Annotated in this window: 59 protein-coding genes (2 of these 59 cut by a window edge); 34 read left to right on the top strand and 25 right to left on the bottom strand. The window is 38.4% G+C overall.

Annotation, left to right across the window (positions count from 1 at the left end):
- From uvrA to VJJ03_RS02355, 8 genes are all read left to right on the top strand, one after another.
- Window positions 1–2,642, top strand: the 3' portion of a protein-coding gene (uvrA, locus tag VJJ03_RS02390) for an excinuclease ABC subunit UvrA (protein WP_323973610.1). It extends 106 nt beyond the left edge of the window; the window shows 2,642 of its 2,748 coding nt (coding positions 107–2,748); its start codon lies off the left edge, out of view; the stop codon is at window positions 2,640–2,642.
- A complete protein-coding gene (locus VJJ03_RS02385) occupies window positions 2,639–3,202 on the top strand; it encodes a 5-formyltetrahydrofolate cyclo-ligase (RefSeq protein WP_323973608.1) in 564 nt (187 codons plus the stop codon). Before uvrA ends, VJJ03_RS02385 begins: the two co-directional genes overlap by 4 nt.
- Window positions 3,203–3,433: 231 nt before the next feature.
- A complete protein-coding gene (locus tag VJJ03_RS02380; protein ID WP_323973606.1) occupies window positions 3,434–3,781 on the top strand; it encodes a DUF2853 family protein in 348 nt (115 codons plus the stop codon).
- 66 nt (window positions 3,782–3,847) lie between these two features.
- Window positions 3,848–4,993 (top strand): hypothetical protein, encoded by a 1,146-nt coding sequence (locus VJJ03_RS02375; protein ID WP_323973604.1) that lies wholly within the window; start codon window positions 3,848–3,850, stop codon window positions 4,991–4,993.
- The gene (gene recO, locus VJJ03_RS02370; protein WP_009746409.1) at window positions 4,990–5,700 is read left to right on the top strand and encodes a DNA repair protein RecO; all 711 of its coding nucleotides are present in this window, start codon (window positions 4,990–4,992) and stop codon (window positions 5,698–5,700) included. The genes VJJ03_RS02375 and recO overlap by 4 nt, the downstream gene beginning before the upstream one ends.
- Window positions 5,701–5,762: 62 nt before the next feature.
- On the top strand, window positions 5,763–6,788 hold the full coding sequence (ruvB, locus tag VJJ03_RS02365; protein ID WP_009746410.1) for a Holliday junction branch migration DNA helicase RuvB: 1,026 nt from the start codon (window positions 5,763–5,765) through the stop codon (window positions 6,786–6,788).
- A gap of 257 nt (window positions 6,789–7,045) precedes the next feature.
- Window positions 7,046–8,728, top strand: coding sequence for a lysine--tRNA ligase (gene lysS, locus VJJ03_RS02360; protein ID WP_323973602.1), 1,683 nt, complete (start codon window positions 7,046–7,048; stop codon window positions 8,726–8,728).
- 352 nt (window positions 8,729–9,080) lie between these two features.
- The gene (locus tag VJJ03_RS02355; protein ID WP_323973600.1) at window positions 9,081–11,405 is read left to right on the top strand and encodes a TonB-dependent receptor domain-containing protein; all 2,325 of its coding nucleotides are present in this window, start codon (window positions 9,081–9,083) and stop codon (window positions 11,403–11,405) included.
- A gap of 1 nt (window position 11,406) precedes the next feature.
- Here VJJ03_RS02355 and VJJ03_RS02350 read toward each other — a convergent pair whose 3' ends face one another.
- Window positions 11,407–12,204 carry a DUF2797 domain-containing protein gene (locus tag VJJ03_RS02350; RefSeq protein WP_323973598.1) on the bottom strand — a complete coding sequence of 266 codons (798 nt, stop codon included), beginning with the start codon at window positions 12,202–12,204 and terminating at the stop codon, window positions 11,407–11,409.
- A gap of 85 nt (window positions 12,205–12,289) precedes the next feature.
- Here VJJ03_RS02350 and VJJ03_RS02345 point away from each other — a divergent pair, with 85 nt between their 5' ends.
- The 9 genes from VJJ03_RS02345 (at window position 12,290) to thrC (ending at window position 18,179) form a co-directional block, all read left to right on the top strand.
- Entirely contained in the window at window positions 12,290–13,816 is a 1,527-nt protein-coding gene (locus tag VJJ03_RS02345) for a GH3 auxin-responsive promoter family protein (RefSeq protein WP_323973596.1), read from the top strand.
- Between the two features lie 179 nt (window positions 13,817–13,995).
- A complete protein-coding gene (locus VJJ03_RS02340; protein ID WP_323973594.1) occupies window positions 13,996–14,484 on the top strand; it encodes a hypothetical protein in 489 nt (162 codons plus the stop codon).
- Window positions 14,474–14,785, top strand: coding sequence for a hypothetical protein (locus VJJ03_RS02335; protein WP_323973592.1), 312 nt, complete (start codon window positions 14,474–14,476; stop codon window positions 14,783–14,785). Before VJJ03_RS02340 ends, VJJ03_RS02335 begins: the two co-directional genes overlap by 11 nt.
- Window positions 14,786–14,854: 69 nt before the next feature.
- Window positions 14,855–15,088, top strand: coding sequence for a DUF6922 domain-containing protein (locus VJJ03_RS02330; RefSeq protein ID WP_416377840.1), 234 nt, complete (start codon window positions 14,855–14,857; stop codon window positions 15,086–15,088).
- Complete coding sequence (locus VJJ03_RS02325) at window positions 15,069–15,233, top strand: hypothetical protein (RefSeq protein ID WP_323973588.1); 165 nt, start codon at window positions 15,069–15,071, stop codon at window positions 15,231–15,233. The genes VJJ03_RS02330 and VJJ03_RS02325 overlap by 20 nt, the downstream gene beginning before the upstream one ends.
- Before the next feature lie 6 nt (window positions 15,234–15,239).
- Window positions 15,240–15,485, top strand: coding sequence for a hypothetical protein (locus VJJ03_RS02320; RefSeq protein ID WP_323973586.1), 246 nt, complete (start codon window positions 15,240–15,242; stop codon window positions 15,483–15,485).
- Window positions 15,463–15,795, top strand: coding sequence for a hypothetical protein (locus VJJ03_RS02315; protein ID WP_323973584.1), 333 nt, complete (start codon window positions 15,463–15,465; stop codon window positions 15,793–15,795). Before VJJ03_RS02320 ends, VJJ03_RS02315 begins: the two co-directional genes overlap by 23 nt.
- Before the next feature lie 137 nt (window positions 15,796–15,932).
- Window positions 15,933–16,862: a Dyp-type peroxidase gene (locus VJJ03_RS02310; protein WP_323973582.1), complete on the top strand. Its 930-nt coding sequence runs from the start codon at window positions 15,933–15,935 to the stop codon at window positions 16,860–16,862.
- 39 nt (window positions 16,863–16,901) lie between these two features.
- Entirely contained in the window at window positions 16,902–18,179 is a 1,278-nt protein-coding gene (thrC, locus tag VJJ03_RS02305; RefSeq protein WP_323973580.1) for a threonine synthase, read from the top strand.
- An 11-nt stretch (window positions 18,180–18,190) separates the two neighbouring features.
- Here the strand turns inward: thrC and VJJ03_RS02300 are convergent, their stop codons facing one another.
- The 6 genes from VJJ03_RS02300 to VJJ03_RS02275 form a co-directional block, all read right to left on the bottom strand.
- Window positions 18,191–18,862 carry a ComF family protein gene (locus tag VJJ03_RS02300; protein ID WP_323973578.1) on the bottom strand — a complete coding sequence of 224 codons (672 nt, stop codon included), beginning with the start codon at window positions 18,860–18,862 and terminating at the stop codon, window positions 18,191–18,193.
- A gap of 97 nt (window positions 18,863–18,959) precedes the next feature.
- A complete protein-coding gene (gene rplI, locus VJJ03_RS02295; RefSeq protein WP_009746422.1) occupies window positions 18,960–19,412 on the bottom strand; it encodes a 50S ribosomal protein L9 in 453 nt (150 codons plus the stop codon).
- Window positions 19,413–19,429: 17 nt separating this feature from the next.
- On the bottom strand, window positions 19,430–19,723 hold the full coding sequence (gene rpsR, locus VJJ03_RS02290) for a 30S ribosomal protein S18 (protein WP_002670530.1): 294 nt from the start codon (window positions 19,721–19,723) through the stop codon (window positions 19,430–19,432).
- A gap of 2 nt (window positions 19,724–19,725) precedes the next feature.
- Entirely contained in the window at window positions 19,726–20,067 is a 342-nt protein-coding gene (gene rpsF / locus VJJ03_RS02285) for a 30S ribosomal protein S6 (RefSeq protein ID WP_323973576.1), read from the bottom strand.
- A gap of 105 nt (window positions 20,068–20,172) precedes the next feature.
- Window positions 20,173–21,417, bottom strand: coding sequence for an alpha/beta hydrolase (locus VJJ03_RS02280; RefSeq protein WP_040358096.1), 1,245 nt, complete (start codon window positions 21,415–21,417; stop codon window positions 20,173–20,175).
- A 1-nt stretch (window position 21,418) separates the two neighbouring features.
- Complete coding sequence (locus VJJ03_RS02275; protein WP_323973574.1) at window positions 21,419–21,913, bottom strand: dihydrofolate reductase; 495 nt, start codon at window positions 21,911–21,913, stop codon at window positions 21,419–21,421.
- Window positions 21,914–22,108: 195 nt separating this feature from the next.
- On the opposite strand from VJJ03_RS02275, the gene VJJ03_RS02270 reads away from it, so the two are divergent.
- The 9 genes from VJJ03_RS02270 (at window position 22,109) to VJJ03_RS02230 (ending at window position 30,980) form a co-directional block, all read left to right on the top strand.
- Window positions 22,109–22,465 (top strand): hypothetical protein, encoded by a 357-nt coding sequence (locus VJJ03_RS02270; protein WP_050784934.1) that lies wholly within the window; start codon window positions 22,109–22,111, stop codon window positions 22,463–22,465.
- A 121-nt stretch (window positions 22,466–22,586) separates the two neighbouring features.
- On the top strand, window positions 22,587–24,893 hold the full coding sequence (locus tag VJJ03_RS02265; RefSeq protein ID WP_323973572.1) for a TonB-dependent receptor: 2,307 nt from the start codon (window positions 22,587–22,589) through the stop codon (window positions 24,891–24,893).
- 31 nt (window positions 24,894–24,924) lie between these two features.
- The gene (locus tag VJJ03_RS02260; protein WP_040358097.1) at window positions 24,925–25,653 is read left to right on the top strand and encodes a hypothetical protein; all 729 of its coding nucleotides are present in this window, start codon (window positions 24,925–24,927) and stop codon (window positions 25,651–25,653) included.
- A 27-nt stretch (window positions 25,654–25,680) separates the two neighbouring features.
- Entirely contained in the window at window positions 25,681–26,580 is a 900-nt protein-coding gene (locus VJJ03_RS02255; protein ID WP_323973570.1) for a hypothetical protein, read from the top strand.
- A gap of 154 nt (window positions 26,581–26,734) precedes the next feature.
- Window positions 26,735–27,607 carry a glucose-1-phosphate thymidylyltransferase RfbA gene (rfbA, locus tag VJJ03_RS02250; protein ID WP_009746430.1) on the top strand — a complete coding sequence of 291 codons (873 nt, stop codon included), beginning with the start codon at window positions 26,735–26,737 and terminating at the stop codon, window positions 27,605–27,607.
- A 10-nt stretch (window positions 27,608–27,617) separates the two neighbouring features.
- Window positions 27,618–28,184 (top strand): dTDP-4-dehydrorhamnose 3,5-epimerase, encoded by a 567-nt coding sequence (gene rfbC, locus VJJ03_RS02245; protein ID WP_323973568.1) that lies wholly within the window; start codon window positions 27,618–27,620, stop codon window positions 28,182–28,184.
- Window positions 28,185–28,196: 12 nt separating this feature from the next.
- Window positions 28,197–29,060: a dTDP-4-dehydrorhamnose reductase gene (gene rfbD, locus VJJ03_RS02240; RefSeq protein ID WP_009746432.1), complete on the top strand. Its 864-nt coding sequence runs from the start codon at window positions 28,197–28,199 to the stop codon at window positions 29,058–29,060.
- A 9-nt stretch (window positions 29,061–29,069) separates the two neighbouring features.
- Window positions 29,070–30,092, top strand: a complete 1,023-nt coding sequence (gene rfbB, locus VJJ03_RS02235; protein WP_009746433.1) for a dTDP-glucose 4,6-dehydratase — start codon at window positions 29,070–29,072, stop codon at window positions 30,090–30,092.
- An 18-nt stretch (window positions 30,093–30,110) separates the two neighbouring features.
- Window positions 30,111–30,980, top strand: coding sequence for a DMT family transporter (locus VJJ03_RS02230; protein ID WP_323973566.1), 870 nt, complete (start codon window positions 30,111–30,113; stop codon window positions 30,978–30,980).
- 67 nt (window positions 30,981–31,047) lie between these two features.
- On the opposite strand, the gene VJJ03_RS02225 is transcribed toward VJJ03_RS02230, so the two are convergent.
- The 3 genes from VJJ03_RS02225 to VJJ03_RS02215 all read right to left on the bottom strand — a co-directional run bounded on the left by VJJ03_RS02225 (window position 31,048) and on the right by VJJ03_RS02215 (window position 33,743).
- Complete coding sequence (locus tag VJJ03_RS02225) at window positions 31,048–31,653, bottom strand: hypothetical protein (RefSeq protein WP_323973564.1); 606 nt, start codon at window positions 31,651–31,653, stop codon at window positions 31,048–31,050.
- A 136-nt stretch (window positions 31,654–31,789) separates the two neighbouring features.
- The gene (locus tag VJJ03_RS02220; RefSeq protein WP_009746436.1) at window positions 31,790–33,358 is read right to left on the bottom strand and encodes an NAD(P)H-hydrate dehydratase; all 1,569 of its coding nucleotides are present in this window, start codon (window positions 33,356–33,358) and stop codon (window positions 31,790–31,792) included.
- Between the two features lie 31 nt (window positions 33,359–33,389).
- Window positions 33,390–33,743, bottom strand: a complete 354-nt coding sequence (locus tag VJJ03_RS02215) for a hypothetical protein (RefSeq protein WP_323973562.1) — start codon at window positions 33,741–33,743, stop codon at window positions 33,390–33,392.
- Window positions 33,744–33,941: 198 nt separating this feature from the next.
- Here VJJ03_RS02215 and VJJ03_RS02210 point away from each other — a divergent pair, with 198 nt between their 5' ends.
- Window positions 33,942–35,312, top strand: a complete 1,371-nt coding sequence (locus tag VJJ03_RS02210) for a TlpA family protein disulfide reductase (RefSeq protein WP_009746438.1) — start codon at window positions 33,942–33,944, stop codon at window positions 35,310–35,312.
- A 52-nt stretch (window positions 35,313–35,364) separates the two neighbouring features.
- Here the strand turns inward: VJJ03_RS02210 and mreD are convergent, their stop codons facing one another.
- The 5 genes from mreD to VJJ03_RS02185 all read right to left on the bottom strand — a co-directional run bounded on the left by mreD (window position 35,365) and on the right by VJJ03_RS02185 (window position 40,634).
- On the bottom strand, window positions 35,365–35,883 hold the full coding sequence (gene mreD / locus VJJ03_RS02205; RefSeq protein WP_009746439.1) for a rod shape-determining protein MreD: 519 nt from the start codon (window positions 35,881–35,883) through the stop codon (window positions 35,365–35,367).
- Window positions 35,876–36,718 carry a rod shape-determining protein MreC gene (gene mreC / locus VJJ03_RS02200; RefSeq protein WP_009746440.1) on the bottom strand — a complete coding sequence of 281 codons (843 nt, stop codon included), beginning with the start codon at window positions 36,716–36,718 and terminating at the stop codon, window positions 35,876–35,878. Before mreC ends, mreD begins: the two co-directional genes overlap by 8 nt.
- Complete coding sequence (locus VJJ03_RS02195) at window positions 36,719–37,747, bottom strand: rod shape-determining protein (RefSeq protein WP_009746441.1); 1,029 nt, start codon at window positions 37,745–37,747, stop codon at window positions 36,719–36,721.
- An 811-nt stretch (window positions 37,748–38,558) separates the two neighbouring features.
- A complete protein-coding gene (locus VJJ03_RS02190; RefSeq protein WP_323973560.1) occupies window positions 38,559–40,100 on the bottom strand; it encodes a ribonuclease E/G in 1,542 nt (513 codons plus the stop codon).
- A 216-nt stretch (window positions 40,101–40,316) separates the two neighbouring features.
- On the bottom strand, window positions 40,317–40,634 hold the full coding sequence (locus tag VJJ03_RS02185) for an HU family DNA-binding protein (RefSeq protein ID WP_009746445.1): 318 nt from the start codon (window positions 40,632–40,634) through the stop codon (window positions 40,317–40,319).
- Between the two features lie 581 nt (window positions 40,635–41,215).
- Between VJJ03_RS02185 and VJJ03_RS02180 the strand changes: the two genes are divergently transcribed.
- The 6 genes from VJJ03_RS02180 to VJJ03_RS02155 all read left to right on the top strand — a co-directional run bounded on the left by VJJ03_RS02180 (window position 41,216) and on the right by VJJ03_RS02155 (window position 48,595).
- Window positions 41,216–41,710 (top strand): lipocalin family protein, encoded by a 495-nt coding sequence (locus tag VJJ03_RS02180; protein ID WP_009746446.1) that lies wholly within the window; start codon window positions 41,216–41,218, stop codon window positions 41,708–41,710.
- Between the two features lie 10 nt (window positions 41,711–41,720).
- Window positions 41,721–42,416, top strand: coding sequence for an OmpA family protein (locus VJJ03_RS02175; protein ID WP_009746447.1), 696 nt, complete (start codon window positions 41,721–41,723; stop codon window positions 42,414–42,416).
- A 131-nt stretch (window positions 42,417–42,547) separates the two neighbouring features.
- A complete protein-coding gene (locus VJJ03_RS02170) occupies window positions 42,548–43,501 on the top strand; it encodes a phosphoribosylaminoimidazolesuccinocarboxamide synthase (RefSeq protein ID WP_323973556.1) in 954 nt (317 codons plus the stop codon).
- Between the two features lie 29 nt (window positions 43,502–43,530).
- Window positions 43,531–44,802 (top strand): phosphoribosylamine--glycine ligase, encoded by a 1,272-nt coding sequence (purD, locus tag VJJ03_RS02165; RefSeq protein ID WP_323973554.1) that lies wholly within the window; start codon window positions 43,531–43,533, stop codon window positions 44,800–44,802.
- Window positions 44,803–45,033: 231 nt separating this feature from the next.
- On the top strand, window positions 45,034–47,430 hold the full coding sequence (locus tag VJJ03_RS02160; RefSeq protein WP_009746451.1) for a TonB-dependent receptor: 2,397 nt from the start codon (window positions 45,034–45,036) through the stop codon (window positions 47,428–47,430).
- Between the two features lie 313 nt (window positions 47,431–47,743).
- Window positions 47,744–48,595, top strand: a complete 852-nt coding sequence (locus VJJ03_RS02155) for a CPBP family intramembrane glutamic endopeptidase (RefSeq protein WP_323973552.1) — start codon at window positions 47,744–47,746, stop codon at window positions 48,593–48,595.
- Window positions 48,596–48,658: 63 nt separating this feature from the next.
- On the opposite strand, the gene VJJ03_RS02150 is transcribed toward VJJ03_RS02155, so the two are convergent.
- The 10 genes from VJJ03_RS02150 to VJJ03_RS02105 all read right to left on the bottom strand — a co-directional run bounded on the left by VJJ03_RS02150 (window position 48,659) and on the right by VJJ03_RS02105 (window position 57,153).
- Window positions 48,659–48,973, bottom strand: coding sequence for a hypothetical protein (locus tag VJJ03_RS02150; RefSeq protein ID WP_323973550.1), 315 nt, complete (start codon window positions 48,971–48,973; stop codon window positions 48,659–48,661).
- Window positions 48,974–49,350: 377 nt separating this feature from the next.
- A complete protein-coding gene (locus VJJ03_RS02145; RefSeq protein ID WP_323973549.1) occupies window positions 49,351–50,193 on the bottom strand; it encodes an aldo/keto reductase in 843 nt (280 codons plus the stop codon).
- A gap of 26 nt (window positions 50,194–50,219) precedes the next feature.
- Window positions 50,220–51,071, bottom strand: a complete 852-nt coding sequence (locus VJJ03_RS02140; protein ID WP_323973547.1) for a carboxymuconolactone decarboxylase family protein — start codon at window positions 51,069–51,071, stop codon at window positions 50,220–50,222.
- 6 nt (window positions 51,072–51,077) lie between these two features.
- Window positions 51,078–52,178 carry an alpha/beta hydrolase gene (locus tag VJJ03_RS02135; RefSeq protein WP_276724952.1) on the bottom strand — a complete coding sequence of 367 codons (1,101 nt, stop codon included), beginning with the start codon at window positions 52,176–52,178 and terminating at the stop codon, window positions 51,078–51,080.
- Between the two features lie 4 nt (window positions 52,179–52,182).
- Window positions 52,183–53,166: an alpha/beta hydrolase gene (locus VJJ03_RS02130; RefSeq protein WP_323973544.1), complete on the bottom strand. Its 984-nt coding sequence runs from the start codon at window positions 53,164–53,166 to the stop codon at window positions 52,183–52,185.
- 40 nt (window positions 53,167–53,206) lie between these two features.
- Window positions 53,207–53,680 carry a flavodoxin family protein gene (locus VJJ03_RS02125; RefSeq protein ID WP_323973543.1) on the bottom strand — a complete coding sequence of 158 codons (474 nt, stop codon included), beginning with the start codon at window positions 53,678–53,680 and terminating at the stop codon, window positions 53,207–53,209.
- A gap of 137 nt (window positions 53,681–53,817) precedes the next feature.
- Window positions 53,818–54,792 (bottom strand): alpha/beta hydrolase, encoded by a 975-nt coding sequence (locus VJJ03_RS02120; RefSeq protein WP_323973542.1) that lies wholly within the window; start codon window positions 54,790–54,792, stop codon window positions 53,818–53,820.
- Window positions 54,793–54,795: 3 nt separating this feature from the next.
- A complete protein-coding gene (locus VJJ03_RS02115; RefSeq protein WP_323973540.1) occupies window positions 54,796–55,224 on the bottom strand; it encodes a nuclear transport factor 2 family protein in 429 nt (142 codons plus the stop codon).
- Between the two features lie 113 nt (window positions 55,225–55,337).
- Window positions 55,338–56,327, bottom strand: a complete 990-nt coding sequence (locus VJJ03_RS02110) for an alpha/beta hydrolase (protein ID WP_323973538.1) — start codon at window positions 56,325–56,327, stop codon at window positions 55,338–55,340.
- On the bottom strand, window positions 56,287–57,153 hold the full coding sequence (locus VJJ03_RS02105; RefSeq protein ID WP_323973535.1) for an alpha/beta hydrolase: 867 nt from the start codon (window positions 57,151–57,153) through the stop codon (window positions 56,287–56,289). The genes VJJ03_RS02110 and VJJ03_RS02105 overlap by 41 nt, the downstream gene beginning before the upstream one ends.
- Before the next feature lie 108 nt (window positions 57,154–57,261).
- Between VJJ03_RS02105 and VJJ03_RS02100 the strand changes: the two genes are divergently transcribed.
- Window positions 57,262–57,391, top strand: partial view of a helix-turn-helix domain-containing protein gene (locus VJJ03_RS02100; protein ID WP_323973533.1) — the start only. It continues 680 nt past the right edge of the window; the window shows 130 of its 810 coding nt (coding positions 1–130); it begins with the start codon at window positions 57,262–57,264; the stop codon falls past the right edge of the window.

The raw sequence follows: 57,391 nt of genomic DNA, 5'->3' as shown, positions 1-57,391 counted from the left end.
GCTCTGGAAAATCTACATTGGCCTTCGATACCCTCTATGCGGAGGGACAACGCCGCTATGTGGAAAGCCTGAGTTCCTATGCCCGCCAGTTCTTGGGTAGGCTGGACAAGCCTAAGGTGGATTTCATTGAGAACATCTCCCCTGCTATTGCTATCGAACAGAAAGTCAATACCAGCAATCCTCGCTCCACTGTGGGTACCTCCACTGAAGTGTATGACTACCTAAAGCTACTCTTTGCACGAGTGGGGCATACCTTTTCCCCTATATCGGGCAGGGAGGTCAAGAAAGATACCGTCTCCGATGTAGTGGATTTTATCCTTTCTTTTCCCGATGAGCACAAGCTATTGCTCCTCTCCCCTATTACCCTTAGTGCTGGGCGTACCTACGAGCAGACACTCCGCCTATTGGAAGAGCAGGGATATGCCCGTATTAATTACCAAGGAGAAGTCGTGCGCCTTAGTGATTTGGATTTCAAGAAGGTCAAAAGTGACTTTCAATTAGTCATAGAGCGTATCATAGTGGATCACGAAGAAGAGACCGCCCAACGCTTGGCCGATTCGGTAAGTACCGCTTTCTTTGAGGGAAAAGGCGTTTGCTCTGTGGAAGACTTGACCACAGGAGAGGAACACCACTTTTCCAACCAGTTCGAAGCCGATGGAATTACCTTTTTGGAACCCAATGTACAACTCTTTAGCTTTAACAACCCTTATGGGGCTTGTCCTGTGTGTGAGGGTTATGGCGACACTATAGGTTTAGACGAGACGCTCATTGTCCCCAATACCTCCCTTTCGGTGTATGACAATGCGATTTACCCTTGGCGTGGGGAAACCATGTCGTGGTTCAGAGATCAGTTGGTCAATAATGCCTATAAGTTTGATTTTCCTATTCATCGCCCTTGGTATGAGTTGACTGAGGCAGAAAAACAACTTGTATGGGACGGTAATGAGTATTTTACAGGGCTCACCGCCTTCTTCAAGGAATTGGAGGAAAAGAACTATAAGATACAGAATAGGGTGATGCTTGCCCGCTACCGAGGTAAAACCACCTGCTATGCTTGTGGTGGCAAGCGACTCCGCCCCGAAGCCAATTATGTGCATATAGGAGGCAAGTCTATTTCGGACTTGGTTTCTATGCCAATCTCTGACTTGATAGTTTTCTTTGATAATCTCACCCTCAGCCCCTACGAACAGAAGGTTTCCGAACGCCTCTTAAGGGAGATACACAACCGCCTACACTACCTCTTGGATGTGGGATTGGGTTACTTAACCCTCAACCGCAAATCCAACAGCCTGTCAGGGGGAGAGAGCCAGCGCATTAACTTGGCCACCTCCTTGGGTAGCAGCTTGGTTGGTTCTATGTACATCTTGGACGAACCCAGTATTGGGCTACACCCCAAGGACACCGAGCGCCTTATTCATGTGCTCAAATCTCTAAGAGATTTGGGCAATACCGTTATCGTCGTGGAACACGATGAAGATATTATGAAAGCTGCCGACTATATCATAGATATAGGTCCTGAAGCGGGAACCCTTGGTGGTGAGGTGGTCGCTACTGGTACCTATAAGGAAATCCTCCAAGCACCAACCCTTACTGGGGAGTACCTCAGCGGTAGGCACACTATAGAAATGCCTAAAAAGAGGCGCACCTCGAAACACTTTATAGAAATCAAAGGTGCACGAGCCAATAACCTTAAAAATATAGATATTTTCTTCCCATTGGATATGCTCACCGTCGTAACAGGTGTATCAGGGAGTGGAAAGAGTACCTTGGTCAAGCATATCCTCTACCCAGCCCTTTTGCGCAAGCTCGACCAGCCTGCTGATCAAGTAGGCGAGTTCAGCAGTATGGATGGGAAGTTCTCCTATATCAAGCGAGTAGAGTTTATCGATCAAAACCCCATAGGCAAGTCCACCCGCTCCAATCCCGTTACCTATATCAAGGCGTATGATGATATTCGCCAGCTCTTTGCCTCCCAAAAGCTCGCCAAGATGCGGGGCTATACTGCCAAACACTTCTCTTTCAATACTGAAGGAGGTCGTTGTGAGACCTGTAAGGGTGAAGGAGAGGTAACCATAGAGATGCAATTCATGGCTGATGTACACCTAACCTGCGAGGCCTGCGATGGCAAGCGCTTTAAGCCTGAGATTCTGGAGGTTACCTTCCAAGGGAAAAACATATACGACCTCTTGGAAACCACCATTGACGATGCCATAGCCTTCTTTACTCAGCACAAGCAGGAGAAAATCGCCCAAAAGCTACTTCCCTTGCAGGAAGTAGGCTTAGGCTACGTAACCTTAGGTCAGCCCTCCTCTACCCTTTCGGGGGGGGAAGCCCAGCGTATCAAGTTGGCTTCCTTCTTAGTGAAATCCTATCAGGAGACCCCTACCCTATTCATCTTTGACGAACCTACCACAGGGCTTCACTTCCACGATATAGGCAAACTGCTACGCTCCTTCAATGCTTTGATTGAGCGCGGACATTCCATCATCGTCATTGAACATAATGTAGAGGTCATTCGCCGAGCTGACTATATCATAGACTTAGGCCCTGAAGGCGGTGCCCAAGGCGGTAAACTCGTAGGGTCAGGTACCCCAGAGGAGATTAAAAAGAATAAAAACAGCTATACAGGACAATATCTATGAATAAGCAAGCCCTCCGAACCCTCTATAAGCAAAAGCGGGCAGCCATTACCCCAGCGCAGCAAGCCCTACTAAGCCAGCAGATTGCTGAACAGTCCTTACAACTCTCCATTTGGGACAAGGAGGTATTCCACTGCTTTCTTTCTATCCTCTCCTTTGGCGAGGTAGATACTGCTCCCCTTATTCACTTAATCCTAGAGCGAGACAAAAGGTTAGTCGTCTCCCGTACCGTTATGGAGACCGTACGCATGGAGCACTTTCTCTATGATCCCGCCCAGATACAAGCCAACAACAAATGGCATATCCCTGAACCACAAGGGGGCACCCTTGTGAAAAGTGAAGAGATCGAAGTGGTCTTTATTCCCCTCTTAGCCTATGATATCAAGGGCAACCGTGTAGGCTATGGCAAGGGTTTTTATGACCATTTTTTAGCCGAATGCCTGACAACTACCCTCAAAGTGGGGCTTTCCTTCTTCCTGCCTGAAACCGCTATAGAGGGTATCAGGAAAGAAGATATTCCTTTAGACTACGTACTAACTCCTGAGAGAGTTTTTACGTTTTGAGGTAGAAATTATAGAGGTAAAAGTAACAATATGGTAATCTTCTAGTATATAGAAAATTGTATAAATCAAATCAACCATCATGAAACAATGGAAATTAAAGAGTTATTCTCTATCAGTACAAAGGAGAAATTATCTGATAAGATATTACAAGTGATAATCTTTTGTTAAAGTATCACTAGAGATAAAAAAATGTACTACTTTTACGGCTGTTAATCATAAATATATACAAATATGAGTACACAAGCTGAATTAATTGAGCTTTACACTGCTGACTTAAAAGAAAAATGTGGTGTAGCAGAACCTGATGTGGAACTACTAACAAAAGTAACTAAGGGATTAGGTCCTTCTATTTACAATAATGATGCTTCCAAAGTTTCAGGCTCTGACCAAGGAGAATTGGACTTGGTAAAGAACAATTTCCTAATCAAAAAGTTAGGATTAAAAGACAGTCCTGAACTGGATACCGCCATTAATAGTGTACTAGAAAAATACGGTAAGTCCAACAAGAACAAGTATCGTGCAGTAGTTTATTACTTATTGACCAAACATTTCAAGAAAGAAAGTGTATACAATAAATAATGCACTACAACAAACTTTCAGAGGCTGCCATTATGTGAGGTAGCCTTTTTTCATTAAATATAAAAAATGAAGAAAAAAATAGCCCTATATCTGTTCATTGTCTTTGCAGTAGCCTGCGAGCACAATCAAAAAGAAAATACATCTCAAAGACAAGAATCAAAAAGTGTGTATATCAAAAAATACACCTATCCTGAACTCTCAGAGAAAGCTGCAGAGAATATTCGTGATTGGTATGAATTGAAAACCATTTACCAAATTCTGTTGAGCATTTCTCCTGAACGTCAAGCAGTCTCTATATTACAAAATATTAATCCTGATTCCCTCTATGTATATAAAAGGCTCTACCCTAACGCCAGGGAGAATATACAGATTAACGGAAGCATACAACAGGATTGGCGTGCATCAGAGAGCCCTTCTGATACTATTTATAAGTTTGTCAAGCGCAAAGCTGATGAAAATGCTTCTTTTGCTTGGCAAGAAATGTTGCTCAAAGATATTCCTTATACTTTTTCTATACGGGTTACCCCTTCCTCTGGTATCAAGACAATAAAAATGGAAATCATTCGCCAGAAAGACAAGAAAGCTATTCGAGAGCAGTTCCTCCATTTGGATAGTCTTTCTCTCAATACATTAGAGCCTTACACCAAACTTACATCTCTTGCTGAAGGTTGGCTTAAAGTGGATATGCAAGTAGAAACTCCTTTGTATGGAGAATATACTTTTACTATTATATATGACGAAAAAGAAGTAGCTGAGGACTACATTTCTTTTTACCGAACAGAGCTTCTTTTGCCTGAAAAATACCAAGAAGAAATAGAAAAATCAGCTGAAAAACTCTTAAGTAAAGAGAAAAACATCAAAAGTTCCTATAACAGTATCTATTTTTGGCTTTTTCAGTTAGAAGATGAAATCCGACAGCTATGGGCGAAAGGAAATTTTCCTGAAAAATTTAATCGTGATGAGATAAAATCCCGTCTCAAACTCTTTGAAACTTATGTAAGAAGCCTCTCAAGTGAAGTAAAGGAAAATCCTAACCTAAACAAGGAAGAAGTACAACAAGGAATCTTAAACATTCGTAATGCATTTTCTTCGGTAATTCGTTATATCAATTTTCTTAATGAAGAGAGTCTTGATGATAAGCTTGGAACACTCCTAAACAGTAGTGATACCCTCACTATCAATCCTCACAAAACACCTCCTTCGAAAGAATGATACATACCAAAGCCATTGTCCTCTCTCATTTAAAGTTCCAGGAGACCAGCCTTATTGTACGCTGTTATACACTGGAAGGAGTACGCTCATACCTACTCAAGGGAGTATTAGTACCTAAAAAAAAAGCTATTACCCCTGCATATTTTGAGCCTCTAAGCCAGTTGGAACTTATCACTACAGAGCGTAATGATGGGACTTTAGAATATATCAAGGAAGTAAAGATAAACTATCCTTATAAGAAGCTACATCAGAGTGTCATACGCAGCTCTGTACTATTCTTTTTAGCAGAAATAGGGAGCAGTGTACTGAAGGAAGAACATCCCAACCTCCCTCTTTTTTCCTTCTGGGAAGAAAGTTTACAGTGGTATGATCAAGCTGAAAGTTTTACCAATTTTCATCTAAAATTTCTTGTAGACCTCACTCTTTACTTAGGAGTATTACCCAATACTTCTGCTATGGAATTGCCTTATTTTGACCTGGAAGCAGGGGTATTTGTTTCTGTGCACAATGGGCATTTTCTTATGAATGAGAAGGAAAGCCTCCTCTTAAAATTCTTCCTCACCCACTCCATGGAGGAGATTAGCCAACTGAAAATGAGCCGAGAGGAGCGTAATGACCTCTTAGAACAACTGCTGAACTACTATCGCTGGCACCTACCCGCCTTTAAGATTCCCCACTCATGGGAAGTCCTTAAAAGCGTGCTATAGACTTGCTTTCTAAGGAAATTTATTGTACTTTTGTGGCGTGGTTAATTTGACCCAATGATTCTATGAACGCAAACCTGAATCCTGAGAAAAATAACCTTTCTCCTCAAGAGTTGGATATAGAGCGTGCACTACGTCCACTTTCCTTTAACGACTTTACGGGGCAGGAAGCTATTTTGGAAAATCTTAAAATATTCGTCAAGGCGGCGAATCTTCGTGGAGAAGCTCTTGACCATACTCTTTTTCATGGACCTCCTGGACTGGGGAAGACTACCCTTGCCAACATTTTAGCCAATGAACTGGGAGTAGGCATCAAAATTACCTCAGGCCCTGTCTTAGACAAACCTGGTGACTTAGCAGGGCTTCTAACCAACTTAGAGCCGCGTGATGTACTTTTTATTGACGAGATTCACCGCCTTAGCCCCATCGTAGAGGAATACCTCTATTCGGCTATGGAGGATTATAAGATAGACATCATGATAGAATCAGGCCCCAATGCCCGTACCGTACAGATTAACCTTAATCCTTTTACTCTCATTGGCGCCACTACCCGTTCGGGTTTGCTTACTGCTCCTATGCGTGCACGTTTTGGCATTCAGAGCAGATTACAATACTACACTACCGAACTCTTGGCTGATATTATCCAACGTAGTGCTCACATACTTGGTGTACCTATCTCTATGGAGGCTGCTATAGAACTGGCGGGACGTAGTCGAGGTACTCCACGTATCGCCAATGCACTGCTAAGGCGTGTACGTGACTTTGCCCAGATCAAGGGTAATGGCAAGATAGATATAGAAATTACTCGCTTTGCGCTGAAAGCCCTCAATGTAGATGCCCATGGTTTAGACGAGATGGACAACAAGATCCTCCTTACTATCATTGACAAGTTCAAAGGCGGTCCTGTGGGAATCACCACCCTTGCCACTGCTGTTTCTGAGAATGCCGAAACCCTTGAAGAAGTCTATGAACCTTTTTTGATCCAACAAGGGTTTATCATCCGCACCCCTCGCGGACGTGAGGTTACCGACCTTGCTTATAAGCACTTAGGAAAAGTACGCTTCCATGATGGGCAACCGACATTGTTTTAAGTGAATAATGAAAAGTGAAAAGTAAAAAAATATGCAATCCAATATAAAAGTAGTTACTGAGAATTTCCGCACCATTGGTCATGCTGCTATTCAAATTAGCGGGATCACAGTGGTTGCAGGGGAAAATAGCTCGGGGAAAAGTACTTTTAGAAAAGGATATTTACCATAATAAGAATACTGTTAATAAATAATAAATACTCATTCATCATTGTTCATTAATCATTATTTTGTACTTTTGCCCTCATAAATTTAATAAAATGACCGAACAAGAAATTATCCGTCGAGAGAAGCTCACCAAGCTCAGAGAATTAGGCATCAATCCCTATCCTGCGGAGTTATTCCCTGTGGACTTCCTCGCTAAAGACATAGAAACACAATATCAGGAAGGAAAAGAAGTTACCGTCGCCGGTCGTATTATGTCCTTTCGTATACAAGGAAAGGCATCTTTTGCTACTTTACAAGATAGTTCTGGACGCGTACAGCTCTATTTCAAACGGGACGAATTATGTCCAGGAGAAGACAAAACTCTTTACAACGAGGTGTTCAAAAAGCTTCTCGACTTAGGCGATTTTATCGGAGTGAAAGGTACCCTCTTTACCACTCAAATGGGGGAAAAATCCATAGACGTAAAGCATTTCAAGGTATTATGCAAAACTTTACGTCCCCTACCGCTCCCCAAAGTAGATGCCCAAGGAAAGGTACACGATGAGTTCAATGATGTAGAACAACGTTACCGTATGCGCTACGTGGATTTGGTCGTGAATCCACAGGTAAAAGAGGTGTTCCTCAAGCGTAACCGCCTATTCAATGCGATGCGTGAGTATTTCAACAATCATGGGTATATAGAAGTAGAAACCCCTATCCTTCAGGCGATTCCTGGGGGCGCTTCCGCTCGTCCATTTATTACTCATCACAACGCTTTGGATATTCCGCTCTATATGCGTATTGCCAACGAACTCTACCTTAAGCGCCTAATTGTAGGCGGTTTTGATGGGGTATATGAGTTTGCCAAAAACTTCCGCAACGAGGGAATGGACAGAACCCACAATCCTGAATTTACAGGAATGGAAATATATGTGGCTTACAAGGACTACAACTGGATGATGGAATTCACCGAAAACCTCTTGGAGTACTGTGCTAAGGCGGTGAATGGCACTACCAAAGCAACCTTTGGCAAGCACGAAGTGGATTTCAAAGCACCTTATCCGCGTGTTACGATGACCGAAGCCATCAAACGCTTTACAGGCTTTGACATTACAGGAAAGAGCGAAAACGAACTTAGAGCCTTTGCCCAATCCATGGGTATAGAAGTAGATGACACCATGGGCAAGGGTAAGCTCATTGATGAGATATTCGGAGAAAAGTGCGAAGGCAACTTTATCCAGCCTACTTTTATCACCGACTACCCTAAAGAGATGTCGCCACTTACCAAGGAACACCGCAACGACAAGAACCTTACTGAACGCTTTGAACTGATGGTATGTGGTAAGGAAATCGCCAATGCCTATTCTGAGCTAAACGACCCTATCGATCAGCGCGAACGCTTTGAAGCACAAATGATACTCTCCGAACGTGGTGATGACGAAGCAATGTTCATAGACCAAGACTTCCTCCGCGCCTTAGAGTATGGTATGCCGCCTACTTCTGGATTGGGTATCGGTATGGATAGGCTTATTATGTTTCTAACCAACAATGAGACTATACAAGAAGTACTTTTCTTCCCACAAATGCGCCCCGAACGCAAGGAAGTAGAACTCTCCGATGACGAAAAACAGATCTTCGAAATCCTTAAAAAGGAAGGAAAATCTCTCTTGGAGAATCTGAAAACTCAAACGGGTTTTTCTAATAAAAAATGGGATAAGGCAATCAAAGGACTTACTGCTAAGAAAGTAGCAGCTGTCAGCAAAGAAGATGATATCCTCTGGGTTACACCGCTCTAAGAGAAAAACGAAAAATGGATAGTAAAATGACAACTAAGTTCACTCTTTTTGATTCATTTTTCAGAGAGCCCCACTACCCTTAAATTGGGCATTATAAACCTTCGATAACAATACAAATTTTTTAACACATAACAAAGCTCCAAGTTTTAAGTTTGGGGCTTTATATATTACAATAGTTGTAAATTAGCCATCATACATTTATATTCCAAATAATAAAGATATAATGACCAGGAATAAGATTACTCTTAGAAAAATAAATTTTTAACAATACCATGTATTGCATAATACTCTATTTTGTTATACTTTTGTGATAGAAAACTAACTACCATTTTCATTAACCAAAAATATAAAGATGAAAAATATTATCCTATCACTACTCTTAATCATTAGTGCCACCACTGCTGCACAGACTACTTTTAGAGGCACATTGGTCAACCCCGATCAGAAGCCCATCAGTGATGCGAATATTATTCTGATGTCGCTCCCTGATTCTACCTTAGTAAAGGGAGCTATCAGCAATAAATATGGTTTTTTTGAACTACCCAATCCCGCTAACAGCAAAAAGGTGCTTATTAAAATCACACATTTGGAATATCAAGGGGAAGTATTTCCTCCTACAAGTAGTAATTTGGGTACAATTGTTCTAATTCCTACTTCTAATGAATTAGATGCTGTGGTTGTTACTGCTTGCCGCCGTCCTATTTTGGAACAGAAAGGCACTCGCATTAGTACCAATGTAGCACAATCTACCTTGCAGAAATTGCCCACTACCGATATGCTATTGAACTTCCTACCTGGGGTTAGTACTTCCTATACAGGTGGTGGTTTCGAAGTTTTTGGCAAGGGGAATCCCATCTTCTATATTAATAATCGCAGGGTGCGTAACCTTGATGAGGTGTATCAGCTATCTCCAAAAGATATTGAGAGTATAGAGATGGAAACCCAACCAGGCGCAGAGTACGATAATACAGTAGGCGCTGTTATCTACATCAAACTTAAAAAGAAACAAGGAGATGGACTTAGTGGGGCAGTTGAAAACACCTCCTATTTTTTCAAAAAAGGCATAATGGATGAAACTTGGCTAAGCCTCAACTATCGTAAAGGGAAAACCGACTGGTTTACAAGCATAAGTAATGATAATCATTTTAACCAAGAAGACTATAATGTAGCTCAGGATTTGCAAGTATTTACCCAAAATAACCAGTGGCGAGTACTCAATGATGAAACCCATCAAAATCAGCACAAAAACATCAAAACAAAGATAGGATTTGCACACGAATTCTCTGAAGAACACTCTCTGGGTATGAGCATAAGAGGGAGTATTATACCTTTCATCGGACATAACTTTAGCACTCAAGAAACGACCACTTATAAGAACCAATTGCTTACTGCTCGGGGGCGCAACGAGTATGACCAATTTGAGCAAGACAAAAAACTCAGTGTCAATGCCTATTACGAAGGCAAACTCACTGATGTGCTAAAAATGCAAACTGATGTGGATTATATCGGTCTGCGTTCTGATAATACTTCAGACATTGTTGAGCACAACCTCCTTAATACAACCTCTCGCAACGTACACACGCATTCCGATGTGATTTCCGATTGGTGGGGACTCAAGACCACCTTCTTTCAACAGTTAGGCAAAGGGACTCTTGGCTATGGTGTTGAGGTAAGTAACCTACACCGCACTGAGAATTACCAAGACAATGTACTTTCTGCTTTTAATGTTAAAAATACCGAAACTCGTTCGGATGCTTTTCTTAGCTTTTCCTATCCTATCAAAAAGGTAAATCTAAAACTTGGCACACGCTATGAGTATGCTGATTTTGATTATTATGAAAACGAGCAGAAAAGCGAAGCGAAAAGTAAGACCTATCGAGATTGGTTGCCTAATGTATCGGTAGCTTTCCCTTGGGAGAAAACTCAAATAACTTTCAGCTATGCTCGCAAAATTAAGCGCCCTGCCTTCCATGATCTCAGTGACTACAATAGCTATGTTTCTTCTTTCCTGTACAATCGCGGAAACCCTTATATTACACCTCAACTCACTGATGAGTGGAATACGCTGGCCACTTATGGCCCTGTATCAGCTTCCGTTACTTATTCCCATATTCACAAGGGAATTTATGCCGATTACCAACTCTCTTCTATCAACTCCGATGCAGTAGAAGAAATCCTTCGTAATTATGACGATTTTAGCCTACTGAAATGTGCACTTAATGCTCAAAAACAAATAGGAAAGTGGATGCCTAAACTTACCCTTACCTATGAAAAGCCTTTTGCTGATAAGGTGTTTTACAAAAGTGAAGGCCTTTTTTCAGTAGAATGGATGAACCAAATCACCCCTTCAGAAAATTGGCTTTTTTTAGTTATGCTTCTCTATAAGAGCAAAGGATCTATGCAAGAAGCCTACTACATATACAAGCCTGTAAGTGGTGTATTTGTAGGAGTAGCACGTGCATTCTTCCACCAATCACTTTCTGTATATGCTGTAGCCTCCGACTTTTATAATGGGCTGAACCGACATGCCCGTATACAAAACTCATACATCAGTAACAGTACCGCCTATAGCTACAGTAATTTTAGTTTCAAGATAGGGATAAGCTATAACTTCAACACTACCCGAAGCAAATACAAAGGAAAAGAAACGAATGAGGAGGAAAACAACCGGATGTAATTTAAGAAAAACTAATTTCCACTACAAACCCCTCGTGTCCGCGTACATTGAAGACGGCGTTATCCTCAAAGAGGAGGTATTGCCCTTTGATTCCCATAAGCCTGCCCTGATATTGTAGGGTCTTGGGCATTGTAAGGCTGGTTACTTTGGTAGGATACCTAAGGACTGGATAGGTAATATCATATACAGGTATTCCTTCACTGAAATAGGGAAGTACCTCCTGAGGTAAGAAAGACTTGAGCCCTTGCTTCACTGAGGGTAAGTCTACCCTCTGAAGTTGGTTGGTAAGCATCTTACGCCAATTGGTCTTATCGGAGATATGCATCTTGAGTGCTACCTCCCCTATCCCTGCCAAATAACGGTTGGGTACCTCCAACATTACCAAGGCCTCATGAGCGCCTTGGTCTATCCAGCGGGTAGGCATCTGTGTTTTGCGGGTAACGCCTACTTTTACCTCGCTGGAATTGGCTAAATAAAGTAGGTGTGGTTGTAGTTGTATCTGCTGTTCGTAAGCCAAATCCCTATCCTCTATACCCAGATGAGCCTTGCTTAGCTCTGGGCGGATGATCCATTCCCCTACCTCAGGAACTTCAAAGAAACACTTCTTACAGAGTCCCTGCCTATAGATCTCTTTGTGTTGTCCACAATGCAAGCACTGGTAACCCACAAAGCACAAAGAGATGGAATGCCCTAATAGGTCGTTCATGGGTAGCTCTTCCTCCTCTAAGGGAAGGTAATACTGTACAGGGGCTTGTGCCTCAGTTCGCATTTTTCTTAAAACCGTTTGGTAGGTTTTCATATTTTTTGTACTTTTACGTCCTGTTTTTATCAAAGACAAAAATAATAAAAATAAATCAACTTCATATACCTTTTTAAAGAAAAATATGGCTTTAACGATTATTCATTCCATAGCTTCTTGGTTTTTACGCAAGCGTATAGACCAAATAGAAGAATTTATCAAACACCCTCACGAAGTACAGGAGAATGTCTGTGCCAAGCTCTTAGAAGCGGCACAAGCCACCGAAATGGGCAAGAAATACGACTTTATTTCCATTCGAAACTATGAGGATTTTGCCTCCCGTATCCCTATCACTATCTATGAAGACATAGAACCCATGATAGAGCGTGCCCGCCGTGGGGAGCAGAACCTTTTCTGGTGTACCCCTATCAAATGGTTCGCCAAGAGCAGTGGTACGACCAATGCCAAAAGCAAGTTTATCCCCGTAAGCGAGGAAGCCCTCCAAAATTGCCACTACAAGGCAGGTAAGGATATGCTCTGTTTGTACCTGAACAATAATCCCGACTCCAACCTCTTTACGGGTAAGAGCCTACGCTTGGGAGGCAGTAAGGAACTGTATGAGGAAAACGGCACTATCTTTGGCGACTTATCAGCCATACTCATAGATAACCTCCCTTTCTGGGCGGAATTCAGCTGTACTCCCTCCACCAAGGTGTCGCTGATGAGCGAGTGGGAAGCCAAGATGAAAGCTATTATAGCGGAATCCTCACGGGAGAATGTAACCAGCTTGGTAGGCGTCCCCTCATGGATGATGGTACTCCTAAGACAAGCTCTTGCTTATACAGGTAAGGAAAACATATTGGAGATATGGAAAAACTTAGAGGTATATTTCCACGGAGGAGTAAGCTTTGTCCCCTACCGAGAGCAATATAAGCAGCTTATTCCCTCCGATAGTTTCCGCTATTATGAGACCTACAACGCCTCCGAGGGCTTTTTTGCCATACAGGACAGAAACAACAGCAACGAAATGCTGCTGATGTTAGACTATGGTATATTCTATGAGTTTATCCCTATGGATAGCTTTGGCACCCCCGCCCAGAAGGCCATTCCGCTATGGGAAGTAGAGGTAGGTAAGAACTACGCTATGGTGATTACTACCAATGCAGGGCTTTGGCGTTATCAGATAGGCGATACAGTACGCTTTACCTCCACCTCGCCCTATCGTATCAAGATCACAGGACGCACCAAGCACCATATCAACGTATTTGGGGAAGAGCTTATCATAGAGAACACCGAGGAAGCGCTTAAGAGAGCCTGTCATAAGCACCATTGTAGCGTGATAGAATACACCGTGGCACCTATTTTCATGCAGGGCAACAAGAGCGGTGGGCACGAGTGGATCATTGAGTTCGAAACCGCTCCTAAGGATATAGAAGCCTTTACCCGCACCTTGGACACTGAACTAAAAGCACTCAACTCCGATTACGAAGCCAAGCGCTATAACGATATGACCCTTGCTATGCCCAAGATACACATTGCTCGAAAGAACCTCTTCCACGACTGGCTTAAGGAAAACGGCAAGTTAGGAGGTCAACATAAGATTCCGCGCCTTTCTAACACTCGTGATTACTTTGAGGCAATCTGGAAGCTAAAGGATAATAATGCCAATTAATAGTAGAAAATGATTGTATAGTCTAATTCGTTAAGACGCAGCAAATTGCGCCTCTACGGAAAACTATGCTCATCAGGAATTGTCTTAGCCTGTGTTAGGTAGAACCTTTTTTCAGTATACCTAAAACAAAGGAAAGATAATGAGGGACTTTGAGAGAAAGAGATGTAATAAAAATTACTATGAAGAAAAATATCATCAAAATACTAATTATATTAGGGTTGTTGCTCTTTATTGTATTTGATATTATGTATCTTATAGGGTGTTATGTATCCCTAAAATTCCAAATAGAAGACAATGTTAGCTCCACAATCATAGATGTAATATATAATTTTGTTGATAAAGTTGCCTTTTTTTCCATAATCAATGCTTTAATCATCTCTTTATTGGGGGGATATATTCTTTTCAGAAACAAGAGAAATATAATTGAAGAAAAAAAGAAGTCTATCCCTATTTTTGTTTGTATATACATTATCCTGCAATTATCAGTTATATTTTATAGCTACTATGGATTAAAATCCAATAGCCAACAAGATATGATAGGAACCAATGTTATGGAAAGTATAAACGATATGACCATAGGACTTTTTACATCTCTCTTTTTTAGCTTGGTTATATGCTGTTTGATGCTTCTATTTATCCATAAAAGGCCTATAACTAATGATAAATAATTCCATAAAAGTTTTAGGGAAATATAATATTTCAATAGCCATTGTGCTTTTTGGAGTCTATCTTATGGCAGTTTGGGGGCTTTTAAGGTATGATAATAGCAAGTTTACCTATCCTATTCAAATTATATTGCCTATTACTGTCTTACAATTACTCATAAGTATCGTTTTTTGTATATTATTTTGGAGAAAACAACCCAAAATGCGTAGCTTATGGCTCATTATGTTAATAGGGTTGCTGTTATTCTTAGAATTGCTTTGTATTCCACTAATAGCTATATATGGAATGGCACAAGGAAATTAAGATTTTACTTCTGTACAAATTAAAATAGATTAAAAAATAAAAATTTATGAATAAAGATTTAGAAAAAATATAAATCCAAGAGTTTTTTGGGATTGTTCTTTTGAAGATTTAGATTTAGAGAAAGATAAAATCTTTATCATCGGTAGAATTATGATGAGAGGAACAGATAGGGAAATCCATTTTATAGAAGATAACTTTTCTTTGAAGGAGATAAAAGAAGCTGTGGAAAAATCTACTGAAACCGATGATGTATGTATAAATTATTACCAAAAATTATACAACTATGGAGATAAAAGACAATAAGGCTGTAGGAAAATCTCAAATAGAGTTACTTAAGAAATTAATGTCATTAGAGGAACTTTCCGAATATTGTTTGGTTGGAGGAACTAATCTGGCTCTAAGGTATGAATTATTTCAAATCTCCCATAAAAACAGACAAAAGAAATGATTTTTTATGAAACTCCTTAGTATTCTGTTTTACTTCCTCTGCTTTCCTGCTTTTATGTATAGTCAAAAAGAAGATAAGGTTACAAAAGAGGAAAAAATTAATGATACAGAACTCTCCTCTTTTTTGAAAGAACTTCAGGTGTGCTTATCACAAGGACAAGTTAGAAAGATTGCCTATACTATGGTACATTATCCTCTCAAAGATGAAGGGCCGCTCTATAAAATGTTATATGGAGATATCGTCTATCTATAGAGATGATTTTACGACAGAAGACAAACCCATTGTCAAAGAAGACTTTATAAAGATTTTTCACAATTTTTTCAGAAAAAAGTATATAGCCCTTTTTGAGAAACTAAACATAGAGAAGATTACCAAGGAGAAAGAATTTGAGTGGTGGAATAAGGAAAAAACTACCCTTATTGACTTCTCTTTCCTCTGGGAAGATTCTTTTCAAATAAGTATTAGCTTTATGGAAGAGGACGTTGTAGGAGGATATAGCATCACATATCTTTTTAAGAAAATCAATAGAAATATCCTATTATATTTGGTACGTAGTATATAATTCTCTCCATGAAACAAATATAAGAAACACCTTGCAAAGTTCAAAGAAATATTTTATCTTTGCCTCTAAAGAAAACAAGCAGAAATAGATAATGTAACTTCCTGTTATTTCGTCTATTCCTTAAAAAAGAAAATTGTATGAAAAAATATCAAAACGTAACAGACTTACCCAATAACAACACAGTGTTTTTGGTATGGGTATTTAAAAAGAATTTGGACAAAGCACAACTTTCTGTTACTTTTGCAAAAGCATGTAGTTTGGTAGGAAATCTCAACCACTCAGCTGCAGACCGATTCCCCGAAGCCCGTGCGAGTGTAACTATAGGTATCAGCCATAGCGGATGGCTTACCTTGGGGTTACCTAAACCTCTACCTAAAGAACTTAAAGATTTTCAGCCTATCAAAGGTAGCAAATACACGGCTGTGGCCACCGAAGGTGATCTACATTTTCATATTCGCGCACACAACCCCAGCTTGGCTTATGATATGGCAACGACTATCAGCGATGTGATGCAGCCTGTAGCTGATCGTATAGTCAATGTACAAGGATTTAGGTATTGGGACGGACGTGCTATCATCGGTTTTGTAGATGGAACTGAAAATCCTCAAGGACAAGAACGAGAACAGTTTGCCGTAGTAGGTAATGAAGATCCCCTTTATCAAGGGGGAAGTTATCTATTTGTACAAAAATACGTACATGATATGAATGCTTGGCGTGCCCTTCCTGTTAGCGAACAGGAAAAAGTAATAGGACGCAGCAAAGAGATGGATATAGAAATGGACGATGATACCAAGCCTTCCAATGCCCATTCTGCCCTTGCCAATGTAGGCGACGACCTAAAAGTAGTCAGAGACAATATGCCTTTCCATGACCCTGCGAGTCATCAGATGGGGACTTACTTTATTTGCTATGCGAACACCTTTAGCACTGTAGAGAAAATGCTTACCAACATGTTTGTAGGTAACCCCGTGGGTAATTACGATCGCTTGTTGGATTTCAGTACTGCCCAAACAGGTACCCTCTTCTTTGTCCCTTCATTAGATATGTTGGACGACTTTGCTGGCTAATCATAGAAAAATATCAAAACCACACCAAACACATTGCACATGAACTATTATAACATCAAACATAAGGACGAAATCGTGTCCTTCAAGGAAGCTACCCTAAGGGGATTGGGAAAGGACAAAGGTCTTTTTGTTCCCGAACATATCCCTACCTTACCTGCGGCTTTTTTTGAGGAAATTACTCAGAAAAGTAACATAGAAATCGCTACAGAGGCACTTTACCCCTATGTCAATGACAGTTTCTCTAAGGAAGAGCTCCAAAAGGTTTTGGAAGAAGTCTTTGTCTTTGATACGCCTGTAAAGGAACTCTTAAGTAATACCTCTGTATTGGAACTATTCCATGGTCCTACGATGGCCTTCAAGGATGTAGGAGCTCGATTTATGGCACGTTGCTTAGGCAAGTTCTCCGATAAGGATAATCCGACTACGGTAGTGGTGGCTACCTCTGGTGATACGGGGAGTGCTGTAGCCAATGGCTTTTACAAAGTGGAGAGAGTAAGAGTAGTCATTCTCTTCCCTAAAGGAAAAGTAAGCCCTTTCCAAGAATACCAAATGACCTCCTTAGGTGCCAATATACAAGCGGTAGAGGTAGAGGGTACTTTTGATGACTGCCAAGCCCTTGTCAAGCAAGCCCTTTCGGATGCTTCCCTCAAGGCAGAACGCGTGCTAAGCAGTGCCAACTCTATCAATATAGCCCGCTTTCTCCCCCAGATGCTTTACTACTTCTTTGCCTATAAGCAGGTGAAAAACCTCTTAGGAGGTAAGGATTGGGTAGTGGCCGTCCCCAGTGGGAACTTTGGCAACCTAACCGCTGGCCTATATGCTCACGCTATGGGACTTCCTATAAGTAAGTTTGTAGCAGCCAACAATGCCAATGATACTTTTTACCTCTATCTACAATCAGGGAATTATCATGCAAAACCATCAGTAGCCACTCTTTCCAATGCTATGGATGTAGGAGATCCTAGTAATTTTGTACGTATTCAGGAACTCTTCCATAATAATCTGGATGCTATTCGCAAAATGATTATAGGGGAAACTATCTCCGATAAAGAAACCCTGAATGAGATAGCCTATATTCATAATACCATAGGATACATACTTGACCCTCATTCTGCTGTGGGACACTTAGCTCTGCAAAAAGTATTACTTCCCTCACAATATGGAACGGTACTAAGTACTGCTAGCCCGAAGAAGTTTAATGAGGTAATCAGACAAGTAATTCCTTCCTTTCCTACTCCAAAGGTGGATTTAAGTTCTTGTCATAAGAAGTGCATTGCTAATTCATACGAAGCTTATAAGGAAATACTTCTCAACTAAGTAAGCCATAGTTATTCATTATTACTATATGCCATACAGGCAAAGCTAACTGTGGCTTCTGCTTTTTCTATTAATAAGGAAGCACAACGAGCGAGTGTTGCTCCTGTGGTGATAATATCATCCACCATAAGAATATGCTTTCCTTTAATTGCTGATGAATTCACAAGGACAAATTCCTCAGAGGTTCCTTTCTGTCGTTCCAACCAATGTTTCTTAGCTTGTGCCGAATTATAGGTTTGTTTAAGTAATATTTTCTCTGAATAAGGTACTTGAAGTGCTTGAGCAATTGTCTTACCAAAAAGAGTTACTTGATTGTAACCTCTTTTCCTCTGTTTTTTAGGATGTAAAGGAACAGGTATAACCATCTCTACCCCTTGAAAATAACCAGAAGTGGCAAGTTGATAGGCATACCATTCTCCCAGCCATTTCCCGATATTCTCTTTTCCTTGATATTTCAAGGCATGTATGAGCCGCTGAGTGATACTTCCTTTCTCATAATAGAGTAAGGCAGCTGCTTTATTTACAGGAATTCTACCCCAGAATTTCTCTTTCATAGGATTATCTTCCTGTGTATGAAAGAGCGTTTCCCTTAATTCATGCCTACAAGTAGAACAGAGAAAATCCTCCTGACTACCCATAATTTGAGAACATCCCAAGCAATATTTGGGGAATAATATTGACAAAATATCTTTATAGATAGAAAAGTTCATTGTACAATAATAATATAAAAAAACCATCTTTCTTTAAGGAAAGATGGCTATTTAAAATCTATGAATAAATCTATTTAGTTTCAGCGACTACCTCAAAAGGGAGCGCAACGATTACCTCTCTGTGTAAGCGTATAGAGGCTTCATATTTACCTGTTTGTTTGATATTGCCTCCTGCTATATAGATATATTTTTTATCTACTTGGTGACCTGCCTTAAGCAATTCTTGAGCAATATCATCATGATTTACTGAACCAAATAACTTATTTCCAGCACCTGCTTTAGCAAATATTTTAACTTCCAATTGTTGGATAGCTTTAGCAAGTTCCTTAGCATCTTCAATAATTTTCTTTTCCTTAAAGGCTCTTTGCTTTAGGTTCTCTGCCAATACTTTTTTAGCAGCGGGAGTCGCTAGAATAGCAAATCCTTGTGGAATAAGATAATTGCGCCCATATCCGTTCTTTACGGTCACTATATCGTCCTTAAAACCTAAGTTAGGGACATCATTTTTAAGTATAATTTCCATTGATTCCTTTCGTTTAATTATTTTAATAAATCAGCTACATAAGGCAGTAGTGCTAAGTGACGAGCTCTCTTAACAGCTACTGCTATCTTTCGTTGAAATTTCAACGAAGTACCTGTAATACGGCGAGGTAATAACTTTCCTTGCTCATTAATGAATTTCAATAAGAAATCAGGGTCTTTATAATCAATATATTTGATACCTAATTTTTTGAAACGGCAATATTTTTTGTTCTTATTGGTATCTATATTCAGTGGAGTAAGATATCTGATATCTCCTTCTTTTTTTCCTTTTGCTTGTTGTTCGATAGACATTTTTAGGCTTTTTTACTGTTTAACTTTGCTCTTCTTTTTTCAGCCCAAGCGATGGCATCTTTGTCGAGCTTTACGGTAAGATAGCGCATTACACGCTCATCTCTTCTGAATTCTACTTCAAAACTCTCAATAATATCTCCAGGAGCTTTGAATTCAAACAAGTGATAAAATCCACTTTTTTTGTTTTGAATGGAGTAGGCTAATTTCTTTAAACCCCAATCTTCTTTTGCTACCATTTCAGCTCCCTTTGAGGTTAAGAAATTTTCAAATTTCTCAACTGCTTCCTTTATCTGTGCTTCAGATAAAACGGGATTCAAAATGAAAACAGTTTCGTAATGATTCATAAAACTTTTATTTAAATTGAGGTGCAAAGGTAAAACATTTTTACCTTTGCACCAAATAATATTTACTATTTTTTATATCAGGTTTTTTTCTACCTCAAATACCTTTTATTGCTTTGGACTATTACCATTTTCTGTATTTGTAGTATTTTCTGTTTGATTTGTTTCTGTAGGTTGCTCTGAATTAGCAGGAATAATGAGATCCTTTTTCTTTACCTTCAGTTTACCTCTGGATTCTTTCTGGAGTTTCTCAAGAGTTTGGCTAATAAGTTCTTTGGTTACAAAATCTATTTCCTTAGCTCCATAAGCGCGCTGTAGTGCACGAAAAGCCTTTTGGGGTTCTTGTACACGGAGGTAATAATCTCCTTCTAAATAATCAGGCAAAGCGGTATCCTTATAATAAGGCTTGATATACTTGGACAATATTGGTAATGATTCAAAATCCGCATTCTTAAGAATTGCTGCATAAATTGCCTTTACATCTCCTAAAAGAGGAAACTTATCTATACCATACAAATCCTTAATAGTCTTATACTTATCTTGCAAATATTGAGTGGTATTACTTTGTACTTTCACAACCTTTTCTGCATATTCTTTCATGGTAATAGGTCGGTAGTGTTCAAAGAAAAGATTAAGTGCCTCAGGAATTCCTGAGGCTGCTACAGCACTAGGAGAAACTTTTGGAAAATCCTCAGAGAAATAGAAACTATGTGTAAGCTCCTTAGTACGCATCAGTTTGTCCAGATCTACTATTTTCTTAACTTTCGCTTTATCATCATTCTGTGTCCAAGCCAAATAGTAGAATATAGGTATTTTAAAAGAATCCAACTGATTAGGTAATGGTTCTATTATTTTTTCCATCAAATTAGGATTCAGTGATATATAAGCATTAAATAGAGAATTCTCTTTTAGTAAATAATAATTAAGGAAGTTTCCTGCTTCACCATCCCCTAAAATTCCCTTAAAAGTATTTACAGAATACTTACTTTGTACTCTTGGAATAACCACCTGTCCTACAAATTCAAAGAAATTAGCTGTGTCATTAAATGGTACTCCTGCCTCTTCTGGAATAGTAACATCATCTTCAGTATTATAGATTCCTACTATAATACAGGGGGGGACTTCTCCTGTATGGGAAAAATAGCGCATACTGCTGACCGTTGGCTCCAAAAGCCGATCCGCATTAAGTACTACAAAAAGAGGGTACTGTTCTTTCTTATCATAACCTTCTGGAAGTACTACAGTAACCTTTCGTGTTCCATCTAATGATTTTGAACTTAAATTCTCTGAGGTGATTTGCGCCTGTACACTTGAGGCAAAAATGCCTAAAAGAAATAGAATAAACTTCTTCATCTTACAATTGTTTATGAATATATGTTTCAAAATAAAAGTCATAAAGATGTCTCTCATCCTTGGAATGGAAAACTTGCTTTATGAGTTCCCATTGAGAGGTATCTATCTGTGGGAAAAAAACATCTGCTTGCAAGTGTGCCTGCACACGTGTAAGCTCCAATGTTGTTGCCAGGGAGATTGTCTGTCTATAAATTTCTCCTCCTCCTATAACAAAGGGGGTATTATCTCTTTCATAAGCTTGAAGGATAGCCTCTTCCACAGAGGAGACTATCACACAATGTTCTCTTGGAAGGAGTCCTTCCTTAGATACAATAATATGAGTGCGATTAGGAAGCATTCTGGGCAAGGACTCCCAGGTCCTTCTTCCCATAATTACACAATGTCCCATCGTCAATTGTTTAAAATGCAGAAAATCATCAGGAAGATGCCACAGTAGTTGATTATCCTTCCCAATTCCATTTTCCAAATCCAATGCTGCAATAAGTGTTAAAGACATTATCCCTATTTTAAACGAGGCAAAAGTACAATTATTTATTTATTTTTAACGGTTTAAAATGTTAAATTTTATTCATCTAACAGACTTTAAAAAATTTCATTATTCTCCCGATATCAAGGAATTCTTTCTTCCTTAAAAATATTTTCACAAAGTTATTGTAAATATCATTTTCCTTTTATAATTTTGTGCTCTCAAATGAAGAGGAAAAAGTTACATATTCACTTTTCTACTTTTGTATTGCTTTTATGCATCTTGAAAGTAGCATTCCCTGTGGGTGAGTTCTTCCATAATCACCACTCAGATAGTGAGCTATGTACCCATCTTCATGGGAAAAAGTGTAACCACAATATGCATTTTTCTGCTGTAGAAAAACATCATGATTGTATACTCTTCCAGTTACACCAATCCTTTGTACTCCCTCTTTTCGTATATCATCTGCTTTCTACAAATGATATAGTCGCCTTTTTTTTTAACGAGAAAAGTACAGAACTTCCCTCCATGGAGACCTTCTCAAGAGGTCCTCCGCCATTATTTTCTTTATTCTTTGTTTAAAATATTTTCAGACAAATAGTTAGTTCTATTTGTGTAGAAAAGTATATGTGTGCCTATACTATATTTAGACATTTATTCCAAAATTATTAATCATATCCGTCGTTTATTACAAGCATATACTATGCGAAAGATTTTATGTCTTTTCCTTTTTGTAAGCGTTTTTTCCTTATATGGACAAGAAACACTAAATCTAAAAATAGAAGACAACCAAAAACAACCCTTACCAAGTGCTGTTGTGCACTTTATTGGGAAGCATTTTGTGAGTGATGCTAAGGGGCAAGTAAGTATTCCTAAGCTCTCCAAGGGAAAGTTTCCTATCAAGGTAAGCTATTTAGGATTTTTAGATTATGAAGCCTTCATTACCATTCCTGCCTCAAATCCTTATATAATTACTATGCAGGAAGAAGTGAATCAACTCTCAGGTACGACTCTTGTGGGAAGAGTTACTCAACCGGTGAAAGTTGTAACTGATATTGACAAGTCTCAGCTTCAGCAGAAATCCGGGGAAGAACTTGCTAAAGTGCTTACCTCTGTTGCAGGAATTTCCATGATACAGACAGGAGCTACTATTGCCAAACCTGTCATTCATGGTTTGCATAGCAATCGTATTCTTATCCTTAATAATGAAGTACGTCAAGAAGGGCAACAGTGGGGCGCAGACCATGCTCCTGAAATAGACCCCTCTGTAGCGGACAAGATTACGGTTGTAAAAGGAGCTGATGCTGTACGTTATGGTTCAGATGCTCTAGGAGGTGTAATCATTATCGCTCCTAACAAACTTCCTTATGGTGATGGCTTACATGGAGAACTCTCTCCCTCTTTTGCCTCCAACGGGCGAAAGTTAGCGACTACACTAAAGGTAGAAAGTTCCGTGCCTAAGCTCCACCACTGGGCATGGCGTATACAGGGAACTCTCAAACGCTCTGGCGATATCCATACAGCCGATTATGTAGTGAACAATACTGCAGCCCGTGAAGCCGATTTCTCAGTAGCAACAGGAATACAGAAAGAGAAAGGATCTGCAGAACTTTTCTATAGTAGGTATGAAAATGAAAGTGGCGTGTTCTATGGTTCTCATATAGGAAACTTAGATGATTTATTAGCTCGTTTTGAACTTGGTCGCCCTTTGACCACTTATCCTTTTTCCTATAGTATAGAAGCCCCTAAACAAAAGGTAATACATCATCTCCTTAAGACTAAAGCATTCTATTTTCCTTCTTTCGGAGGAAAACTAACTGTACAATATGCCTTCCAAAAGGACATCCGTCAGGAGTTCAGTGTACGCAGGTTGAACAGAACCCGTATTCCTGCCTTAAATATGAAACTCACCAGCCACTTAATGGAGGCTTTCTGGGAGAGTATAGATAATCCTCGCTGGAAAACTATGGCAGGAGGTAGTTTCTCTCATCAAGACAACTATAACCAGCCAGGTACAGGAGTAGTTCCTGTAATTCCCAATTTTGCTTCTATTGGCTATGGATTTTTCGCTATTGAGAAGTATCATTCAGGAAAATGGAATGCGGAGGCAGGACTTCGGTATGATTACAAATACCTTAATGCCGATGGCTATGATATGTTCTCACAACATTACGGAGGAGAACATAATTTTCATAACATCACCTACTCCTTAGGGGGTGCATGGGAGGCAAACCCACACTTATCACTGAGTAGTGATATAGGCGTAGCTTGGCGAGCTCCTCAGGTGAATGAACTCTACAGTAGTGGTTTGCACCACGGAGCAGGTACTTATGATTTAGGAGATGCTTCACTAAACCCTGAGACAGGAGTCAAATGGATTACTTCTCTTAAGTATAATAACCAAGAGAAGGGAAGATTTCTAAACTTGGATATATATGCTCAGGTAATTAAGGGTTACATCTATGATTATCCTACGGGAGAAACACGTACCTTATTCTCTGGAGTATATCCCATCTTCCAATATACCCAAGCCGATGCTTTTTTCCGTGGAACTGACCTAGATGCTTCCCTAAGGTTAGCCCAATGGGGAGCTTGCTCCAATGGCTTGTCATACAGATTAAATGGATCAGTAGTTTTTGCTAATGAACTCAAGACAAAGCGATATTTCCCTTTCATTCCAGCACCTAAATTCTCCCAATACTTGGAGTGGAAGAATGCTCCTAAAGGACTTTTCCAGAGTCTTGAAGCAAGTATAGGACATACCTTTGTGGCTAAGCAAACACGCTTTGAACCTTCACAAGAACTGGTACCTACTACCCCTGATGCTTATCACTTATTTGAGGCTTCTGTAGGAGGTACTATTACTGTAGGAGAGCGACAAACCCTTTCGGTAAGGCTTTCCGCAGAGAACCTACTTAACCAACTTTACAAAGAGTATACCAATCGTTTCCGCTATTACGCGCATGACTTAGGTAGAAATATACACCTACGGTTAAGTTATAATTTTTAAAATCAATGCAAATATTAATTTTTTTTCAAATATGAAAATCATATCTAATTTTTTAAAAACAACCTTACTTTTAGCCTCCATAGGACTTTTTTTGGTAAGTTGTAGCAAACCTTCTTCCTCCACAGATGAAACCAAGGATAGAGGTCACGAAATGCCTGATAAAGTGGTATTTATTGTTACCAATATGGCTACAAAAGAACAGCAAAAACGGGAAGCAAACAAATCTCCCAAAGGAATACAATATGATATCTCCGACCCCATTGTCTGGAAATCAGGACAGGATTATCTATTTGAAATCATTTATTATAACAATGGTAGGCGATTGAATGGAGAATTCGTAACTGAGAAAATGGCTCCTATTCATCAGCATTTTTTTGAACTCTACCAAGGAGAATATCCTAAAAATACAGAAGGAAGAGAAAAAATGGTCTCCACTATGAATAGTTTAGTAAGCTATAAATATCAAGATACAAACCCTGAAAATGCTTACCTGGGAAACGAAGGAGTAAGCTTACTTAAACGCACTTGGGATAAAAAGAATCCTCAAGAGAATGATCCTATAGGATTGAAGGGCATTTTCACTATAAATCAAAATCCTACTGAAGGTGATTTTAGGCTACGTATCAAGCTGGCTCACTTTTTAGTAGCCAACAAGTTAGAACCAAGTACGGGAAAAATACGTCCTTACAATGTGATGATATATTCCAATGCTTTTGTTTTGGATTCCAATATGGAACTTTTAATCAAACTTATAAAATAATTTATTTGTCATTTAAATATTTATAACATGAAAAGAATTACCAATCTTTTAAAAATTAGTTTATTACTACTTATAGGAATTGCTGTTTCTTCTTGTAGCAAAGATAATAACAAAGAAGTACCCAATCCTAATCCCAATCCTACTCCTACTCCTACTCCTAAGACTATTGAATGGAGTAAGTTAGAGGTACGCTTCTCACAGGGACATTCACACGGTTATTTCCATGGAGACCCTGATTATCCTGTAAAACATCTCAAAAGAGTACAACGTTTTTATTTTGAGAATAAAGATGGAAAAATAACTCCCTCCTCTGATAATCCCACTGCTATCCGCTGGATGGGAAGTGATGTACCTGGACAATCTTTGTCTCTATCAGGCGTAGAATTCATTTTCTATGACAAAGATGGTAAACGAGTGAATAGCCAACTCTCCACTGGAGATGCGCCTAATCATTATCAGTTTTTCTTTATTGCAGAGAATTTTGTAGGTGTGGCAGGAAATACTAATATTCCCTCTCAAAAGGAGGCTTTCTCCTATAAATATAGGGATACAGAGCCCGAGGAACTCTATATTCGAGGAGGAAAGCATGATAAGGATCCCAATGCTAAAAAAGGAGTTTTGAGAAAAGAACACATAGGTCTTAAAGGATTCTTTGATGTAAGAAAATCATACATTAATTTTGATATGAGAATTGTTTTAGGATATTTTAATACTAAGCCTAATCATTTGCCTTATGATACACTTCCTAAGGATAAAGTATTTGAACTTACTATTCCTATACACATCTACACCGATCGATTAGCAGAAAATAAAATAGTGGAGGATGCTCTAAGAGAATACAAAGTACCTAAAGAAGAAATAGAAAAAGACCTAAATGACATTCTAAGTTCTAGTCTTGATGCAGAAAGTAGCAGTATCTTTCTATAAAGAGACCTAATAATTAATATTATCTAAAGAGGGAATGAAAAATAAATTTATTCCCTCTTTATTATTTCTAAAAATTCTTTAATTTTATTACTAAAAAAAACATAAAATCATATAGTGATTCATTTTTTTATTTTACTTTTGCGAAAAAATTACTATGAAAGGGATTATTCTAGCGGGTGGTTCAGGAACAAGGCTTTATCCTATTACTAAAGGAGTCTCTAAGCAATTACTTCCTATTTATGATAAACCAATGATTTACTATCCGTTATCGGTACTCATGCTTTCCGGTATTCGGGATATTCTCATTATCACTACACCAGAGGATGCCTCTGCCTTTCACCGCCTACTGGGGAATGGGAGTCAGTTCGGAATCCATCTTTCGTATGCTGTGCAGCCTTCTCCTGATGGCTTAGCACAAGCCTTTATTATCGGAGAGGAATTTATCAAAGAGGACGATGTGTGTCTTATCTTAGGTGATAACATCTTCTATGGGCAACATTTCTCCCAGATGCTCTCCCATGCGGTAGCCAATGTTGAGCAGGAGCAAAAAGCTACAGTTTTCGGCTATTATGTAAAAGACCCAGAGCGCTATGGGGTAGCTGAGTTTGATACAGGAGGAAATGTCCTTTCTATAGAGGAAAAACCTAAGCATCCTAAATCCAATTATGCTATAGTCGGTTTATATTTTTACCCAAATAAGGTTATTGAAATTGCCAAAAGTATAAAACCTTCAGCGCGAGGCGAACTGGAGATTACTTCAGTGAATCAAGAATTTCTACAAGCAAAAGAACTTAAGGTACAACTTTTAGGACGTGGTTTTGCTTGGTTAGATACAGGGACTCATGAGTCCCTAACCGAAGCTACCAACTTCGTAGAGACTTTAGAAAAACGGCAAGGACTGAAAATATCCTGCTTGGAGGAAATTGCCTATCATCGCGGTTGGATAAGCAAAGAGAAAGTCCAAGAAATAGGTAAAGAACTTTCTAAAAATGGATATGGACAATATCTTTTGGACTTAATACAATAAATCTATTAACATGAATGTAATAAAAACAGCTATAGAAGGAGTTGTAATTATAGAACCCAAAGTATTCCCTGATGAAAGAGGCTACTTCTTTGAATCTTTTTCTCAAAAGAAGTTTGTAGAGAATATCTGTAATACTACTTTTGTACAAGATAATGAATCCAAATCCTCCTATGGAGTGCTAAGAGGGTTACATTTTCAAAGAGCCCCTTATACTCAGTCCAAATTAGTCCGTGTTGTACAAGGTGTTGTATGGGATATAGCTGTGGATATTCGTAAAGGTTCCCCTACCTTTGGTAAATATATAGGTGTGGAGCTTACCGAGGAAAACAAGCGTCAGCTTTTCATTCCACGAGGTTTTGCACATGGTTTTGTAGTACTAAGCCCTGAGGCTATATTCCAGTACAAATGTGATGCTTTCTATGCTCCTACTCACGAGGGAGGAGTTTTATGGAATGATCCTGAAATAGGTATAGATTGGAGAATTCCTCCTCAGGACATTATTCTTTCCCCAAAAGATGAACATAACCCCCTTTTACATGAGGTCTGGGAATTTGATTATAAAGAGAAATTATATTAAAACATAAATTATATGAAAAATATACTCATTACAGGTGCCAGCGGACAACTCGCTATGGAAATCAAACAAGAATTAAATAACTCTGTTTCTAATAATTACATTTTTACAACTAAAAATGAATTAGATGTAACAGATGCTGATAAGGTAAATTCTTTCTTTAAGAAAAATGCTGTAGAACTGGTTATCAATTGTGCTGCTTATACAAATGTAAATGGTTCTGAGATAGATAAGGAAACCGCAAACTTAGTCAATCACTTAGCGGTAAAGAATATTGCTAATGCTTGTACTGAACAAGGAAGTGCCTGTATTCATCTCTCTACCGATTATGTATTTGCAGGAGAGAAGAATACTCCTTATGCAGAAACTGATGCTACTTCTCCCTTAGGGGCTTATGGACAAACAAAACTATTAGGAGAGAGTGCCTTACAACATTCAGATGTTGATTTTCTCATTCTAAGAACTTCTTGGTTATATTCTGCCTTTGGAAATAATTTTGTAAAGAATATCCTACGTATCAGTAAAGAGCGTAAGGAAATTAAAGTTGTATTTGACCAAGTAAGTACACCTACCTATGCTAAGGATTTAGCACGATTTATTATTTTTGTTATTGAAAACAAGCTCTATCGCGGTAGACAAGATGTATACCACTTCTCCAACGAAGGAGTATGCTCTTGGTATGATTTTGCTGTAGAAATCCTCAAACTTGCTGGCAGTGATTGTAAAGTAATTCCTTGTAGGACAGAGGACTTCCCTACTCCTGCAGCACGTCCTGCTTACTCAGTATTGGATAAGGCAAAAGTAAAAACAGATTTTAGCTTCCCCATCCCTTACTGGAGAGATTCTTTGGTATCCCTAATGACCAATTATAAACTTTAGCCCTTATAGATGAAAAATATTTTAATTACAGGAGGAGCTGGCTTCATTGGAGCCAACTTCGTCGTGTACTTTGCCAAAAAATATCCCAACTATCATTTGGTAAACTTAGATAAACTCACTTATGCAGGGGATTTAGGCAATCTTACTGAAGTAGAAAAAGCTCCCAATTATACTTTTGTACAAGGTGATATCTGTAATAGGAAACTTATTGAAGATCTCTTTGAGAAATATCATTTTCAAGGAGTGATTCATTTTGCTGCTGAATCCCATGTAGATAACTCTATTGTTAATCCTGATACCTTCATCACCACCAATATACACGGTACTTTTACCCTCTTAGATGTAGCTCGCCACCACTGGATGGAGGCGCCTTTTGTAGTCAAAGAAGGCTACAAAGAAGCGCGTTTTCACCATATTTCCACGGATGAAGTATATGGTTCCTTAGGAGAAACTGGCTTATTCACCGAGGCTACTGCGTATGCTCCTAATTCTCCTTATAGTGCTTCCAAAGCCTCTTCTGATATGATTGTGCGGGCTTACTTTCATACCTATGGATTGAATGTAACTACTTCCAATTGTTCTAATAATTATGGACCAAAACAACATAAAGAAAAACTGATTCCTACTATTATACGAAAGGCATTACAAGGAGAAACCATTCCTATTTATGGAGATGGAAAGAATATAAGGGATTGGTTATATGTTCTTGATCATTGTACAGGAATTGACTTGGTATTCCATAAGGGGAAAGCAGGAGAAACTTATAACATAGGAGGACGCAACGAGCGTAATAACCTCTTTATCGCAGGATACATCTGTGAGTTGTTAGACCAAAAGCGCCCACTTCCCAAAGGAAAATCCCACAAAGAACTCATCACTTTCGTACAAGATCGTGCCGGACATGACCGCAGATATGCCATTGATGCTACTAAAATAGAAAACCAGTTAGGTTGGCATGCACAAGAGAACTTCGAGACGGGAATTGTGAAAACTATTGATTGGTATCTCACTTATTTTAAAGATTTGTTGTAGCATTCGGCACATCATCCAATGAAAGATATAGTAAAAGGGTACTTATGTGCCTTTATTTCGGCATTTACCTACGGACTGATTCCCCTTTTTATGATTCCCATCAAGAAAGCGGAGACATTCTCGGTAGATGCTACTCTTTTTTATCGCTTTCTTATTGCCAGTGGCTCTATCCTCATCTTCCTTTTCTACCAAAAGGAAAGACTTCGTATTAGCTTTCGAGAAATGGGTATTATGACTCTTTTGGGCTTGTTCTACGCACTTTCTGCAGAATTTCTATTTTTGGCGTATGACTACCTTAGCCCAGGAATTGCCTCCACCATTTTCTTTAGTTATCCGATTATCGTCGCTTTAATATTGGTACTCTTTTATAAGGAGAAAATCACCTTACCGACAGTGCTTTCCTTGCTCTTGGTAGTGGCAGGAGTAGGGATGCTGAGCATCAAGAAGGGAGCTGCCTTTAACTATGTAGGGCTTGCCATCTCTCTATTAGGGGCATTGGTTTATGCTCTCTATATACTAATTATCAACAAGGTACGTATAGAAGCCTCAGGGGTAAAGGTTTCTTTTTATTCTATGTTTTTTTCCTCTATTTACTTCTTGGTCAAGACTATAATATTTGGAGAAAATATCACCATTTCCTCCTTATCTTTGGTGGGTAACCTTACTTTGTTTGCTCTTATCACCACCTCCCTTTCCTTAGTCGCCTTAGTGTATGCGGTACGCTATATAGGTTCTACCCCTACAGCAATTATGGGGGCTTTTGAGCCTATCGTAGCGGTGCTTATCAGTGTGGGACTTTTCGGAGAAGCCCTCACTTCCTCCCTTATCATAGGAGGTATGGTCATCATCGCTGGGGTATTGATAGATATAATCTTCAATAAACACTAAATAAACTCTTTTAGCAAAGGGGGTAGCAACTAATAAGGGTAACACTTCTTAAATAATTCTTGAGTATCTAAGTTTTTTGTTCTAATGCATGAATTGTATTTAAGTAATCTTCTATAGAATAATCGCTTAATTCACCTGTATTTATATGATTTTTTAATATAATTACTATCTTTTCAGCCACTTGAAAAGGAATTATTCCTTTAGCAGAAAGTATCTTCTTCACTTCTGTATGGAAATTTACTATTGATTTCTTTTTAGGGCTTATATTAGGTATTGAAATCAAATAGTCCCACCTTTCCTCCCAAGAGGTATATTGTGGAAATGAGGAGATATTTAAGGACACATAGTAATTCACCTTTTTGTGAGTGGTAGCTTCCTTAAAGAAATCAAAAACCTTATCCGTAGGATATAGCTTATATCGTCCAACCATATTCCCTATACTTGATATAATATTAATTAACATGTGCGTATTGGCTGGGAATGTTTTCCCTATGGTGATTAAGTGTTCTGCCAAAAGAGAGTCTGTTAGCATAGGAATATAGGATATAGAAAACTCCTTTCTTGGGAATTTTTCAAATTCTGATACTATTTTCTCTAAATTCTCCTCATTATATGATTTCCAAAGATATAATTTATCCTTTAAGTCTTCTAATGTTTTAATTTTTTGTTGCATGGGAGTTATTTTTAGTAATTGATGCAGTCATTCACTAAATAATCGTCAAATTCACTTATATTTCTGTGTGTTTAAAAGATTAACGCCGATAATTATTCCTTAATTATCGGTGTTATAGATTACTTGACATTTGTCCTTAACTAAGGAAGTCAATGATATCACTGGCTATCATAATATTCTTTTTGGTACTCCTTACATAGGTATCGGCGGCTTTTCCGTGGATATATACTCCTACAATAGCAGCATTGAGTGGGGTATAGCCTTGCGATAAGAGCCCCGTAAGGACTCCTGTAAGGACATCGCCACTACCTGCGGTCGCAAGGGCAGGGTTCCCTGTGGAGTTCACCCAGAAATGATCACCATCGGTAATCATGGTGAAAGCCCCCTTGAGTACTAAAATAACTTTGTGCTTCTTGGCAAACTGTTTGGCTTTTTCTTGTCGGTCAAGGTCATCAGACCACTTACCAATGAGGCGTTCAAGCTCCTTAGGGTGTGGAGTGAGGATAGCGTTCTTAGGAAGAATTCGCTGAAGGTCTTCGCTGGAGGCGACAAGGTTCAGTGCATCGGCATCAATGACAAAAGGGATATTAGGGAAAGTCCTAAGTAAGGCAGCCAGAGTGCCCTGTGCATAGGCAGAGGTACCCATGCCTACTCCTATACCTATCGCACTGGGAGAAAAAGGAATATCGGTGGGAGCGAGTTCCTCCTCTTGGGAGGAGGTCAGTACCATAGCCTCTGGAAGGGCGGTTTGTGCTATTTGATAACCACACTTAGGCAGCAGAAGGGTAAGCAGACCCGCACCACTGCGCAGGGTCGCCTTTCCACTCAAGATAGGAGCTCCTATCTTTCCATAACTACCTCCTACCAAAAGAGCATGCCCATAAGTGCTTTTATTAGTAAAACGATGGCGCGTACGAAGTAATCGTTTTATTTCCCGTTCTGTAGTATAGTCATATTCAGTAGTTACTTCCTTGAGATAGTCATAGGACAAAGGCAACGGAAGTATTTCCCAATAAGGAATATAACGTCCTGTCTGTGGGAGAAGGAAAGGTAATTTAGGGGCAAAGAAAGTAAGTACTACATGAGGGGTTACAAAGATATCTTTCTCTTGCTTATCTTCTCCAAAATAAAGCCCTGAAGGGGTATCAATACTGATAATAAGTCCCTTCTGTCGGTTAATCTCTTCAAATACACGCTGAACCCAAGGAGATACGCGGCGAGAGAGACCTATCCCAAAAATAGCATCAATAGTAATAGGTTGAGTAGCATTATACTTATTAGCGATAAAGTCCTCAAAGCCTTTAGCCGGCTTTCCCTTAAGGGTTTGGAAAGGTTTCTCATTGGCTTGTAAGAAGTCCTCTGAGGTTTCAGGCTGAGCTATTGTAGTAATCTCTACTTCATGGAACTCCTTGAGTAGGTTTAAGTTCTTGGTAAAGTCCTCTGAATGAAGTTCGCTAAAGGGGACAATCGTTACTTTAACTTTCTTTCCAGCTTGAAAGAGCATTCTTGCCAAAGCAAGTCCATCTCCTCCATTATTACCAACACCTGCATAGATATGGTAAGGATTATCTCCTGGTAGGTTTTTCTTAATCCAAGCTAAAATAGTGGAAGAAGCCTTCTCCATTTGATCCCAAGAGGTAATTTGTTGTTCTTGAATGGTTTGCTGATCTGCAGCTAACATTTGCTCATTAGTAAGTATTTTCATAAGTGCACTATTAAATGAATTATATGATTGATTATAAATAGTCTATATGCTTAAAATAAGTAAGAATAGCCTCCTTCAAAAGGATATTTTGTTCTTCTTGAGGTAAGCAGAGATGATCTTTTATTCTTCTGTAAAAGGGCCATCCGTCCTTATCTTTGTATTCAAAAAAATAATATCCATAAGGGGCTAATACGCAGCAAGTAGCAATGTGTATTAGGTTAATTTTCTCTTCTTTGGAGAAAGTCTGATGATATTTTCCAAGCTCCTGAATTCCTATCAAATAGAGTACTTTATCTATATCCATTTGTTTAGGCAAAGAGAAGTCCTTAATAAGTTTCTGTAAGAGAATTTCCCATTGTTCATTGAGTGTTTTTTCTGTTGTCACGTATTACATATCTTATGCTAAGGGAGAGCAAATATACTAATTTTTATGCATATTACAAGATATGAACAAACTTTTTTATTTTGTTAAAAACTTTACAATACTGAATAACAATATTTTAGGTTGTTATCTATCCTGTAAATGTTGTTTGTTTATTCTTTTTTTTTAACTTTGTGATTCAATTCAGAAATAAGGAATAAAATGAAAAGAATTTTTATTACAAGTATAGCTGCCATTAGCTTGTTATCTGCTTGTAGAGATAAGGCAACGAAAAAAGATATAGATTATGCCGTTATCTCTGGTAAGGTATTCTCCCCAGAAGAAAATCAAAAGTTACTCTTATTACAAAATGATGAGGTAGTAAGGGAAATTCCTGTATCAGCAGATGGAACCTTCCGAGATACCATCAAGGACTTAGGAGAGAATCCTTTCTACTATTTGCATGAAAATCCCGCTGTTCAGACACCTATTTATTTAAATAAAGGGGTTAATCTTGATATTACACTTAATGAAGATCTTAGCAAGACACAAGTATCTGGAGAAGAAGCTAAAAAGACACAATTCTTGATAGAAAAAAATGCTTTCGTTTTTGATAAAATCAATGGCGCTGACTCCAACCTATTTGGACAAAAACCTCAGGAGTTCAAAGAAAATATAAAGTCTCTTCTTAATGAACTCAATGAAAAGTTAAAACCTTATAATTTCAATGAAGAATTTGTAAAGAACCAAGAAAAATGGTCTAAATATAAATTCATAGAATATCTAATTGTATATCCTACTTATTATAGCTATTTTTCTGGAAGGGAAGCTATACTCCCAGATGGTTTCTTTGCAGAGAAGGAAAGTATCAATTTTGATGATGCACAAGAGTATGACCTAGTAGATTCCTACAGAGACTTAGTACGTAGTGAATACTTTAATCTCTTGAGTAATCCTAATGACCCTAAACAGGTAGAAAACTTTATAAACACTATAAATAGTTTAAAATCTGCTAATATTCGTGCTGATTTGGCAAAGGGAGTTCTACCTCTTATCACGCCTGGGAATGCTCAGAACAAACTAATCTTTGACTTCATCAACAAAAATGCAACTAATGAAAAAACTAAAGACGAAGCTAAGAAAGCTTATGATATTGCCACCAAGTTAGTTGCAGGGAATCCTTCTCCTAAGTTCACCAACTATGAAAACTTCAATGGGGGAACTTCTTCCTTAGATGATTTCAAGGGGAAAGTAGTATACATAGATGTTTGGGCTACTTGGTGCAAACCTTGTATTGGGGAGATTCCTGCTCTTAAGGCTTTAGAGGCTAAATTCCATGGTAAAAATATAGAGTTCGTAAGTATCTCTATTGATGAGAACAAAGAAGCGTGGAAAAAAATGGTTACTGAAAAACAATTAAAAGGAGTGCAACTCATTGCAGACAAAGCTCTTGAATCCGAGTTCATACAAGAATATAATATCCTTCAGTTCCCTACCTTTATCATTATTAACAAAGATGGAAAAATTGTAAGCGCCAATGCAGAGAGACCTTCAAGTCCAACTATTGAAGCTACTTTAAAAGGACTCCTATAACCCTGAATAGGATGAAAACAAAAAAATAAGGCTTGTATAAAGCCTTATTTTTTTATCTATAAGATTCCTCTTTCCGCTTAGGATTTCCTATTATTTGTTCTACAAGTAAGCATACAACTCCTGAAAAAAGTACATTTATCAAAGTTTTATGAAGAGAAAATAACCATAATTGCCATTGAAATGTTTCCAAAATGGAAAAAATAAGATGAAAAATAAGAACAAAAGAAAAGATATAAAGGATTCGTAAGGTAAGACTTACTTGTCGCAGATTAATAAACTGTTCATCAAAAGTTTGTCCAAAAAAAAGACGTACTAATATAGGTCTTAAGAATACCACACACAAGGTAGCACAGGTATATACCCCTCCTGTATGGGAAAGAATATCAATAATAAGCCCTGCTAACACAGCCAAAATAAGCAGAGGTGTTTTATTTTCAAAAAAAGGAAAGGTCATAAAGAAAAGTAAATACAAGGCTGGATTCACATACCCAAATAAGTTTATATTACTGAGAATAATCCCCTGTAGAAGTACCCATCCTAATAGCTGAAAAATATAGATTAGATTATTCATTCTGAGTTTGTTGTATTTCTTCTTCTAATTCTTTTATCTGCTCTTGTTCCCTATTCTTAATAACATATACATGCTGTAATTGCCTCATATTTGAGAACAGTATTACATTAGAAAGCAAAGAGTTATCCCTTGTATTGGCATTGACATCTTTAACCTTTCCTATAGGAATTCCTTTTGGGAAGATATTAGAATGCCCTGCAGTTACAATAGTATCTCCTACTGAGATAGTAGCTAAACTTGGGATATCCGAGAGTTGCACTACTGTAGGGTCCTTGCCGTCCCACGAAAGAGTACCATAATAACCAGATTTCAGATGGGTCGCACTAATCTTAGATAAAGAATTCAATACAGATTGTACTGAAGAAAAATTTCTTGAAGTCTTATCAATAATTCCTACAATACCTTGCGGAGAAACCACCCCCATATCCTCACGTATACTATCCTTCTCTCCTTTATTAATAATCAGGTAATTCTTTGCCAAATGGTAACTATTCTTAATTACCTCAGCACGGAAAACAGAATAAGTATTTGGAGAGAATAACAAAATAGGTTTTTGTGATAATTCCTCTAAACGTTCTGCTTTTATTTTAAGTAATTCTTCCTGTAGCCTTCTATTTTCTTGTGAAAGGGATTCATTTTGTTGCTTTAAGTAGAAATACTTTTCAATGCCATTTTGAATAAGAAAAATATTCCCTGTTACACCATTTGCGATATACAGAAATTTAGATTTTTGAAATGAATTTGCATCAATCACAAGCGCAAAGGAAAGTAAGAAGAGTACTAAAAAAACTAAAAAATCCTTCTGTCGTTTAAAAAATAATAAGATAAGGCGCATCTACTTCATCAAGATAGTTTTAAATTTTTGAATATTCTTCAAGGTAATTCCTGTTCCTCTCACCACAGCACGAAGAGGGTCTTCAGCTACATATACAGGTAAGTCTGTACGCATGGATATACGTTTGTCCAAGCCACGGAGCATGGAGCCTCCTCCTGCCATATAGATTCCTGTATTATAAATATCTGCTGCTAACTCTGGAGGTGTTTGGGAAAGTGTCTCCATAATAGCATCTTCTATGCGAAGGATGGATTTGTCTAAGGCTTTAGCTACCTCCCGATGGGATATTTCCACTTGTTTTGGTTTTCCGGTAAGGAGGTCTCTTCCTTGTACAGGCATAGGATCAGGTGGAGAGTCAATTTCCTCAATGGCGGCACCTGTATTAATTTTTATATTTTCGGCTGTAGTTTCTCCTATATAGAGGTTATGGCGTGTACGCATGTAATAGATGATATCATTGGTAAAGACATCACCCGCTATTTTTACAGATTTATCACAAACAATCCCTCCTAAGGCTATGACTGCTATCTCTGCAGTTCCTCCTCCTATATCAATAATCATATTCCCTTTCGGTTGCATAATATCCAACCCTATTCCTATGGCAGCTGCCATAGGTTCATAAATAAGAAATATTTCTTTACCATTAACCCTTTCACAGGACTCTCTTACCGCTCTCATCTCCACCTCAGTAATTCCGGAAGGGATACACACTACTATTTTAAGGGAGGGAGAGAAGAATCTCCTTTTCAACGGGGGGATACTCCTTATAAAGGCATTTATCATTTGTTCGGAAGCATCAAAGTCAGCAATTACTCCATCCTTAAGTGGGCGAACGGTTTTGATACGCTCATAAGTTTTCCCTTGCATTAGCTGTGCTTCTCTTCCTACTGCAATGATTTTATTAGAGCTCAAGTCACGAGCCACTATAGAGGGACTATCCACTACAACCTTATCTTTATGAATAATAAGTGTATTGGCAGTTCCTAAGTCAATCGCTATTTCTTCTGTTAAGAAATCAAAAAGTCCCATTATATTCCTTTATTTTTATATTAAAATATCTTTTTAATTAAGAAAAATATAAGTGTTTTTTAAATGTAATCAAAAACTACTTTTTAGCCGTCAAAGATAACAAAAAATCTTCAAAGAAAAAACATTAAGCAGAATGTTTTTTATTATTTTTGTCAACTTTACTACAAATAATTAGTTCACAATGTTTTAAAAAATAAAACCATTCTAAAATAGAATGGTTTTACCTACTAAGAAACATAAAAGATTTATTGAATATTAATAACTTTCATTTTAAAAAATATGATTATTATACGGGTAGCTCACAGAAAAATATATACTTATTCTAAAGAACTCATAATTCCTCTTCTTTATATTTTCCAAAAGGCTAACGAACATGAATTTATTCTTTCATCTCATAATAATTCTATTCCTCTACGCTCGAAAAGGCCAGGAAAAACTCTTTTTACAGATCAATTCATTTAAAACATTGCAAAGTTATAAAAAATCAATAAACACCTATAATTTTTAAAACATATTTAACTTTATACATAAATTTTTAATATTTAAACAACAATATTATGATTATATAAATTTATTTACAAAATTACATATATTATACTCAAATACAGTCTCATAAAATGCAAAATATGAACTTATAATACATTTTTTAATCTTTTATTGAATAAAATATTATTATTTGTATATTACAATAAAGATAGCTTTAAAAATAATCGATGCTACAACAAATATCACATTAAAGACATTATTATCCTTTATAAGAAAGAAGGAAGAGAAAAGCTACTCAAAAGAGTAGCTTCTTAAATATTTTAAACTACAGAGGAGTTCCCTCCTTTGTTTTGAAACGATATTCAAGATACGAATATGCATCTCTGGGTAGGATACGTATCCATCTTTGATATTTCAAAAACCACTTAAAACGTATAGAGAAAATACCTTTTGTTAGGTAAGCCGCTATAAATGGATGTATATTTAAAGTAATTCTTCCGTTGTAGTTGCTTTGATAAATAATTTCTTCAAGTGTAGTAGTAATCTGTTCTATAAGAACTATAGGAGCATCTACTTCTCCTAATTTACTAGGGTTTTCTTCTTTGGTTTTGATGTTGATTTCAGGACGTACACGCTGGCGTGTAATTTGTATAAGTCCAAACTTACTTGGAGGTAATATTTTATGTTTTGCGCGGTCATCTTTCATTTCTTCTCTGAGTGCATCAAAGAGTTTTTGTCGGTTCTCTCCATTACTCATATCTATGAAATCCACTACAATAATGCCTCCCATATCTCTTAATCGTAACTGTCGGGCAATTTCAGTTGCTGCTATCAGGTTCACTTCAAAAGCAGTAGTTTCTTGATTTTCTGCCTTATTAGAATGATTTCCACTATTAACGTCTATTACATGTAGGGCTTCGGTATGCTCTATCACCAAATAAGCACCTTTAGTCATAGAAACCGTACGTCCTAATCCTGTTTTTATCTGCCTTTCTATATGAAATTTCTCAAAAATAGGCACTGAGGACTTATATAGTTTAACAATATTCACCTGCTCAGGAGCAATTTCTTGTAGATAATCTCGTATTTGATTATAAAGGGCTTCATTATCCACATGGATTCCCGTGAAAGAGTTATCAAACATATCCCTAAGAAGGGCACCTGTTCTATTCATCTCACTAAGTATCTTGGAGGGAAAAGTCCCCTGAGATATTTTCTTACACATCTGTACCCATCTTTGGAAGGAATTTTGCAAATCTCTATCCAAATCAGCTACTTTTTTATCCTGAGCGACTGTACGAATAATCACTCCAAACCCCTTAGGCTTGATACTTTGGACAATTCTTCGTAATCGTTCTTTTTCAGTTTTATTTTCTATTTTTTGAGAGATAGATATTCTTTCTGAAAAAGGCACCAATACTAAATACCGTCCAGCAATAGAAAGCTCTGAACTTATTCGCGGCCCTTTGGTGGAGATAGGTTCCTTCACTATCTGCACCAATATAGGCTGTCCTGCTTTAAGCACATCACTTATAGCTCCATTCTTATTAATATCTGGTTCTTGCTTAAAGTCCTTCAGAGAGTAATCCTTAAGCTTACCTGAGGAAACCTCCTTAATAAACTTCAACAAGGAAGCCAGTTGAGGACCTAAGTCATGATAGTGCAGAAAAGCATCCTTTTCATAACCTACATTCACAAAGGCAGCATTCAGTCCCTGAATAGGTTTATGAATTTTAGCAAGCATGATATCTCCTACGGCAATTCCCGAGGAATCCTCTTCCTTATGGAGTTCTATTAGGCGACCATTCTTGAGTAAGGCAAAATCAACATCAGAAGCCCCAGAACGTATAATTAATTCTTTGGTCATTCTGTTATGATTTTAATATATTATATTTCAGTAAGATATAAAATACCTTTTTTTAACAAACAAAACGAGAAAAAGTAGTTATATAACTACTTTTTCTTTTTGTGTCGGTTAGCTCTTGCTCTTTTTTTGCGTTTATGTGTAGCCACTTTATGTCTTTTTCTTTTCTTTCCGCTTGGCATTTTCGTTTGAAATTTAAAAAATTAATACTCCGTTATTTTATTTCTTTTTAGCTGTTTTAGCTTTAGCTTTTACTTTCACCTTTGTTTTTACGGCTTGCACAAATACTTTTGCTGGCTTGAATGCAGGAATATTATGTGCAGGAATGGTGATAGTAGTATTTTTAGAGATGTTTCTTCCTGTTTTTTCTGCTCGTGCTTTAACAATAAAACTTCCGAAACCTCTCAAATACACATTGTCTCCTTTTTCCAAAGAAGCTTTTATTTCCTCCATAAAGTGCTCTACAGTGTTTTGCACTTCTGTTTTCTCAATCCCTAACTTTTCAGAGATTTTTGCTACAATTTCTGCTTTTGTCATATTTTTTCTATTTTAAAGACAAGTTATTTCAATTAGTTCATTTTCACTTTTTTACAGAGATCTTTTTCTTATTTTTACCCTTAAAAAACAATTATTTTTTACCTCTGTTTTCCAATCGTTTTGAGAGTGCAAATATACGAATAAATTACAAACCAACAAGTTAATAGAAAAAATTTTTTATCTATTTTTCCTTTTCTTATAATAAGGTAATAAATACAGCAAATACGGCTTAATACTGGATTTTTCTAGGGGAAGAAAGAGCTTTTTGCTCCTTGATTTCTCTTAAGAGAAACTTGAATTTCTGGACTATAGTATTAAAAGTTTCTTTCAAAAAATTTTATTTTCAATATTAGTTCCTAACTATACTATTTGGAAAAGCATCCTCTTCCATTATTAATAAACCGTTAAATATATCAAAAATCATCTGTTTGTTTTTTATATTAATCGTCTAATAACAAATAACTTACACACCTTAGCGACTATGAAACATTGCTATAGAGTGTTAAATATCACTAAAAAATAGATTAATAATAGAAAAAACTAATAATTTTGCGCCCAAAACATATAATAATTTAGGACGAATGAAAAAAATTTTATTCTTATTCATGATCAGTGTAGTAGCTATTTCTTGTAAAACACAAGGGACTATAGCTAAGAGTACACAGGGTACCCGTCAAGCTAACAAAGTAATCAAAGGAGAATGGACACTTTCCTCTATTACCTATAATGAAAAAGGAAAATATGATATTACCCTGCTAAATGATACATCTAAAGAATGTTTTGAGGGTAGCTATTGGAAATTTGTTCCTAACAACTATCGTGGTATCTATGCTATCAATAAGGCAGGATGTGCAGGAGGAGATCGTCATTTTATCTTTACTGTACAAGAGATGGATAAAACTACCGGTTATTATGACTTTCTGTTAAAGCCTACCAATGAAAAGTATCAGTCCGAGACCAATGCAGGAGTACGTCTTCACTTAGCATATCTCTCTGAAAATGAAATGCGCTGGGAACAAACTGTCCGTGTGGATGGAAAGCCCTTTGTAATCACTATGAATTTCTCAAAAAATTAAATAATTAATTATGACAAAAGTATTTAGAAACATAACTTTATTTTTGGTAACGGCTTCTCTGCTTGCCGGTTGTGAAGCCTATAATAACTCAAACAAAACCCAACGTGGAGCCGTAGTAGGAGCTGCCAGTGGAGCTATCCTTGGAGCTATCCTTGGAAATAATGTAGGTAGCGGCGGCAATAGCGAACTCGGTGCTGTTATTGGTACCGCTGTAGGAGGTGCTGCAGGAGCTATTATTGGTAACCAAATGGACAGACAAGCTAAAAAAATTGAGGAAGAAATTCCAGGTGCGGAAGTAAAGCGAGTAGATGACGGTATTGTAGTTACTTTTGATGAAAAAAGTGGAGTTACTTTTGAATTCAACAAAGCCACTCTTACCTCTGAAGCACAAACCATCCTTAACAAAATGGTAAGTGTTCTTAAAGAATATCCTGATACCAATGTAATTGTAGCAGGGCATACCGACAGTACAGGGAAAGCTGCTTATAACATGACTCTTTCTGAGAAACGAGCCAAAGCAGTAACCAATTTCTTCACTACCAATGGACTCAATGCCTCTCGCTTCACTACCAAATGGTTCGGAGCTACCCAGCCCGCTTATGATAACAGTACAGCAGAAGGCCGTGCTAAGAACAGACGTGTGAATGTTGTTATTGTTCCTAATGAAAAAATGAAAGAACAAGCAAAACAACAAGCAGAAAAATAAATTTTCATAGTTATTATTGTTTTAGTTATTCTATTGTAAGAGGCTGTCCGAAAAGGGTAGCCTCTTTTTTTATGGATAAATGTTTACTATTAATCATTTTTATTCGTATATTTGCCAAAAAATAGAACTCTATGAATAGTATTATCTCCACTGATTTTTCTTTCAAAAATCAAAAAACTGTCTACAAAGGGAAAGTACGCGATGTATATACCATAGGAGACGATCTTTTGGTAATGGTAGCCACTGATAGGCTTTCCGCTTTTGATGTCATTCTCCCCAAAGGGATTCCTTACAAAGGACAAATCCTCAACCAGATAGCCAGCGAATGCATGGAACAGACCAAGTATATTGTCCCCAATTGGCTTTTGGCAACTCCGGATCCCAATGTATCGGTAGGAATGCTATGTACTCCCTTCAAAGTAGAAATGGTTATCCGTGGTTATCTGGCGGGGCATGCCGCCCGGGAATATAAAGCAGGAAAGCGCACCCTCTGTGGAGTTGTACTTCCCGAAGGTCTACAGGAAAATGCACCCCTCCCCTCTCCTATCATCACCCCTTCCACTAAGGCAGACAATGGCTTACATGATGAGGATATTTCCCGAGAGGAAATCTTAAAAAAAGGGATTATTACCGCTGATGATTATGCCATCATAGAGCAATATACCCATGCACTCTTTAAGCGTGGTAGTGAATTGGCAAAAGAAAAAGGACTTATTTTAGTAGATACCAAATATGAATTTGGAAAGACAAAAAATGGCACCATTGTCCTTATAGATGAAGTCCATACTCCGGATTCCTCTCGCTATTTCTATGCAGAGGGATATGGAGAGCGTCTCAAGAAAGGGGAACCTCAAAAACAGCTCTCCAAAGAATTCGTACGCCAATGGCTCATTGAAAATGGTTTTCAGGGCAAAGCAGGAGAAAAGATTCCCGAAATGACCCATGCCCATATCACTGCTATTTCCGAGCGATATATAGAACTCTATGAACATCTGCTAGGAAAAAAGTTTATTAAAGCCGATACTCATAATATTAAAGAACGTATCTATACTAATGTAAGTGAATACTTACATAGCTTGCTATAACCCCACTTTATTCTTAATTTTTCAATCAAATGAATATACTCTTATTAGGTTCAGGGGGCAGAGAACATGCTTTTGCCAAACAACTTTCCAAAAGTCCCCTATGTGAGCATCTTTATATTGCCCCAGGAAATGCTGGTACTGCTTTAGAAGGAGAGAATGTAGCCATAGGAGCTACTGATTTTTCTCAGATAAAGCGCTTTTGCTTAGAAAAAAATATTGAAATGGTCGTAGTAGGACCGGAGGAACCTCTAGTTAAGGGAATTTTTGATTTCTTTCTTGAAGAACCCGAACTTAACCATATAGCCGTTATAGGTCCTTCACAGAGGGGAGCTACCTTAGAAGGTAGCAAAGAGTTCGCTAAGGAGTTCATGCAGCGTCATTATATCCCTACTGCTCGCTATGCGAGTTTTACTAAAGAGACTCTTAATGAAGGATTGCATTTCTTGGAAGGTATGCAAGCTCCCTATGTACTAAAAGCTGATGGACTTGCTGCAGGAAAGGGCGTGGTTATCTTAGAGGATTTACAAGAAGCTCAAGCAGAACTCAAGAAGATGCTTTTAGAGGAAAAATTTGGCAGTGCCAGCCAAAAGGTAGTCATTGAGGAATTCCTCAAAGGAATAGAGCTTAGTTGCTTTGTCCTTACCGATGGAAATACCTATCAAATTCTTCCTACGGCTAAGGATTATAAGCGTATAGGAGAAGGAGATACTGGACTTAATACAGGGGGCATGGGAGCTGTCTCTCCAGTACCTTTTGCAGATGCTACCTTCATGCAAAAAATAGAGGAACGCATCATAAAGCCTACCATTGAAGGACTTAAGAAAGAGCAAATTACTTATCATGGTTTTATATTCATTGGGCTTATCAAAGTGGAGGAAGACCCTTATGTAATTGAATACAACGTACGTATGGGCGACCCTGAAACTGAAGTAGTACTTCCTCGCATACAAACAGACCTTGTAGCCCTCTTGGAAGCTACCGCTAAGGGTGAACTAAGTAAAATAAAGCTCTCTATAGACCCCAAAAGTGCTACTACCGTGGTGGTGGTTTCTGGCGGATATCCAGAGGATTATCAGAAAGGAAAAGTTATCTCAGGACTTAATAGTGAATCCGAGAGCATTATATTCCATGCAGGTACTATCCAAAAAGGAGGAAACATACTCTCTGCGGGTGGACGTGTGTTGGCTGTTACCTCCTTAGATCATAATTTTAAGGATGCTCTAAAAAAATCATATAGTCAAATTAAAAATATATATTTTGAAAATATGTACTACCGGAAAGATATCGGATCAGACTTATAATTTTCCCTCAAAATTTAATATTTTTTAATGTAGAAATGTACATATTAAGAACGTTTCTACATTATTTTTTGTCTCGAAATTTACTCATTAAGCAAATAATATACATAATTATAAATAAATCAACTACTTATACAAAATAAAATAATTGTATTTTTGTTTTCGTATATAAAAAATATTTTTTAGTTTTGCCTAAAATTTAATTACTGTATTATATATAATAAAATTTCAAGTATGAAAACTATTATTCGTTGTATGATGTTTTTCTTTATTCCTTTATTTTCTGTAGCACAACAGGTTACTTTCAAAGGAAAAATTACGGCTGAGGGGAAGCCTGTTTTTGGAGCAGATGTTATTCTGCGTAAAGGAAATGAGGTAAAAGGTACTAGTAGCAAAGCCACTGGGGAATATTCCATAAAAGTTACTTCTGGAGAATATAACCTGAGCGTTTCTTCCGTAGGGTTTAAAACTATTAACCAGAAAATATCTCTTACTGAAGGAGAGACTATCACTCAGAATTTTGTCTTGCAAAAGGACTTGTTAGAGATAGATCAAGTGGTTGTTACTGCCACCCGTAATATTATCCCTCAATATAAATCTCCAGTGGTGGTTAGTAAAGTTACAGGGCATATATTTGAAACTACTCAATCACTAAGTCTTGCTGAAGGTCTTAACTTCACTCCTGGCCTGCGTACTGAAACCAATTGTCAGAACTGCGGCTTTAACCAATTACGTATTAATGGATTAGAAGGTTCATATTCTCAGATATTAGTAAACGGTCGTCCTGTATTTTCTTCATTGGCAGGGGTTTATGGTTTAGAGATGATTCCTGCCAATATGATTGACCGTGTAGAGGTTGTCAGGGGAGCTGGATCCGTTCTCTATGGGGGAAATGCTATAGGCGGTACTGTAAATATCCTTACCAAGGATCCTACTCGCAATACTTTTTCTGTAGGCAATAGTCTCTCTCTGCTTAAGGACGGTACTCCTGACAATACTCTCTTTGCCAATGCATCGGTAGTCTCTGATGATTTTGACAAGGGACTCACTCTCTTTGCCTACCAACGTAACCGTAAGCCTTACGATGCCAATGATGATAGTTATTCGGAAATTACCAAGCTACATAACACTACTTTCGGAGCAGATGCCTTTTGGAATCCTGCAGAGAATAGTAAAATAAAACTCAACTTAAACAGTATCAATGAATTTCGTCGTGGAGGAAACAAATTTGACTTACTTCCTCATGAATCCGATATTACAGAGCAGTTACGTCATCGCATTGTAGCAGGAGATCTCTCCCTTGAACGATTTTCTGAAGATCTTGCTCACAAATTCTCCCTATACACTTCTGCCCAATATACCGATAGAGATGGATATTACGGAGGTGGCTTAGGTTATGCAGTTAATAGCAAAGAAGACTTTGATGCCCTCGGCGAAGAGGACAAAAAAGAGTACTTCAAGGCATTAGCGAAGTACGGACATACTACAGAATTAGTAGGTGTAGGTGGTGCACAATATGCTTATACCATCACTCCTGAACTGAACCTTTCTTTAGGAAGTGAGTACAAGTATGACAAGGTAAATGATAACTATGTAGGACAAAATCGCTCCGTAGACCAAACCGTACGTACCTACGGCAACTACCTACAAGTGGAATGGAATCCTGTAAAAAAGCTAACCTTACTTGGGGGTAGCCGTTATGATTATGTAGATATCAAGGGTAGCTACCGCTTTGGTGGTGTAGATAAGGATTCCAACAAACAGATATCCAAATTTGTTCCTCGCCTTACTGCCATGTATGACCTTAGTGAAACTCTCAAACTACGAGGTTCCTTTGCGCAAGGTTACCGAGCTCCTCAAGCTTTTGACGAGGACTTACATACGGAGGTATTGGATGGAGATCCTATCTTTGTGGAATTAGACAAAGACCTCACCAGTGAAACCTCCAATAGCTATACTGCCTCTCTGAATTATACTAAAAGAGAAGGGAACACCCAAGCAAACCTTATCTTAGAGGGATTCTATACACGTATTAATAACCGCTTTATCAACCAAGATCTCACCGATATAGGCAATATCAAACATAAGCTAAAAACCAATGCTACAGATTACCTCAATATCATGGGAATGAATGTAGAGGCGAATTTTTCCTTCGGAACAAAATGGGTATGGCAAACAGGGCTTACTTACCAGCAATCTCGCTTCTCAGAGGAGCAAACCATTTGGGAGAATGAAGATACTGCTGCGCCCAAGAAGGTTACTTCTGACCGTGTGATGCGCTCTCCTGACCTATATGGCTACACTACCCTATCCTATAACCCTATTGCTCCACTTAAGCTCAGCTATAATGGCGTATTCACAGGACAAATGTATGTTCCTCATGTAATTGATGCTGAATCAGGAGAACAAATCATAGTAAAGTCACCTAATTTTTACGAGCAAAACCTACGGGCTTCCTACGCTTTTACTCTAAAAGATAATTATAAATTGGAGGTTTTTGCAGGGGTAAAGAATATCTTTGACCAATACCAGAAGGATTTTGACAAAGGCAAAGACCGTGATGCTGATTATATCTACGGACCACAACATCCTCGTACTTACTTTATGGGACTCTCCTTGTCACTGAATTAATTCTTATCTGACAATAATAACTATGAAAATCCAGTATAACAGAGAGTTATACTGGATTTTTTGAACCTATTAATAGAGTGTAAGAACAGAGGATTATCATAATTATAAACCTATTATACTGTTAAGATTAAACGGATTACCTCTATAAATCAGACATTTTAGGTTTTCTTCTCTGATAACTTTAAACTTTATTTTCAAAGAAATTTGACAGTACTTCAAGAATTTTTTATAACTTTGCTCTAAGTTGTTTATTATATTTAATTGTTTGTAGACCAATCAAATATAAGATTTTTTAATCAAATCTTTTTAAAAGATGAACCATCAAGCACAAACAATTAGGCATTTATGCATTTTTATTCTCGTCGCCCTCAGTTGTGGCTGGATAGGGGTATGGGTAGATTCTCTTACGGGAGAAACCACAGGTGATTTCAGCAATACCAGCAATGGTACTAAAGGAATGGGTATTTTTATAGCTGCCCCAGTGCTGACTTGGCTCGTGTTACGCACCTTTATGGGCGATGGTTGGCGTGATGCAGGACTGCGTCCGCTTATCAAGAAAAACGTGCGGTGGTACGGGGTGGCTACGCTTATTTATCCTGTGGTGATTGCCATTAGCCTGCTTATTGGAGAACTTTTTGGGTGGCTGAAAGTGCAAATCCATTGGACAAACTACTTTGCGGGGTTTGGTATTTTTGTATTAGCAGAATTTGTAAAGAATTTCTTTGAAGAATCATCATGGCGGGGGTATCTCACCGCTCGTTTGCTTAGTTTGAAGCTGAAAGATATATGGCTCTACCTCATCGTGGGGGTAGTGTGGTGCTCGTGGCATTGGCCTTACTTCTTCTACTTTGTAAAACCCGAACAGCTATTTGCTTTATTCCCTTACGACAAGATAACCTTTTGCGTGTTGGCTTTAGTGAACTGCACCTTGTGGACAGTGATGTATACTGAACTTTTCCGCCTTACGGGCTCTATCTGGCCCGCAGTGTGGATGCACATTATTGAGGATACCACCATCTACAGTTTGATGTATGACAAGCATATTTTCATTGAAACAGGTAAAGATATACTTATTTCACCCGTTTCAGGAATTATTCCTTGTCTGTTGTACCTCGGTGTTGGTTTATGGCTACGCAAAATCAGGATTGCCAAAGAGAAACAGTAGGAACAAAATCCCCATGCGATACTCATACTACACGGGGAGTTTACTAATTAGCAAATTTGTTAATTATTTCCTTAGAAAACGGAAACGTTCTATGATATCCATAAGCATATCAGCTTCAAAAAACTCATCATTTAGTAAGTCGTCAAATTCTTCATCACTGTCCTCGTACATGTTACTAATATAAGATAGATGTTCCTCTGCTTCAGGGAAATTACCCTTCATTATATAGTATTCAGCAAATATGAGGTGTGCTTTGATAAGACTTATTTTATCATCACCCCCTATTTCAAGTACTTTATTTAAGCTTTCTATACTTTTTGTTTCCAATCCTCTAGCTAATTGTAAAATAGCTTTTTTTAAGTATAATTCTGCATTCATTGTTTGTTTGTATATTAGTACAATAAAATTCTGTGACAAATATAAGGAAAATTAGTCAATGTGCAATTTTTTTCCTACCTCTGTACTTTCAAAACTTTTAATTATGGCAAATTCGCCATAATTAGAAGTCAAGCAGTTTTTAATAAAACTACTATTACTTTTAATAGCACACTAAATTTTAACCCCTCGAATTCGAGAGGTTAGAAAACAAGTGGTCTTTCACAAGCTGACCGTTTGCTCGAACTCAACAAAACTGCTATTACCCAAATGAAAACTTTAATAGCGTACCAAGTAAGGCTCATTCATTAGAGAATAAACCTCCCCGTGCAGTACTATTCCACACGGGGAGGTTTATTTATTGCGTGTCGTGCTACGACCTAATATTCTAATTGACATATCATCTCTACAAAAGCAGGGTCTCGGTGAGAAAAGAAGAGCGTTTGCTTTGTATCGAGAGTGGCTATTTGGCTCATATCCTCCGCTGAGAGTTGGAAGTCAAATACATTAAGGTTTTGTTCCATACGCTCTTTGCGCACCGACTTAGGAATGCAGATAATATCGCGTTGCAAGAGATAGCGCAAAGCTACTTGGGCAGCACTTTTGTGATACTTTTCACCAATAGCATTGAGAGTAGGATTGGCAAAGAAATCGTTTTTACCTTCGGCAAAAGGTCCCCACGACATTAGTTTGGTGTCATATTTCTTCATTAGCTCTTGGAGGTCTTGCTGTTGGTAGAATACGTGTGTTTCCATTTGGTTTACAGCAGGTTTTATCTCGCAGTGGTATGCCAAATCGAGGTATCTGTCGGCATAGAAGTTGCTCACCCCAATAGCGCGCACTTTGCCTTCTTTGTAGGCTTCTTCCATAGCGCGATAAGAGCCGTAATAATCGCCAAAAGGTTGGTGAACGAGTAGCAAATCAATATAATCGGTTTGGAGTTTGCGCAAAGAGGTTTCGATAGAGGCTTTTGCCTTTTCATAACCAGCATTGCTTATCCACACTTTAGTAACGATAAAGAACTCTTTGCGGTCGATACCACTTTTCTTAATGGCATTACCTACGCCTTCTTCATTTTTGTAGATTTGGGCAGTATCAATCATTCGGTAGCCTACCGAGATAGCATCGCTTACGCAACGCTCACATTCTTCGGGATTTACTTGGTATACACCGTAACCCAATAGGGGCATTTGTACCCCGTTGTTTAATTGGATGTTTTTCATTTGTAATTCTTATTTTTAGTTTTTTGTTAATTGTCTGTGCAGTTTGCACCTAATTTCTCGTAATCTTTTTGGCTTACAGGTTCTTTCCATTCAGTTTTAGCTTTTTGTACATCCATTATAGCCAAATGAGCAAACCAACTTTCAGCGGTAGCCCCGTGCCAGTGTTTTACCCCTGCGGGAACTACTACCACATCGCCTTTTTGCAGTAGTTGGGCAGGCTTGCCCCATTCCTGATACCAACCTGTACCCTCGGTAGCCAAGAGTATTTGTTCGGCACTATGCACGTGCCAATCGTTGCGACAAGAGGGTTCGAAAGTAACATTGGCAACCAAAATGCTATTTTTCGTATCAGGAGCAACCAATACATTCAAATAACTTCTACCAGAGAAGTGCTTGCTGTTTTCGGGGGAATTAGCCTCACCAAGTGCAAAGATATATCCTGCACTGCCATGGCTTGGGTCGGCAGCTATTTCATTAGCATAGACTTCTTTGGCAGCAAGGAAAGCACTCCACGCCTTAGGCCAGCCCGCATAAAAGGCAATATGAGTAATCATTTCGGCTATTTCGTCTTTGCTGATGCCGTTTTTCTTACCCTCAGTAAGATGAGCTTTGATAGTAAATTCGGGGGCTCCACTACCTATTAGGGTAGCGATGGTTACCATACTGCGATCACGAGGAGAAAGTTCTCCTTCACGACTCCACACTTGCCCGAAGAGCACATCGTCATTCAATTGGGCAAATTTAGGTGCAAAATTACCGAGGCGGTCTCGTCCAGCAGTTTGTTTTTTAGCTTCTTTTTTCATTGTATTTTGTTGTTTTACTTGGGCACTCATCGCTACTGTCAAGAGTACCATTGCAAAGATAATAATTTTTTTCATACAATTTTAATTTGCTAATTTCTTACTTTCTAACCATTTGTAGATATGTTCAAAAACTTTTTGGTTATTGAGGTCTTGAAACATAAAGTGGGTATTGCCAGTGATGCCTGCCTTAGGCAAATCGATAACTTTGCAGTCACCTCCGTTGGCATTGATCACTTCGGCAAATTTGTAAGCCAATTCGCGTACACCACTCCAGAAGTTTTGAGCGGGTAGCTCGGCAGTCTTATCGAAATCAGGGATATTGTCACCAAAATAGATAACGATAGGTCGCTTAGTGAGGGTGAGAAACTGTTCTTTAGGTACACCAAAACCTCCTACAGGGAAAGAGGTATTTTCTTTGGTAATGGTAGGAACTTCACCTTCGGGAAAGGGGAAAGTGCCGGGTTCAATGGCTACAACAGCTGTTACTTTTGGGGTTTGCATCGCAACATTCCAACCGATAATACCACCTTGTGAGTGCGTGATAAAGATACCTTCACCTCCTTTCTCGAAAGTAGCGACTAAAGCCTCCGTTACTTTTGGAATATCAAACTCACCTATGTTAGGAGTCATTTGTTGGAAAAACTGATGTAGTGTTTCTTCTCCTTGGGGAAATTTAGAATTGCTGAAAAGTTTAGGGTAATATCCCATACGGAATTGGGTAAACCACGCTTGGTCTAAGGTTGGGGCGGCTACAGTAGCCTCTGCTGAGGGTTGTCCTGCTGCTCCACGGCGAGGTTGGTCGATGAGGTAAGTAGCATAGCCTTTGCGGAGGAACATAGGGGCAAACCCTTCGCGCCCATCGGGAGTGTTCATCCAGCCCACACGCGACTGACCGAAACCATGTAGGAAGTACACACGGTGATGGTTGTAGGGCTGAGGTACTTGGTAGAAGATATTGGCATAATCGGCGTGGAGGGTTTGTCCGGCGGGGTTATACTGACCTTTAATGGGGTCGAAAGTACCATCGGTTTTAAGCACAGTACCTCCTGCGGTGAAGAAACCTTGTTCTTTAATAGCAAGGACGGTGCTTTTACTCTTGTCAGAAGTGTAAGTATCTCCTTGGTGTTGAGTAGCACAGCCTATGGCCAAGGTCACTGTAAGGGGAATAAAAATTCTTTTCATTTTGCTATTGTTTAGAATATTGATTAAAAAATGTAATAATTTTAGGAACAATAACTGATATATAGATTTCTTTGTCGTACATATCAAAGTGGCGAGCCTTAGGAACTACAAAAAGCTCCTTACTATTAGTAGCTGCATTGTTGTACATTAGTTCAGCTCCTTGGCGAGTAAAAGCATTTTCACCTGCTACTACCAAGAAAGGTGTATGTAGTTTTTTCACCTCTTGGGCAGGAAAGAACTTGCGCCAAGAAAGCTCAGACCAAGAAGCAAATGGCAACCAATTAGGAGTAGCCCCTCGTTTGCTGTTGTAGTAATACTCAGCTCCTTCAGAACCTTCATCAATGAGATTTACACGTGTAACAATACCTTTTTCTTCATACAGTTTCTTTTCGGAGAGCAGTTGTGCTTCACTCTTACCATTAGGAGCGACAAAGTGGATCATTTCAAAAGGATTGACTACTGCAATAGCTTTCAACGGAGACGATTTAGCCAAAGTAACAGCGTAAGGTAAATACACCCCTGAACCACAGATGCCTACAGCAAAGATTTTGTTTTTATCTACATTGGGGTATTTCGTTATAAAAGCTACTGCGCTATTGATGTCGGTAGCTTTTATAGTAGGGTCTTCATAAGCGCGAGGTTGTCCTTCACTAGAACCAAAATAAGAATAATCATACACCATTGTAACAAACCCTTTTTCAGCTAAAAGTTGTGCGTAAAGACTGGCGGTTTGTTCTTTAGTACTCCCCATAGGTCCTTGTACTACTACCGCAGGTAGATGGTCGCTTTTCTTCATTTTTATAGGGGTATAAATCACTCCTGCTAATTGAAAACCAGAAGTCTGGTTTTTGAATACTACTGGAGTAATATTTACCGTTTCGGTAGGAGGTTGAGCTATAACCTCATTTTCTTGTGCCAATGCTCCTATGCTTACCAAAGATAAACATATCGCAGTTAAAATACTTTTAAAGGAGTTATTCTTTTTCATAATTGTATTTTTTTAATGACAAATATACAAATACTTTTAATTATTTCAGTTTTTCGGAGAGTCTTTGTGCTTGTGATTGATTGTTAGCCATTCCTTCATAGCTAAAACCATACATTTCACAAAAACGTTTTATAGTGTATTCTCCGTCATTAATCATAAACTCGGAAGGACTTGAACCTTGATATAAAAAAAAGAGTTTACGAGGAGCAAACGAATTTGGGGCAATAGTCCCGTAAAAACGCTCTAACAAGGTGCGTACGATGCTACTTATATTGTGCCAATATACAGGAGACCCAAGCACAATGATATCGGCATTTCTAATTTTCGTCAATACTTCATCGAATTGGTCGCCGGGGAGAGTCTGTCCGTAATGATTGACTCTATACCCCACTAGATTAAGTGTTTCATACGTTTTCCCTTTGAGTAATGTTTGTGCTAACTGAGCCGTATTGCCGTTAGGGTTTGGGCTTCCGTTGATAAAAAGAATCTTTTGGGTATTCTTCTTGTTGTTCATTTCTTCGTCTTTGTTTTGGCAACTTGCCGTTCCTATTAAAGTAAAAAAGCAAGTGCAAGTGTTAATAATTTGCTTTTATTCATCTTTTTTCTCTTTTTGTCGTCAGTATTCTTGACGACTGATTAATTATTTATTTATTACAAATTCTTTTTAAAAAACTCTGTGAGTTTCTTTACTGCTTGGGTTACGTAGGGTTCTTTCCAATAGGTTTGGATATGGGTGGCTCCTTCAAGCAGATAGAGTTCTTTAGGTTGTGCATTGACGGCTTTAGCAAAGGCATCTTCGGTCATATCACGAGTGTCGGCTTTACTACCGGCAAGCATTAAGAGCGGTTGGTTGATAAGCTCTATTTGGTCGGTAGCATCAAAGCGCATCAAGTCCAGAAGACTGCTTTGGGTGTAACGGAAGGTGCTGTTTGGGTGGGCGTGGGTTTCAAGATAATATTCATAACCTTCGCGATAGAGTTCAAAAGGCATTTTAGCAACCTCTTCTTTGCTCATTTTAGGCATATTGCCCACATAACGCACCTGACCACCACGAGCTTCTTCTTCGCGGGCTTCAGAAGCCTCTTTAAGTCGTTGTTGGATAGTAGCTACTTGCGAGTTTTTAAAACCATTACGGCGCACCAATCCTGTGTTGAACATACTCAATGTTGCTACAGCTTTAAATCGCTTATCGGTTTTTGCTGCATTGAGTGTATAGCCTCCTCCGCCACAGATACCGAGTATCCCGATACGATTAGCATCTACCCCGGCGTAGGTACTGATAAAATCGGCAGCAGCGTGAAGGTCGGCAGTACGGCTGGAAGGGGTATCTACATTACGAGGGGTACCTCCACTGGCTCCCTGATAAGCAGCATCGGGAACTATCACAATATAACCTTGCTTTGCCAAAAGCTCGGCATACAAACCTGCGACTTGTTCTTTTACGCCACCGTTAGGGTGGGCTACCACTATAGCAGGATATTTTTTAGTTTTGTCATATCCCGCAGGTGTATAGACATTAGCGGCAATGCTAATACCATCATTGCGGGTGTATTGTACGGGGTGCATTTGTTGTGCAGATAGGTTCATAATAGTCGTAAGAGTTAAAAGGGTTATTGTCTTTTTCATAAATTAGTAAATAATTTTAGTGTAAGAGAGAGACAGCAACTGCCATTTGCTGCCTTTTTTAGTATAGGTTTCGGTTACTACAAACGGATTGACCACCTCATTACCTCCTACAATAGCAGTAAGTTGCAGTTTGCGCAAAAGCACAGCCGTTTTACCTACGATACGCACAGAAGTATTTTCGGTAGCCACTTCTTTTAGTACGATTCCTTTTTGCTGTAGTACCTCTATTTCTTTATCTCTAATAAGAGTTGCTCCCATGTGTACGAATACTGCCTCAGGAGCGATATTTTCTACAAGAGTTTGTTTATCTACTTGTTGCATTGCCTTCCAAAGGTTTTCGGAAAGCTGTAATACTTTTGTTTCTTGTGTACTGTGCTGAGCATAAGTAATAAAAGAGAAGCTCAACAACAGAATTGTAATGATATTTTTCATTTCTATATGTTTTTATTATTTGTTCATTAACTAATTACAAGGCAAAGATACAGCGGATTTGCCAAAGGATTGTTATACAAAAGTCGGTAGTTTTTACAAATTTTTCTAAGTTCTTATTTTATGTATTGTTGCCAGAACGCTACAGCCAAATCTAACCAACCTTCAGCATCGGTGCCATTGCCTAAACCAAATCCGTGCGAAGCAGTTTGGTAGCGATGAAAGGCTACGGGTACACCTACACGTTTGAGGTTCTCGGCGCGATGTTGCATACCATCAGCAGAGGCAATGCCATCATTAGAAGCTACTGCGAGAAAAGTAGGTGGAAAATCTTTGCTGTAAAGACTTTGTCCTGTATAGATAATCACAGCAGTAGCAGGTTGGGGTAAGTGGGCGTTAGTAAATTTCTTAACTCCATAGTAGGCAATATTGCCCACCATACGTGCGCCTGCAGAGCCTCCCCAAAGAGAATAATCTTCTGTTGAGACGCCTAACGTTTTAGAATTTTGCAGTACATAAGCGATAGCTTGGGCTAAATCTTCGGTGGCGTACTGCTCACTGCCAATGCGGTAGCGTATCACAAAGGCATTGTAACCCAGTTCGCTAATGCGTTTAGCCAGAGGAAAGCCTTCGTGCAAAGAACCTATGTATGAGAAACCACCTCCAGGGCATATTATAGCAAACGGAGCCCCTTGTTTGCCACGAAAAAAGAAGAGTCCTGTGTTTTGCTTGCGAGGATCTTGTTTTTTCTCATTGTCAGTATAAATGTTATAGAAGATAGTTTGCCCTTTATCCACTTCATCAATAAGATGGTTTACAGCGTTGAGTACTATATTGGGGTGCACATTGCTGTGGTAGGGCATAGTACGGGCTATTTGTGAAAGCGGTAGGGTGTAGTAGTTGCTATTCTCATCAAAGGGCAAAAGCAGTTCGCCATAGCCTGTAAAGGCTTTATGATAGATGAGGTCTTGTACGGTATGCGCAACTGTAAGGTGTTCGCTTGTAGTTGTCGAAGCTTGAGGATTGTTAGGCATAAGGTCTTTATTTTGAGCACAGCTTGTAAAGCTAAGAGTTAAGAGAATTAGTGGTGATATGAGATTTTTCATAAGGCTTATTTTTTATAGTTTCTCCAAATTTTTTAAGTATTTTAGGGGTGCAAGCACTCCAGAATTCCCAATCGTATCCACCTTCACGTAAGATATAATCGTGAGGGTAATTTGCAGCAGTGAGTTGCTGATGGAGGCGTTGGTTTTCACGCGTAAAGAAGTCACGTGTGCCCAATTCAAGGGTGACAGGAGGCAATTCGTTTTGTGGATATTGCTGTATCACCTCATAAATATTGCGTACACCATAGCCTTCGATAACAGAACTCATTGCATAGATATAGCTAAACATATCACGATGGGTAATGCCATAATATAGGGCTCCATAGCCTCCCATCGAGAAGCCTCCTATCATTCGGCTTTGGCGTTCCCCTTTGATATGAAAACGTTTTTCTACTTGTGGAAGAAACTCTTGAAAAAAGTAGCTTTCGTAGCGAATAGAGCGTCCTGCTACATTGTCTAAATACATCCACGTATTGCCATCGGGGGTGATGATAACTGCTTCGGGCATAATGCCATCGGCAATAGCCTTATCGGCTTGTTCTTGGAGTTTGTCGTACACAAACCAATCGTTTTGGTTACCACCATAGCCGTGCAACAGGTATAGTACAGGATATGTTTTCTCATTGCTGTAACCAGCTGGTAGATAAACCGTGTAATACATATCTCTGCCTACTATTTTGCTTTTTATTACTTGGTCGTGTAGCACAGTGCTTCCATTACTGTTAGTTTGTATAGGTTCGGGGGTATTGGTAACAGTGGGGGTACCTTCTGTTTTAGAGCAAGAAAAAAGTGTAATACTCATCAAGATAAGGATAGGTAAATTCATATTCTTTTAATTTTTATTGTTTGACGAGGCAAAGGTACTGCGGTATTTTGAACAGATTGTTACACAAAAGTCGGTAGTTTTTACAAATTTTTCTATCTTTGTCGCATTATGAGTATGAGTAACGAAAATATCATTATTGAAGACAGCCTTCACCGCTTAGGTAGTGAGGAGTTGCGACATTGTATAGCCCACGTGTTATGCGAGGCGGGTAGTTATGTTTTTAAGTACAACGGAGAAA

This window comes from Capnocytophaga sp. G2, from assembly GCF_035282625.1.
Classification (GTDB): Bacteria; Bacteroidota; Bacteroidia; order Flavobacteriales; family Flavobacteriaceae; genus Capnocytophaga.
This window is presented reverse-complemented; position numbering and strand designations above follow the sequence as displayed.

Excerpts from the sequence above, each read along its gene's own strand:
- VJJ03_RS02135 (WP_276724952.1), bottom strand. The coding sequence starts at position 52,178 with ATGAAAAGAATTTTTATTCCCCTTACAGTGACCTTGGCCATAGGCTGT.
- VJJ03_RS02345 (WP_323973596.1), top strand. The coding sequence starts at position 12,290 with ATGGCTTTAACGATTATTCATTCCATAGCTTCTTGGTTTTTACGCAAG.
- rfbD (WP_009746432.1), top strand. The coding sequence starts at position 28,197 with ATGAAAAATATACTCATTACAGGTGCCAGCGGACAACTCGCTATGGAA.
- VJJ03_RS02120 (WP_323973542.1), bottom strand. The coding sequence starts at position 54,792 with ATGAAAAAGACAATAACCCTTTTAACTCTTACGACTATTATGAACCTA.
- mreD (WP_009746439.1), bottom strand. The coding sequence starts at position 35,883 with ATGAATAATCTAATCTATATTTTTCAGCTATTAGGATGGGTACTTCTA.
- VJJ03_RS02160 (WP_009746451.1), top strand. The coding sequence starts at position 45,034 with ATGAAAACTATTATTCGTTGTATGATGTTTTTCTTTATTCCTTTATTT.
- VJJ03_RS02155 (WP_323973552.1), top strand. The coding sequence starts at position 47,744 with ATGAACCATCAAGCACAAACAATTAGGCATTTATGCATTTTTATTCTC.
- purD (WP_323973554.1), top strand. The coding sequence starts at position 43,531 with ATGAATATACTCTTATTAGGTTCAGGGGGCAGAGAACATGCTTTTGCC.
- VJJ03_RS02195 (WP_009746441.1), bottom strand. The coding sequence starts at position 37,747 with ATGGGACTTTTTGATTTCTTAACAGAAGAAATAGCGATTGACTTAGGA.
- VJJ03_RS02140 (WP_323973547.1), bottom strand. The coding sequence starts at position 51,071 with ATGAAAAAAATTATTATCTTTGCAATGGTACTCTTGACAGTAGCGATG.
- VJJ03_RS02270 (WP_050784934.1), top strand. The coding sequence starts at position 22,109 with ATGAAGAGGAAAAAGTTACATATTCACTTTTCTACTTTTGTATTGCTT.
- VJJ03_RS02385 (WP_323973608.1), top strand. The coding sequence starts at position 2,639 with ATGAATAAGCAAGCCCTCCGAACCCTCTATAAGCAAAAGCGGGCAGCC.
- VJJ03_RS02230 (WP_323973566.1), top strand. The coding sequence starts at position 30,111 with ATGAAAGATATAGTAAAAGGGTACTTATGTGCCTTTATTTCGGCATTT.
- rpsF (WP_323973576.1), bottom strand. The coding sequence starts at position 20,067 with ATGAATCATTACGAAACTGTTTTCATTTTGAATCCCGTTTTATCTGAA.
- VJJ03_RS02125 (WP_323973543.1), bottom strand. The coding sequence starts at position 53,680 with ATGAACAACAAGAAGAATACCCAAAAGATTCTTTTTATCAACGGAAGC.
- VJJ03_RS02325 (WP_323973588.1), top strand. The coding sequence starts at position 15,069 with ATGGAGATAAAAGACAATAAGGCTGTAGGAAAATCTCAAATAGAGTTA.
- VJJ03_RS02170 (WP_323973556.1), top strand. The coding sequence starts at position 42,548 with ATGAATAGTATTATCTCCACTGATTTTTCTTTCAAAAATCAAAAAACT.
- VJJ03_RS02105 (WP_323973535.1), bottom strand. The coding sequence starts at position 57,153 with ATGAATTTACCTATCCTTATCTTGATGAGTATTACACTTTTTTCTTGC.
- VJJ03_RS02375 (WP_323973604.1), top strand. The coding sequence starts at position 3,848 with ATGAAGAAAAAAATAGCCCTATATCTGTTCATTGTCTTTGCAGTAGCC.
- VJJ03_RS02380 (WP_323973606.1), top strand. The coding sequence starts at position 3,434 with ATGAGTACACAAGCTGAATTAATTGAGCTTTACACTGCTGACTTAAAA.
- VJJ03_RS02115 (WP_323973540.1), bottom strand. The coding sequence starts at position 55,224 with ATGAAAAATATCATTACAATTCTGTTGTTGAGCTTCTCTTTTATTACT.
- VJJ03_RS02150 (WP_323973550.1), bottom strand. The coding sequence starts at position 48,973 with ATGAATGCAGAATTATACTTAAAAAAAGCTATTTTACAATTAGCTAGA.
- VJJ03_RS02225 (WP_323973564.1), bottom strand. The coding sequence starts at position 31,653 with ATGCAACAAAAAATTAAAACATTAGAAGACTTAAAGGATAAATTATAT.
- VJJ03_RS02320 (WP_323973586.1), top strand. The coding sequence starts at position 15,240 with ATGAAACTCCTTAGTATTCTGTTTTACTTCCTCTGCTTTCCTGCTTTT.
- lysS (WP_323973602.1), top strand. The coding sequence starts at position 7,046 with ATGACCGAACAAGAAATTATCCGTCGAGAGAAGCTCACCAAGCTCAGA.
- VJJ03_RS02275 (WP_323973574.1), bottom strand. The coding sequence starts at position 21,913 with ATGTCTTTAACACTTATTGCAGCATTGGATTTGGAAAATGGAATTGGG.
- VJJ03_RS02315 (WP_323973584.1), top strand. The coding sequence starts at position 15,463 with ATGGAGATATCGTCTATCTATAGAGATGATTTTACGACAGAAGACAAA.
- rpsR (WP_002670530.1), bottom strand. The coding sequence starts at position 19,723 with ATGTCTATCGAACAACAAGCAAAAGGAAAAAAAGAAGGAGATATCAGA.
- VJJ03_RS02180 (WP_009746446.1), top strand. The coding sequence starts at position 41,216 with ATGAAAAAAATTTTATTCTTATTCATGATCAGTGTAGTAGCTATTTCT.
- VJJ03_RS02220 (WP_009746436.1), bottom strand. The coding sequence starts at position 33,358 with ATGAAAATACTTACTAATGAGCAAATGTTAGCTGCAGATCAGCAAACC.
- VJJ03_RS02260 (WP_040358097.1), top strand. The coding sequence starts at position 24,925 with ATGAAAATCATATCTAATTTTTTAAAAACAACCTTACTTTTAGCCTCC.
- rfbC (WP_323973568.1), top strand. The coding sequence starts at position 27,618 with ATGAATGTAATAAAAACAGCTATAGAAGGAGTTGTAATTATAGAACCC.
- VJJ03_RS02185 (WP_009746445.1), bottom strand. The coding sequence starts at position 40,634 with ATGACAAAAGCAGAAATTGTAGCAAAAATCTCTGAAAAGTTAGGGATT.
- VJJ03_RS02340 (WP_323973594.1), top strand. The coding sequence starts at position 13,996 with ATGAAGAAAAATATCATCAAAATACTAATTATATTAGGGTTGTTGCTC.
- VJJ03_RS02175 (WP_009746447.1), top strand. The coding sequence starts at position 41,721 with ATGACAAAAGTATTTAGAAACATAACTTTATTTTTGGTAACGGCTTCT.
- VJJ03_RS02110 (WP_323973538.1), bottom strand. The coding sequence starts at position 56,327 with ATGAAAAATCTCATATCACCACTAATTCTCTTAACTCTTAGCTTTACA.
- rfbA (WP_009746430.1), top strand. The coding sequence starts at position 26,735 with ATGAAAGGGATTATTCTAGCGGGTGGTTCAGGAACAAGGCTTTATCCT.
- rplI (WP_009746422.1), bottom strand. The coding sequence starts at position 19,412 with ATGGAAATTATACTTAAAAATGATGTCCCTAACTTAGGTTTTAAGGAC.
- VJJ03_RS02355 (WP_323973600.1), top strand. The coding sequence starts at position 9,081 with ATGAAAAATATTATCCTATCACTACTCTTAATCATTAGTGCCACCACT.
- rfbB (WP_009746433.1), top strand. The coding sequence starts at position 29,070 with ATGAAAAATATTTTAATTACAGGAGGAGCTGGCTTCATTGGAGCCAAC.
- VJJ03_RS02350 (WP_323973598.1), bottom strand. The coding sequence starts at position 12,204 with ATGAAAACCTACCAAACGGTTTTAAGAAAAATGCGAACTGAGGCACAA.
- VJJ03_RS02255 (WP_323973570.1), top strand. The coding sequence starts at position 25,681 with ATGAAAAGAATTACCAATCTTTTAAAAATTAGTTTATTACTACTTATA.
- VJJ03_RS02190 (WP_323973560.1), bottom strand. The coding sequence starts at position 40,100 with ATGACCAAAGAATTAATTATACGTTCTGGGGCTTCTGATGTTGATTTT.
- thrC (WP_323973580.1), top strand. The coding sequence starts at position 16,902 with ATGAACTATTATAACATCAAACATAAGGACGAAATCGTGTCCTTCAAG.
- VJJ03_RS02310 (WP_323973582.1), top strand. The coding sequence starts at position 15,933 with ATGAAAAAATATCAAAACGTAACAGACTTACCCAATAACAACACAGTG.
- recO (WP_009746409.1), top strand. The coding sequence starts at position 4,990 with ATGATACATACCAAAGCCATTGTCCTCTCTCATTTAAAGTTCCAGGAG.
- VJJ03_RS02145 (WP_323973549.1), bottom strand. The coding sequence starts at position 50,193 with ATGAAAAACATCCAATTAAACAACGGGGTACAAATGCCCCTATTGGGT.
- VJJ03_RS02335 (WP_323973592.1), top strand. The coding sequence starts at position 14,474 with ATGATAAATAATTCCATAAAAGTTTTAGGGAAATATAATATTTCAATA.
- ruvB (WP_009746410.1), top strand. The coding sequence starts at position 5,763 with ATGAACGCAAACCTGAATCCTGAGAAAAATAACCTTTCTCCTCAAGAG.
- mreC (WP_009746440.1), bottom strand. The coding sequence starts at position 36,718 with ATGCGCCTTATCTTATTATTTTTTAAACGACAGAAGGATTTTTTAGTT.
- VJJ03_RS02280 (WP_040358096.1), bottom strand. The coding sequence starts at position 21,417 with ATGAAGAAGTTTATTCTATTTCTTTTAGGCATTTTTGCCTCAAGTGTA.
- VJJ03_RS02210 (WP_009746438.1), top strand. The coding sequence starts at position 33,942 with ATGAAAAGAATTTTTATTACAAGTATAGCTGCCATTAGCTTGTTATCT.
- VJJ03_RS02130 (WP_323973544.1), bottom strand. The coding sequence starts at position 53,166 with ATGAAAAAGAATAACTCCTTTAAAAGTATTTTAACTGCGATATGTTTA.
- VJJ03_RS02265 (WP_323973572.1), top strand. The coding sequence starts at position 22,587 with ATGCGAAAGATTTTATGTCTTTTCCTTTTTGTAAGCGTTTTTTCCTTA.